We start from the raw sequence: 55519 nt of genomic DNA, 5'->3' as shown, positions 1-55519 counted from the left end.
ATCGCGGTCACCACGTCGGTCGGCGAGGACTTGGTCGCGGCGACGGCCACCCGGTCGGGGCGCTGGGAGACGATCAGCCGACCCGCCTCGGTGGCGACGACCTCCGCGACCTCGCGCAGCCGGGTCAGCTCGGCGCCGGTGGGCAGGTCGGGCGCGATCACGCGGTACCCCCGGCGGGGGCCGCGGCCCCGACCTCGACGCGGGGGGCGTCGACCCCGCACATCGCGGGCACCTCGCGACGCAGGTTCTTGCAGCAGTCCACCTGGCAGACCTCCCACGAGGGGCCGAGACCGCCGGCGGTCGGCTGCGCCGGGTCGAGCCCGCGCGCCCGCTCGGCGCGCTCGAGCACGAGGTCGACCAGTCCGGTGACGAACTCCCGGGTCGCACCGACGGTGGCGGCGCGGGCGAACGGCAGCCCGATCTCCTGGGCCGTCTCGGCGGCCTCGGTGTCGAGGTCGAACTTGACCTCCATGTGGTCGGAGACGAAGCCGATCGGAGCCACCACGGCCCCCGACCCGCCCCCGGCGTGGACCTCGCGCAGCCAGTCGTTGATGTCGGGTTCGAGCCAGGGCTGGGTGGGCGGACCCGAGCGCGAGCAGTAGGTGAGGTCCCAGGGCAGCTCGCGCCCGAGCTCGCGGCCCGCCTCGGCGGCGACCGCGGCGGCCACGTCGAGGTGCTGCCGGACGTACCAGCCCCCGTCCGGGCCGGAGGTGTCGTTCATCGCGTCGGGAATGGAGTGGGTGACGAAGGCGACCCGGACGCCCTCGCGGGCCGCCTCCGGCAGCTCCCGCACGGCCGCGGCCAGCGCCCGGGCGTTGACCGCGACGAAGGCGGGGCTGTTGTAGTAGTGCCGGATCCGGTCCACGGCCAGCGGCCGTCCCTCCTCGGCGAGCGTCACCACCGCCTTGCCGAGGTCCTCGCGGTACTGCCGGCAGGAGGAGTACGAGGAGTAGGCGCTGGTGAACACGGCCAGCAGCGAGCGGACGCCGCCCTGGTGGGCCTCCCGCAGCACGTCGGTCACGTAGGGGTCCCAGTTCCGGTTGCCCCACAGCAGCGGGACCGACCCCAGCCCGCGGGCGTCGAGCTCGGCGCGCAGGGCGGCCAGCAGCTCCTTGTTCTGATCGTTGATGGGACTGCGCCCGCCGAAGTGCAGGTAGTGCTCGGCGACCTCGGCCAGCCGCTCGCGGGGGATGCCGCGGCCCCGGGTCACGTTCTCGAGGAAGGGCATGACGTCGTCGGGACCCTCCGGACCCCCGAACGACAGCAGCGCGATCGCGTCGTAGGGGAACGGCTCGGGCGGGTTCTGGGCGTTCGTGCTCACGCCCCGAGTGTCCCAGTCACCGCCCCCCGGGGCCCGCGGGGGTGAGGGGATCGGCGCCGGGGTGAATAGAGTGCCCCGCAGGACCGTCGCGGTGACGGTGCCGGGTCGAGGGCCCGCGACGGGTCACCGCGCGGCGGCCCGTCGTCGACGTCAGCACTGGGAGGCACCCGTCATGCAGGATCTGAGGCTTCTCGGGGTCCACGACGACGGCGAGAGCGTCGTCCTCGCGGGTTCCGACGGCTCCCGGTACCGGCTGCGCGTCGACGAGGCGCTGCGGGCGGCCGTGCGCCGCGACCGGGCCCGGTTGGGGCAGCTGCAGATCCAGACCGCCGCGACCCTGCGACCCCGCGACATCCAGGCCCGCATCCGCGCCGGGGAGTCCGCCGAGGAGGTCGCGGCCGCCGGCGGGTTGCCGGTGGAGCACGTGCGTCGCTACGAGGGACCGGTGCTCGCCGAGCGCGCCCACGTCGCGGGCCTCGCCCGGCGCACCACCCCGGGTCGGTCGCACGCGGGCAGCTCCCTGGACGACGTCGTCGTCGGTCGGCTCGTGGCTCGCGCGGTCGACCCCGACGGGGCCCGCTGGGACGCGTGGCGCGCCGAGGACGGCTGGCTGGTCCAGATCGAGTTCGTCGCCGGGGGCCGGGGTCGGCTGGCCCGGTGGGGTTTCGACCCCGCGGCGCGGGTGCTGACCCCGTTGGACGACGAGGCGCGCTGGCTCTCCGACGACGAGCCCGCCGAACCGGGCCCGCTGCCGGGGCGCCGGCACCTGGGGCTGGCCCCGGAGGGGCAGGGCGAGACGGGCGACCTCGAGCGCGTCTACGACGTCGAGGCCGACGGCGGCGTGCGCTCCGTGGGGTCCCCCGGCGGTCGGACCGGACGCCGGATCGACCCCCAGGCCACCGCCTCGGCCGACCTGCTCGACGTGCTCGACGCCCGGCGCGGGGTGCGCCCGAGCGCCCAGACCCCCGAGGGCGACCCGGCCGAGGTGGCCCGCGTGGACGCGTTGCTGGCCGACCCGCCGCCCGCCCACCCCGCCGACTCCGACACCTCGGCGCCGGAGGACCGCACCATCCTCCCGCCGCGCGCGACGGCCGGGGGCGCCGACCACCCCGCCGTCGGGGACGCCGCCGGCACCACGGTCGAGGACCACGCCGAGAACGGTGACGCCGGGAACGGTGCCGCCGACGTCGCCGTCGAGGACGTCGCCGTGCCGGACGTGACCCCCGAGGACTTCGCCGCCGAGGACGGCCCCGCGCAGGAACCCGCCCCCGCCGCCCCGTCCCCCGCCGCGCCGTCGACGGACGAGGCCCGCCCGGTCGCCGAACCGGCGGTCGCCGCGCGCCCCACGCCGTCCTCGGCCGCGGGCGCGGCCGGTGAGTCGGCCACCCCCGCGCCGACCACCTCCGAGACGACTGCCCCCGATCCGGCGAGGCCCGCCGAGACGGCGAAGCAGGCCGCCAACCGACGCCGGCCCCGCACCAACCGCGCCCGCAGCGGCTCGGCGGCCAAGCGGAACTCCGTGCCCAGCTGGGACGAGATCATGTTCGGCTCGAAGAAGGACTGACCCTCCCCCTCCCCCTCCCCCTCGCCCCTCCCCCTCGCGCCTCCCCCTCCGCCGGTCCCGCCCCCCGTGATCGAGGAATCTGGCCGGCACCCCGGGCGGCCGGTGGGCCGGGTGCGGGACGGATTCCTCGATCACGGGAGGGAAGGGGGCGGGGGGGGACGGCGAGGGGTGGCGGGTCAGCGGAAGCGGTCGGGGTCGCCGGCCCCGACGCGGAGCACCTCGGGGTAACCCTCGCTGAGATCGACCACGGTGGTGGGGTCGGTGCCGCACTCCCCGGAGTCCACGACGGCGTCGACCACGGCGTCGAGCTCCTCCTTGATCTGCCAGCCGTCGGTCAACGGTTCCTCGTGGTCGGGGAGCAGCAACGTGCTGGACAGCAACGGTTCTCCGAGTTCACGCAGCAGCGACTGGACCACCGGGTGCTGCGGGATCCGCACCCCGACGGTCTTCTTCTTCGGGTGGGCGAACCGCTTCGGGACGTCCTTGGTCGCGGGCAGGATGAACGTGTACGGGTTCGGCGTGGCCGCCTTGATGGACCGGAACGCGGAGTTGTCCAGGTGCACGAACTGGCCCAGCTGCGCGAACTCCGCGCACACCAGCGTGAAGTGGTGGCGGTCGTCGAGGCGACGGATCGCGCGGATCCGCTCGGCCCCGTCCGGGGAGTCCAGCGCGCACCCGAGCGCGTAGCAGGAGTCGGTCGGGTAGGCGATGAGGCCGCCGTCCCGCAGGATCGCGACCAGCTGGGAGATGCTGCGGGGCTGCGGGTCCTGCGGGTGCACGTCGTAGTAGCGGGCCATTCCGGTGAGCGTACCCACGGGCGGGCGGCCCGCCAGGGGTGGCGCCGGGCATGATGCGGCGATGATCGATCTGCCCCCGGCCGCTCCGCCGGCCCCCGCCCCGCGGCCCGGACCCCCCGGGGTCGCGCTCGTGGGGGTGGTGCCGCTCGCCGCGCTCGCGCTCTGGGCGCTCGGCACCGCGTAGGACGACGGCGCCACCTGGACCCCGGGGGCGATGGCCGTGGTGGTGGCCGGGGTGGCCCTGACCGGTCTCGCCCGCTCCGCGGTGGTCGGGGTCGGGGCGGCCGTCCTGGCGGCCGGCCTGGGCGCCCTGCCGTCGGCCTGGGCCTCCGCGGACGCGACCCTGGCCGTGGCCGTGGCCGCGGTCGTGGCGGGCGCGGTCGTCGCCGTGGTCACCGGCGGCATCCGGGCCTTCGCCCTCGGCCCGCCCCGCCCGCCGCGCCGCGTCGTCGTCCTCCCCGTCCTGCTGGGCGCGTCGGCCTGGCCGCTGTTCGAGCTGTGGTGGCCCACGGCCGAGGAGAACCCCACCCGCAGCCCGGTGCTGGGGCTCCTCGCCGTCGCCGTGCTGGTCGTCGGCGTCCTGGTGGCCGAGCTGGGGGTGCGGCCGTTCGCCGGCCCCCTGCTGGTCGTGCCCCCGCTCGCGGCGATGGCGTTCGGACCGGCCGCGGCCAGCGACCCGCTCGGGGCCGTCGCCTGGGCGATGCTCGTGCTGCTGGTGCTGGCCGCCGCGTTCGCCCTCACCGGGGCCGTGGCCCTCGGGCGGTGGGCGGTCCTCAGAGCAGGGTCGAGAAGAGCGGGATCCGCCGTTCCGCGTCGCTGAGGGCCCCGTGCTGGCCGACGAGCCGCAGCGACTCCGGGCGCATCCGGCTCGAGTCGACCACGGCGAACTCCCCCGCGGCCACGACCAGGACGTCCCCGATCCGGCCCCGGACACGGTCCTCGACCGGTCCGAACCAGCCGGCGGCGATCGCGTCGTCGCGGGTCACGACGTAGGCCTGCTCCCCCACGCGTCGCGACCAGGTCTCGCAGACGGTCTGCGCCGCACCGGGTTCGGTGTAGAGCTGGAACATCCGCGGCTCCCCGGCGGCGTGCCGGACACCGACCCGCAGCTCGGGTTCGTGGCCCAGGTCCAGCCGGCCCGCGGCGGGGACGTCGACCATGCCGTGGTCGGCGGTGACGACGAGCAGGGTGCCCTTCGGGAGCCGGCGTCGCAGGGCCGCGACGGCGGCGTCGACCCGACCGAGCTCCTCGCCCCACTGCCAGCTGCCGACCCCCTCGACGTGCCCGACGTGGTCGAGGGTCCCCCAGTAGACGTAGACGAGGCTGCGCGGACTGGCCCGGATGGCGGCGGCGGTGGCGTCGACCCGCGCCTCCAGACGCTCCGGGGTCCCGACGAACCGACCACCGCGCAGCGCCGCCTCGGTGAGGCCCGAACCGTCGAAGTGGGGCGGGGCGACGCGCACGACGTCGACCCCGTCGGCCGCGACCTGCTGCAGGACGGTGGGGTGCGGCTGCCAGCGGCGCGGGTCGACCGCCGCGTCCCAGGCCAGCTCGTTGAGGAGGGCGTCGCGCTCGGGGTCGAGGACCTCGTAGCCCACCAGCCCGTGGGTGCCCGGCGGGGCACCCGTCCCGAAGGACCCCATGCTCGTCGCGGTGGTGGTCGGGAACCCGGCCAGCAGACCGCCCCGGGCCCCGGTGTCGGTCCAGTTCCGCAGGGTCGGCGCGTGCCCGGACCGGGCCGAGAGGACCTCGTCCCCCATCCCGTCGACGAGCAGCACGACCGCGCGCGCGGCCTCCGGGAAGGTCAGGCCGTGGGCCCCCGGCCGGCACCCGGCCACCCCGAGGGCGGCCCCGACCGCGGGCAGGACCGCGGCGAGCGACTCGGCGCCGTAGCTCGGCGCGGGCGGGGCGGGGATCACCGGGCGGTGGCCGCCGACAGGGAGCGGGCGAAGCCGAGCGCCGCGGCGACCGCGTCGGCGCCCTCGGCCGCCCCGGCCACCCGGATCGTCAGGTCGTCGCGGGCCAGCGTCCCGGTGTAACCGTGGTCGGCCTCGCACTCCGCGTCGGAGCACCCGGCCGGTTCCAGGTCGAGTCGCTGCATCCCGCCCCAGCCGATCGTCAGGCTGACCTCGGCCGGGGTCGCCCCGTCGACGTGCTGGGCGGGGCGGCTGACGACCTGGCTGACGACCACCGAGCTGACCCGCCCCAGCGGGACGGACTCGGTGGAGCAGACCGCGTAGACCTCGGGGACCGTCTCGTCCGGGCCGTGGTCGTCGGCGTGGGCGGCCACCAGCCGGGTCGCGGTGAGCACCAGCACGGTCACGTGCCGACGCACCTCCTGCCCGTCGAAGGTGGTCTCGGGGTGGATCAGGTGGGCCCGGACCCGCTGACCGGCCAGGGCCGTGCGCAGGGAGTCGGCCACGACCTGGGGGTAGTACCCGGCCCGCTCCAGGCCGCGGAGCACCTCCGCCGGCAGGTCCGCCTCGACGTCGTCCTCGGTCACCTCGCGCACGTCCGGCCCGGGGCCCCCGCTCGCTCGCTGGTGGCGGCTGGACTCGCCGCGTCGGGAACCGGTGCGCTCACGCATCTGCTCATCCTGTCCCATCCGGCCCGCGCTCAGGCGACCGGGAGCGAGCGGCGGTCGGGATCGTTGCGCCCGCCCGGGGCCCGCAACCACACCTCGGCGTTGAGCGCGGTCGCCCCCTGCTCCGCGACCAGCACGGGCGACAACCGCAGCTCCGACACCTCCGGCAGGGCGTCGGCCAGGACGGAGGCGCGCGCGATGACGTCCTCGAGGGCGGCGACGTCGGTCCGCGGCGCCCCGGCGTGCCCGACCAGCTTGGGGAAGGCCCGCACCGAACGGACGAGGTCGGCGACGTCGACGTCGGTGAGCGGCGGGATGCGGTAGCCGACGTCACCCATCAGGGTGATCGGGTCCCCCTCGACGCCGAAGGACAGGACCGGGCCGAACAGCGGGTCCTCGGTGCTGCGCACCAGGCAGGCCACCCCGAGCGCGGCCATCGGCTGCACGGCCAGCCGGCAGGCGGCCTCCCCCAGCGCGGTCCGCATCTCGGCGAAGGCCGAGCGCAGGGCCTCCGGTGTGCCGAGGGCCAGCCGCACCCCCCGGATGTCCTGGCGGTCGGCGAGGACCGCGTCGACGGTCTTCAGGGCGACGGGCCAGCCGAACCCCTCGGCGGCGGCGACGGCCGCGTCGGCGTCCTCGACGACCGCGCGCGGCAGCACCGCGATCCCGACGTGGGCGAGCAGGGCGCTGCTGGTCTCGCGGTCCAGCCGCACGCCGTCCGGGTGCTCGGTGAGGATCTGCTCGACGAGGGCGCGGGCGGCCGGGAGGTTGACCCCCTCGGGGGCGACCAGGTGACCCGTCTCGCGGCGCCGCCAGGCGGCGTAGCGGACGATGGCCGCGAGTGCGCGGACCGCGTCCTCGGGCGTCGGGTACGAGGGCACCACCGTGGGTCCGCCCTCCGGGGTGCCGCCCTCGGCGAAGCCGGGTTCGGCCGCGAGGTCGTCGTCGGCGGTGGAGACGAAACCGCGGTAGGCGTCGCCCGCCGCGGGCGCCGGCCCCTCGGGCAGGATCGGCAGCGCACCGGTCACCGGGTCGGCCACGGCCGCGGTGACCGACCGGGTCCCGAGGAAGCAGGTCACGGTCGTCTTGCGCCCGCGGGCCGCGGCCCGGGCGACCGCGGTCGCGACGGCCGGGTCCACCGCGGCGGTCGGCGGGACCCAGCTGGTGACGACCGCGTCGACGCCCGGGTCGGCGTAGGCGGCGCGCATCGCCTCCAGGAACTCCTCCAGCTCGGCCTCGGGGTGGACGTTCACCGGACCGTGCACGACCTCCAGACCCCAGCTCACGCACGCGTCCGCGGCCAGGGTGCCGAGGGCGGCCGCGTTGCCGACGATCGCCACGCGCCCCCCGGCGGGCAGCGGCTGCTGGACCGCGACCTGCGCGACGTCGAAGAGCTGGTGGACGTTCTCGACCCGCAGGACGCCGGCCTGCTTCAGCATCGCGTCGACCGCGGCGAACGGGGCCTGGGAGGCCCGGACGGCGTGGCCCGGCGGGACCCCGAAACCCGAGGCGCCCGACTTCACGACGATGACGGGTTTGCGCCGGGCCAGCCGGCGGGCCACCCGGGAGAACTTGCGCGGGTTGCCGATGCTCTCCAGGTACAGCCCCACCGCGGAGGTCCGCTCGTCGTCGTGCCAGTACTGCATGCAGTCGTTGCCGGAGACGTCGGCGCGGTTGCCCGCCGAGACGAACGTCGACAACCCGAGCCCGCGCCGCTGGGCGGAGGAGAGGACGGTCAGGGCCAGCGCCCCGGACTGGCTGAACAACCCGAACCGCCCCGCGGTGGGCATGTCCTCGTGCAACGAGGCGTTCAGCCGCACCGCGGGATCGGTGTTGATGACCCCGAACGAGTTCGGGCCGACCACCCGCATCCCGTTGGCCCGCGCGATCCGCACGACCTCCCGTTGCCGTTCGAGCCCCTCGGGCCCCGTCTCGGCGAAACCGCTGGAGACCACGACCAGTTCCCGGACCCCGACCGTGGCGCAGTCGCGGACCGTCTCGGCGATCACCGCCGGGCGGACCGCGACGACCGCGAGGTCGACCGGACCGGGCAGGTCGCGCACGGAGCGCAGCAGCGGGACCCCGAACAGTTCCTCGCCGTCGCGGGCGTCGGGGTGCACGGCGTGGACGGGCCCGGCGAAACCCCCGGTCACCAGGTCGGAGAGCAACCGGTGCCCGACGGTGCGCGGCGTGCGGCGGACACCGATGACCACCACCGAGGTCGGGGACAGGAGTTTCAGCAGGCTGCGCGCCTCGGCGCGTTGTTCGCGCGCCTGCATGACGTCCAGCGAACGTTCCGTCGGGTCGATGTCGAAGGCCACCTCGAGCACGCCGTCGGCGTAGCCCTGCCGGACCTCGAAACCGGCCTCGCGGAAGACCCCGATCATCTTCGCGTTCTGCGGCAGCACGTCGGCGGTGAACCGGCGGATGCCCCGTTCGCGGGCCGCGGCGGCCAGATGCTCCAGCAGGACCGACCCGAGGCCGCGGCCCTGGTGGGCGTCGGAGATGTTGAACGCGACCTCGGCCTCGCGCCGGTGCCCCGCGCGCGCCGGGGCCGCATCGTAGCGGGCGATGCCGACGATGTCGGTGCCGACGGTGGCGATGAGCGCGACCCGGTCGACGTGGTCGACCTGGGTGAAGCGCTGCAGGTCGCGGGCCGAGAGCCGGGGCATCGGCGCGAAGAACCGCAGGTAGCGCGACTCCTCGGACTGCCGGGAGTGGAAGGCGGCCACGTCGTCGGCGTCGTCGGGCGTGATCGGGCGCACGTGCGCGGTTCCCCCGTCCCGCAACGCGACGTCCGCCTCCCAGCGGGTGGGGTAGTTCACCGGCGCGCGTTCGGGGGCGGTCGGTCCGGGCATGTCTCGAGCTTAGTGCGGCCGTCAGGATGACGGCATGGAGCTGCAGGACGTGCTGCGACGGCGGCGGATGGTGCGCCGCTACGACGCCGACCGGGGCCTCGCCCCGGAGGTGCTGGACCGGGTGCTCGCCGCGGCGCTGCGGGCCCCGGCCGCGGGCGGCACCGAGGGCCGCGCCCTGCTGGTGCTGCGCACGGACGCCGACCGCGAGGCGTTCTGGGCCGACTGCGCCCCCGGGGGCGGCGACGCCTGGCTGACCGGGATGCGGACCGCCCCCGTGCTCGTCCTGGTGCTCACCGACCCGGGGGCCTACGCCGCGCGCTACGCCCGGGCCGACAAGCCCGGCCCGGACCGCGACGCGGCGACCTGGAGCACCCCGTGGCCCGAGGTCGACGCGGGCATGGCCGCCGAGCTGCTGCTGCTGGCCGCGGTCGACGAGGGTCTCGGCGCGTGCCTGTTCGGGATCCCGGCCGCCGCCCACGACCGGCTCCGCACGCGCTTCGCCGTCCCGGCCGGGCTGCGCCTCGTCGCCGCGGTGAGCCTGGGGCACCGGGCCCCCGACGAGGCCTCCCGGTCCTCGCGGCCCGGGCCGCGGCGCGGTCTGGCGCAGGTGGCCCACGACGGGCGGTTCGGCGTGGCCTGGGGCGGCTGAGACGACGCCCGCGGGCAAGATGGCCCCATGGCCCGCACCTCCACCCCGCCCCCGCCGTTGCCCCCCGAGAACATCGTGGACATCGACGTCGAGCAGGAGATGCAGGGCGCCTTCCTCGAGTACGCCTACTCGGTCATCTACTCCCGCGCCCTGCCCGACGCCCGCGACGGCCTCAAGCCGGTGCAGCGTCGGATCCTGTACATGATGCAGGACATGGGCCTTCGCCCCGACCGCGGGCACGTGAAGTCGGCCCGCGTGGTCGGGGAGGTGATGGGGAAACTCCACCCGCACGGGGACGTGGCCATCTACGACGCGCTGGTGCGCCAGGCCCAGCCGTTCACCCTGCGGGTGCCGCTCGTCGACGGTCACGGCAACTTCGGCTCCCCCGACGCGGGGCCCGCGGCCCAGCGCTACACCGAGGCCCGCCCCGCCCCGGCGGCGCTGCTGATGACGACCGGGCTCGACGAGGACGTCGTCGACTTCGTCCCCAACTACGACGACCAGCTCACCGAACCCGGGGTGCTGCCGGCCGCGTTCCCGAACCTTCTCGTCAACGGGGCCAGCGGGATCGCGGTCGGGATGGCCACCAACATGGCCCCGCACAACCTTGGCGAGGTGATCGGCGCCGCCCGCCACCTGATCCGGCACCCCGACGCCGACCTGCCCGCCCTGATGCGTTTCGTCCCCGGTCCGGACCTGCCCACCGGCGGGATCATCGTCGGGCTGGAGGGGATCCGCGACGCGTACGAGACGGGCCGCGGGACGTTCCGCACCCGGGCGCGCACCCACATCGAGGACGTCAAGCGCCGCAAGGGGATCGTCGTCACCGAACTCCCCCTGGGTGTCGGCCCGGAACGGCTCACCGAGAAGATCTCCGAGCACGTCAAGAACAAGCGCCTGCAGGGGATCGCCGACGTCGTCGACCTCTCCGACCGCACGCACGGCCTGCGCCTGGTCATTGAGGTCAAGAACGGGTTCATCCCCGAGGCGGTGCTGGAGCAGCTGTACCGGCTGACCCCGCTGGAGGAGTCGTTCGGGATCAACAACGTCGCCCTGGTCGAGGGGCAGCCGCGGACGCTGGGCCTCAAGCAGCTCCTCGAGGTGTTCATCGCGCACCGGATCGACGTGGTGCGCCGCCGGACCGCCTACCGGTTGCGGCGGCGCGAGGAACGGCTGCACCTGGTCGACGGGCTGCTGCTGGCGATCCTCGACATCGACGAGGTCATCCAGATCGTGCGGACCTCCGACGACGCCGCCGCCGCGCGCGAACGCCTCATGCAGGTCTTCGACCTCTCCGAGCTGCAGGCCGGCTACATCCTCGAGATGCAGCTGCGGCGGCTCACCCGGTTCTCCACCATCGAGCTGGAGCGCGAGCAGGCCCAGCTCAACGCCGAGATCGCCGAGCTGCGCGCGATCCTGGCCGACGAGGCCCGGCTGCGCGGCGTGGTCTCCGACGAGCTGGCCGAGGTCGCCGCCGAGCACGGGACCCCGCGCCGCACGCAGCTGCTGGCCGCCGGGGTCCCCTCGGCCGCCGCGGGCCGCAACGCCGTGCTGGAGATCGCCGACGACCCGTGCACGGTGCTGATGTCCTCCACCGGCCTGCTGGCCCGCACCACCGACGCGGGCCCGCTCGGGGTCGAGGGGCGGCGCGCGCGCCACGACCTCGTCGTCTCGACCGCCCCGGCGACCGCCCGCGGGCACGTCGGCGTGGTCACCTCGGCCGGTCGCCTGGTGCGCATCTCCGTCCTGGACCTGCCGACGCTCCCGGACACCAACGCCCGGCCCTCGCTGGCCGCGGGCGTCGCGGTCAAGGAGTTCGTGACCCTGGCCCGGAACGAGCGCGTGCTGGCCCTGGTCCCGCTCCCGGTCGCCGGGGTGGAGGACCCCGACGACGCGGGGTTCGCCATGGCCACCGCGCAGGGCGTGGTGAAGCGGGTCGTGCTCGAACCCCTGGGCGCCCGCGAGGAGGTCGAGGTCATCGCGCTCAAGGACGTCTCGGCCCGGGTCAAGGACGAGCTCGTCGGGGTGGTGCAGCTGCGCGACGGCGAGGAGGACCTGGTGCTCGTCTCCTCCGACGCCCAGCTCCTGCGCTTCCCGGCCGCGGCCGTGCGCCCGCAGGGTCGGGCGGCGGCCGGCATGGCCGGGATCCGTCTCACCGCCGGGGCCCGCGTCGTCTCGTTCACGGCCGTGGCCCCCGACGACCCGGCGGCCGTGGTCGTCACCGTGGCCGGGGACTCCGGCGCGCTGCCCGGCACCCAGCTGGGCTCGGCCAAGGTCACGCCCTACGCCGAGTACCCGGCCAAGGGGCGGGCCACCGGCGGGGTGCGCTGCCACCGCTTCGCCCGGGGCGAGGACTCGTTGCTGGTGGCCTGGGTCGGCACGGGACCGGCCGAGGCCGCGACCCCGCAGGGCACGGCCGTGGCGCTGCCCACCGAACCCGGCCGGCGCGACGGGGGCGGGACCGCGCTGGAGAAGCCGGTCGCCGCGATCGCGGGGCCGCCGACGCCCTGAGCCCCGCGGGCCGACCCCAGGTCCTCGTTCCTCCCGGTTTTACTCGTGAGACGAGTATATTGTCGCCGTGACGACGACCGCAGCCCCGCCCCGGGCCGCCCTCCCCGCCCGGACGATGGCGGTGCTGGCCGGGACGCTGTTCGCGGCCGTCTCGACCGAGCTCGTCCCGATCGGTCTGCTCCCGCAGCTGACCGCGGCCTTCGGCGTCGGTCCCGCGCGCATCGGGTGGTGGACCTCGGTCTACGCGCTGGTGGTCGCCGTGGGGGCCGTCCCGCTGACCGCCCTCGTCACCCGCTTCGGACCGCGGCGGGCCCTGCTCGGCCTCATCGGCGCCTACGTCACGAGCAACCTGGTGGTCGTCGCGGCCGGTGCCCTCGACTCCTTCGGCCTGGCGCTCGCCGCCCGCGTCCTCGGCGGGGCGGCCCACGCCGCGTTCGTCTCGGTCGTGGTGGCGACGGCGGTCCGACTCTCCCCCCGGTCCCGCTCCGGGTCGGCCGTCACCGTCGTCAGCAGCGGTGTGATGGCCGCCTTCGCCTTCGGTGTACCGCTGGCGACCGCGGCGGGGGAACGCTTCGGCTGGCAGGCGCCGTTCCTGGGCACCGCCGTCCTGCTCGTCGTGCTGGCGGGGGCCGCCCGGGTCGTCCTGCCGCCGGACGGCCCCCGCGGCCGGCACCGGAGCGGGACGCCCGTGGTCGACCCCGTCACGGCGGCCTCCACCGACGCCTCCACCGACGCCTCCACCGACGCCCGGCCCGCCCTCCCGGCCGGACGGACGGACCGCACGGCCGTCGTCGTGGTCGGCGCGTTCTCCCTGCTGTTCCTGCTCGGGCACACGACGGGCTACACCTACGTCACCGAGCTGCTGCAACGGGCTGGGGCCCCGACCCCCGCGCTCGGGCCGCTGCTGTTCGCCTTCGGTCTCGGCAGCCTGGTGGGCGTGGCCGTGGTGGCCCGGGTGGCCGACGCGCACCCGGCCACCGCGCTGCGCGTCGCCGGGATCGTGCTGGCCCTGGCGACGGCCGGGTACGTGCTGCCGCCGTCGGCGGTCGGGCCGGCCGCCGCGACCGTGCTGCTGCTGGTGTGGGGCATCGCCTACGGCGGGCTGCCGGCCATGCTGCAGACCGCCGGGTTGCGGGTCTGCGCGAACCCGGCGACCGCCCCGGCGATCGTGAACTCAACGACGAACGCGGGGATCGCCGCCGGGGCCTTCCTCGGGGGTGTCGTCCTGCCCCACGGCCTGGCGATGCTCGCGGCCACCGCGGCCGCGGTGACCGCCCTGGCCGTGCTGCTGACCTTCCTCCCGGGTACCCGACCGGCCGCGCGCACGGCCGACCCGGGCGGTCACGCCGCCCGCAGGTCCCGCTCGCGCCGGTAGTCACGGGCGGCGTCCCGGAACCCCGCCAGTGCGTAGTCGGGCACCGGCAGGCCCTTCTCCCGCGCCCACAGCAGCTGCGACTCCAACCGGGAGATGTCGCGCACGTGCCGTTCGAGGTCGGCATCGAGCCCCAGCTCGACCACCACCCCGCCGAAGTCCCGGCGCTGCTCGGCGGTCCGGGCCCCGACCAGCCCGTAGCGGCGGCTGCGCAGCAACCGGGCCAGGTGCAGCTGCCAGCCGGAGATCGCGCCGGAGGCGAGCATCTCCTCGGCGCTGAGTTTGTAGAACGCGTAGTGACCGGGCTCCTGGACCTTGATCGCGTCGACCACGGTGCGGCGGATCGCTTTCTCGCCCAGCTCTTCCAGACCGGTCGACATGGCCCGGTAGGCGAGCATCGCCGACTTCTCGGTGGCTGCGCCGGTCAGGTAGTAGAGGAGTCGGACCACCTCGTGGACGAAGGGGAGGTGGGCCAGGCGGCCCAGGACCGCGACGCGGGCCGGGACCTCCGTGGTGTCCGCCCGGACGGGATCCATCCCGAGTTCCTGACCCAATGCGTCCAGCAGGAGCCCGTGCCGTTCCTCCTGCGGCGCCCAGACGTCGGCGTAGAAGCGACGGTCGGTCTCCGAGACGGCGGGCAGCAGCGTGGCGAGCTCCAGAACGTTGCGCTCGACCTCGATCTCGACGCGGGCCATGTAGGACAGGACGTGGCCGAACCGGGCCCGCACGCTGCTCGGATCCCGGACGGTGAAGTCGGCGGTGGCGAGGTCGATCGGCGGATGCTGCGCGCCGAGCCGGTCGACGTGGTCGCGGATCCGGTGCGCGAGCGGGGTGGGGACGGACATCGCTGCTCCTAGCCGTGGTGCGGGGTTCTCACCGTCCTTCGGAGCACCGCTCGTCCCGGATGGGTGCCACCACCCGGACGCGATACGGTGGCCGTTCCTGCGGTGGAGTGTCGAAGGCACGGCGCGACCATCCACGAGGGGAGGGCAGATGCCCGCGCACGTCGACCGGTCCGACCCGACCCAGCGGGCGGTCTCCCCGCCCGCCGAGGACACCCCACCCCCACTGGAGGGGCTGCACGGGCCCGTCACCCTCGAACGCGACCTGGCCCGGTTGAGTCGCAGCCTGCACCGGCAGGACACCGTCGAGAAGGTTCTCGACGCGATCCTGGCCCAGGCCCTGGTGATGATCGAGGGCGCCCAGCGGGGTTCCATCCACCTCCTGGGTCGACGGCGCCAGGCGATCCCCGCGGTCGGCACCGACGACGTGGCCCGTGGCGTGGACGCGCTGCAGGACAAGCTCGACGAGGGTCCCTGCCTCGACGTCCTGCACCTGCGCTCGATCGTCCGCAGCGACGACCTCGCCCGCGAACGCCGCTGGCCCGCCCTCGCGACGGAGGCCCCGGCGACGTGGGGGGTCCGCAGCGTGCTGTCGTTGCGGCTCTACGTCGAGGACGACAAGCCCCTCGGCGGGCTCAACCTGTTCTCGCACGAGGTCGCGGCGTTCTCCGACCGGGCGCGGGAGACCGGACTGGCCTTCAGCGCGATCGCGGCGACCGCCCTCTCGGCCGTCCGTCGCAGCGAGAACCTGTCCCTGGCCCTGCACCACCGCGACGTCATCGGTCAGGCCAAGGGCGTGCTGATGGAACGGCTCCACGTCGACGCGGACGAGGCCTTCGCCCTCATCGCGAAGATCAGTCAGCAGCGCAACGTCAAACTCCACGTCCTCGCCGACGAGGTCGCCCGGACGGGCTCGTTGGGAACCTGACCGGGTTCCCACCTCCTAACGGAGCAGTCGCGTCCAGAGGAGTTCGGCGGCCCCCACGACGGAGGCGTCGGAGCCGAGCGCGGCGGGGAGGAGTTCCGGTGGCGGCAGCGCCCGGAAACTCATCAGGTTCTGCGCGCAGGCCCGGGCGACGTCGGGTCCGGCCAGTTCCAGCAGACGTACCCCGGTCCCGCCGAGGGTGACCCGGTCGGGGTCCAGGGCGTGCACCAGCCCGGCGATCCCGCGTCCGACCGCGGCGGCGACCTCGGCCACCGCGCCCCGGGCCCCGGCCTCCCCCGCGGCCGCACGCTCGTAGACCCGGTGGGCGTGGGCGACCGGGTCGTCGGGAGCCTCCTCGCCGAGGGACCGCGCCATCGCCTCTCCCCCCGTGCTCAACCCCCAGCAGCCGCGCGCCCCGCACCCGCAACGCTGCCCCGGGTCCCCGAAGGGGAGGTGCCCGTACTCGCCCGCCAGCCCGTGGGCACCCAGCGCGGGCTCCCCCGCCCCGACGACGGCCCCGCCCACGCCCGCGTCGAGGTGCAGGTGCAGCTGGACCCGGGCCCCCCGGCCGGCGCCGCGGCGGGCCTCCCCCAGGGCGGCCAGCGTCGCGTCGTTGCCGGCCACGAAGGCACCGACCCCGTCGGCGAGGGCGGGACCCAGGTCCCGGTCGCGCCAGCGGAGCATGGGGGCGTCCAGCCGTCGTTCGTCGCGCACGAGCCCCGGGACGGCGAGCCCGAGGCCCAGCACCGGGGTGCGGTCGGCCACCGCGGCCGCCGCCGCCCGCACCGCGCCGAGGACCGCGTCCGGGTCCCGTCGGTCGTGCCGTCCGGTCCGGGCCGTCCGGACCGTCCCCCCCAGCCCGACGACCGCGACGCGCCAACCCTCGTGGGTGATCTCCGCGCCGACGACGCCCGGGGCGTCGGGGGACGGTTCCAGGCTGCGGGTGGGACGCCCCCGCCCGTGGGCCACCGCGTCCCCCTCCCGCAGCCAGCCCGCGGCCACCGCGGTGGCGACCAGGTCGCTCGTCGCCCCCGAGCTCGCCCCGAGGGCCCGCGCCGCCGCGGCGCGGGAGATCCCCGGTTCGGCGTGCACGAGGCCGAGCAGCCGGCGCACCCGGGCCGGCAGCGCGGCGAGGGATTCGACGGGGTCAGGGCTGGGCAGGGGGTCCTCCGCTCTCGGGGTCGGCCCCGATCCTGCCAGCGGTGCGGTGGATCCGGCCGCCGCGCCACCCCCGGTCGACGAGGGCGGCCCGGCGCCCACGGTGGCGGGCCCGCCAGCAGCGCGCAGCCGGTCGCGGGTGAGCCCGGTGACGACGGCCCGGCGCAGGTCGGCGGTGCACCCGGTCGTCAGGACCGCACCGTCGGAGCCGCGCCGAGGAGCAGCACGGCGCCGTGGGTGGCGGGACGTCCCGCCCCGAGGGTTCCCGACGAGGCGGACCGACGTGATCTCCCGGCGGGGGCACGGTTCCCACCCCAGCGACCCCGGGGTGGTCCTCCCCGCGGGACCGCGACACCCTGGCGGGCATGGACGCCGCCGCTCCCGGAGCCGACCCGACGCGCCCCCGCCCGCCCGACGACAGCTACCTGACCGCCCTGCGGGTCGGCACGGAGCGCGCCGCCCGCACCGCGACCCCGTTGCACAGTCCCTACGCCGGAGCACCGGAGGACGTGCGGGCCGCCGCCGAGGCGGCGGTGGAGGCCGCGGCGGACCACCTGCTGGCGTTGTCCCACGACCTGCACGCCCACCCTGAGGAGGGTTTCGCCGAGCACCGCTCCGTGCGGGCCGTGCAGACCCTGCTGGCCGGGCACGACGTCGCCGCCGACGTCGACGTGTTCGGGTTGCCGACGGCGTTGCGCGCGGTGGTGTCGAACGGCGCGGGCCCGACGGTGGCCGTGCTGGCCGAGTACGACGCGTTGCCGGGGATCGGTCACGGGTGCGGGCACAACGTCATCTGCGCCGCGGCGGTCGGGGCGTTCCTCGGGCTGGCGTCCGCGCTGCGCGCGGGTTCGGTCACCGGCACCGTGGTGCTGCTGGGCACCCCGGCCGAGGAGGGCGGCGGGGGCAAGGAGTTCATGGCCCGAGCCGGTGCGTTCGCGGGGGTCGACGCCGTCGTGATGCTGCACCCGTTCTCCTACGACGTGGCGATCCAGCCGTTCCTGGGCCGGCGCCAGGTGCGGGCCACCTACACCGGGGTCGCCGCGCACGCGGCGGCGCAACCCTTCATGGGGCGCAACGCGCTCGACGCCGTCGTGGCCGGGTACACCGGGATCGCCATGCTGCGTCAGCACGTCCCCGACTCCGACCGCGTGCACGGGATCATCGTCGACGGCGGGCAACGGCCCAACATCGTGCCCGAACGCGCGGTGGCGGAGTACTACGTCCGTTCGGCGGCCCCGGAAACCCTGACCGACCTCTGCGAACGGGTGGAGGTGATCCTGCGGGCGGCGGCGGCCACGACCGGCTGCGGCGTGGAACTCGAGTGGGACGCGCAACCGGCCTACCTGCCGATCCGGGCCAACGTCGAGCTCGCGGCCCGCTGGACCGAGCACCAGGCCCGCCGCGGCCGGGTGTCGCTGCCGCCCGGGGTCGTCCCGGAATCCCTCGCCGGTTCCACCGACCTCGGAAACGTCAGCGTCCGGGTACCGTCCATCCACCCCATGGTCGCCCTCGCCGATCCCACGGAGTCGTTGCACACCAGCGGGTTCGCGACGGCGGCGGGGGGGCCGCGCGGAGACGCGGCCGTGCTCGACGGCGCCGTCGGCCTGGCCCTGACCGCCCTCGACGTGCTCGCCGACCCCGAACTGCTCACCGCCGTGCGGCGGGAGTTCGACGCCGCGGGCGGGGTCCTGGACGTGGCGGGTTTCCTCGGCTGACCCCGGCACGGGCCGTAGGACCGATCAGGGGGGACGATCAGGGCGGGCGACCGGGGCGGGGTGCAGAACTGCACACCCGGGGTGCAGGACCGCACGTTGACGAGCCCCTCGGCCGGGGCGCAGGGTCGCCGGGTGACCTCACCGATGATGCTGGCCGCCGTCCTGACCCCCGAAGGGGAGTTCTCCCTGGAACGCGTTCCCCGCCCCGTCCCGCGGGCGGGCGAGGTGCTGGTCCGGGTGCGTTCCTGCGGTGTCTGCCACTCCGACCTGCACGTGGCCCGGGGGGAGATCGCGTTCCCCCGCCCGGCGGTGCTGGGGCACGAGATCAGCGGCACCGTGGTGGAACTCGGCCCGGACGTGGCGGCCACCGGAGCCGGACCGGACGTGGGGACGGCGGTCGTGGGGGCGTTCATCATGCCCTGCACGACGTGCGAGGCCTGCCGGCGCGGCCGCGACGACCTGTGCGCGGAGTTCTTCGCGCAGAACCGCACCCGCGGCGTCCTGTTCGACGGGACCTCACGGTTGTCCCGCGTGGACGGGACCCCGTTGGCGATGTACTCCATGGGCGGGTTGGCCGAGTTCGCGGTCTGCCCGGTCAGCGCGCTCGCCCCCCTCCCCGAGGGGGTGGAACCCCGCAGCGCGGCCATCCTCGGGTGCGCGGGCATGACGGCCTACGGGGCCGTGACCCGGGCCGGCCAGGTCGGTCCGGGCGACGCGGTGGGGGTCGTCGCCGTGGGGGGCCTGGGGTTGTCGATGGTGCAGCTCGCGGCCGGTTCGGGGGCCGAGACGGTGGTGGCCGTCGACGTGGACGACCGCAAGCTCGACCTCGCCCGTTCCCTCGGGGCCACCCACACCGTGAACTCCGCGTCGGTCGACGCGCTCACCGCGATCCGTGAACTCACGGGTGGCCGGGGGCTGGACGTGACCATCGAGGCGCTGGGCCGACCGGAGACCCTCCGGCTGGCGCTCGAGGCGCTCGCCGACGGCGGTCGGGCGGTCGCGGTGGGGTTGGCCGCGACCGGGGTGGAGGTGGGCGTCGAGATCACCCCCTTCGTGCGGCGAAGCCGGTCCCTGCTCGGTTCCTACGGCGCCCGGACCCGGACGGACCTGCCCGCCATCGTCGACCGGGCCGCGGCCGGGGCGTTCGACCCCGCCCGTGTCGTCACCGACGAGTTCCCGCTGCGCGCCGTGGCCGAGGCCTACGCGGCGCTCGGTCGCGGGGAGATCCGGGGCCGCGCGATCGTCACCATGGACTGAGGCCCGGGAAGACGTCCGCCCGCGCGGCGACCGCCCGCGACAATGCGTCGAGCGCGGCCCGGACCGCGGGGCGCCGGGCCGCCTCGGGGTGCACGTGCGCCCGGATGGGCACCCGGTGCGACACCCCTCCCGCCGGCACCGGGACGAGCTCCCCCTCCGCCCCGGAAGGACCGACCAGGAACGTCGGCAGCAGCGCGATCCCGGCCCCGTGCCGGACGGCGCTCAGCTGGGCGAACACCCCGCTGGCCTGGAACTCCGAACGCGGCCGCGGGAGCCCGGAGCCGCGCCGTCCGAGTTCCGGCACGGCGAGCTGCGTCTCGACGTAGGTCACGAAGTCGTGGTGGCGCAGGTCGTCACGGGACCGGGGTTCGCCGTTCTCCCGCAGGTAGTCGCGATGGGCGAACAGCGCCAACCGGTACTCCCCCAGCAGCAGACCGGGTCCACCCGGCGACGGCGAACCCCGCCCCACCGCCACGGCCAGGTCGAGCCCGGGGTACCGCCGCGCCACGGGCTGCAACAGGGTGGTGACCTGGACGGCCAGGTCCGGGTGACGCCGGTGCAGGCGGACCAGGGCCGGGGTCACCAGCGCGGCCCCGAGTCCCTCGGGGGCCCCGATGCGCAGCGTCCCCCGGACCTCCGGGACAGGGGCGGCCTCGGCCAGGGAACCGAGCGAGCGCTGGATCTCCTCGGCGGCCCGGCGCGCCCGCCGTCCCAGGTCGGTGAGTTCCCACCCGTGGGCGGTGCGCGCGAGGGTCGGCCCGCCCAGGGCCCGGTCGAGCGCGGTGATGCGCCGCGCCACCGTGGTCCGCGCGGTCCCCAGCACCTCGGCGGCGGCCCCGAAGTGGCCGAGGCGCGCGACGGTGAGCAGCACGAGCAGGTCCTCGCTGCCGGGGGCCCTCCGCTGCCCCGTCCCGGTCCCTCCCGGCTCTGTCCTGCGCGGTCTGGCCCCACCCTGTTCGGTCCGGCCCGGCTCAGTCCTGCCCGGCACGGTCCTTCTCGATCTCCGCGGCGACGTCCTGGGCGCACCGGGCGACGGCCGGCGCCACGGTCCGCACGACCTCCTCGGTCAGCCGGGCCGTGGGGCCCGACACGGACACCGCGGCCACCGAGGCGCCGACCCGCAGGGCCACCGCCAGGCAGCGGACGCCGATCTCCTGCTCACCGTCGTCGACCGCGTAACCGGTGCGGCGCACCTCGTCCAGGGCCGCCCGCAGGGCCCCGGGCGAGGTCAGCGTGTGCGGCGTGGCGGCGGTGAAGTCGAGCGAGGAGATGATCCGTTCGGCCAGGGCGGGTTCGAGCACCGCGAGCATGGCCTTGCCCACCCCCGTGCAGTGCGGGCTGACCCGGCGTCCGACCTCGGTGAACATCCGCATGCTGTGCCGCGACGGGGCCTGGGCGATGTAGACGACGTTGGTCCCGTCGAGGACGGCGAGGTTCGCGGTCTCGCCCACGACGTCGACCAACCGGGTCAGGTGCGGCATGGCGAAGTGGTGCAGCAGCGAGGTCGCCTTCTGCCCCAGACCGATCAGACGCGCACCGAGGCCGTAGCGCCGGTCGGGGAGGCGGGAGACGTACCCGCCCGCCGCCATGGTCTTGAGCAACCGGTGCGCCGTGGGCTGCGGGATCCCGGCGAGTTCGGCGATCTCGGAGAGCGAGAGCTGGCCACCGTGGTCGGCCAGCAGCGTCAGCACGCTGAACGCCCGCTCGACGGACTGCACACCCCCCTCCGCCCGGACGGGTGCAGCGAGGACCTCGGCGACCGGGTTGCGCGTCATGATTCCACTTTACGGAATCGTCTTTCCGAAATCGACCCCTCGAGCCGCTTGACCGTCCCTCGACCATCGGGCAGGCTCCACCTATCGGACCCCCGGGTCCACATGACGGAATCATGGATCGAGTCGAAGGAGACGTCGGCGGATGGGCACCATCGAGCGGATCGAGACCTGGCGCCGGGGCGCCGTCCTCGCCGTGCGCGTGGTGACCACCGACGGGGTCGAGGGCATCGGGCAGTCCGCGCCCTACCAGGTGGCCTGCACCGAGCAGGTGCTGCACACCCTGGTCGCACCGTTCTTCCTGGGAACCGCCCCGGCCGACCTTGCTGCGGCCACCGACCGCTGCTACCGGGAGAACTACAAGTTCCTCGGCAGTTTCCTGAACCGGGCCGTCGCCGGGGTCGAGACCGCGGTCTGGGACGCCCTGGGGCAGGAGACCGGTCTGCCGGTGCACGCCCTGCTCGGGGGGGCCGTCCGCGACCGGTTGCCCGTCTACGCCTCCAGCATGGTCCGCGACCGCACCCCGGGGGCCGAGGTCGAGCACCTCGCCGCCCTCGTGGAGCGGCACGGGTTCACCGGGGTCAAGATCCGCGTCGGGACCCCGATGGGCCGCGACGCCGACGTCTGGCCGGGCCGGACGGAGACCCTCGTCCCGCTCGTGCGCCGCGAGCTCGGGGACGCCGTGAGCATCCGGGCCGACGCGAACGGCGGTTACTCACCGGGCGAGGCGGTCCGCGTGGGGCGCCTCCTGGAGGAGCACGGGTACGTCCACTTCGAGGAACCGTGCCCCTACCCCCAGATCGAGCAGACCGGAGCGGTGGCCCGGACCCTCGACATCCCCGTCGCCGGCGGCGAGCAGGACACCTCCCCGGAACAGTTCGACCGGATCCTGAACCAGGGCCTGCTCGACATCGTCCAGCCCGACATCGGTTACCTCGGCGGCATCGGCCGGGCCCGGCAGGTCGCGGCCCGGGCCGACGTCGCCGGGATCCCCTGCACCCCGCACTGCGCCAACCACTCCCTGCTGGAGGTGTTCACCCTCCATATGGCGGCGGCGATGCCCGCCTGCCACCAGGCGCAGGAGTGGAGCGCGGAGGACGTGGCCTGGGCGCGCGACGTCTACGAACCCGCCCTGCAGGTCGTGGACGGCCACGTCGCGATCGGTGCGGAACCCGGCTGGGGGGTCCGGCTCACCGAACGCTTCTGCCGCGAGGCGACGACCGCGGTGACCACCGTGGCCGCCTGACCCGGGCCACGCGCGCACCCCGACGACCCACCCGCCCGACCACCCGCACCACCCACCCGCACGACCACCCGCACCGCACCGGCCGACCTGGAGACCACGGGGCCCGGTACCTCCGTCGCTGACCCGAACGAGGAACCATGACCGTCCAGATCTCCGGTTCGCCGCGCCCGCACGGCGACCGCGTCCTCACCCCCGCCGCCCTCGAGCTGCTGGGGCGCCTGCACGACGAGCTCGACGGGGAACGTCGACGTCTGCTCGGCGCCCGGGTCGATCTCGCCGCCCGGATAACGGACGGCGCCGACTTCGACTTCGACCCCGCCACCGCCGACGTGCGGTCCGGGTCCTGGACCGTCGCCCCGCCCGCACCCGGCCTGCTGGACCGCCGCGTCGAGATCACCGGACCGACCGACCGGCGCATGACGATCAACGCGCTGAACTCCGGGGCGAAGGTGTGGTTGGCCGACTTCGAGGACGCCAGCACGCCCACCTGGGCGAACCTCGTCGACGGCCAGGTGAACCTGTACGACGCGATCCGTCGCCAGGTGGACTTCGAGTCCGAGGCCGGCAAGCGCTACACCCTGGCCGAGGAGACCGCGACCGTCGTCGTCCGCCCGCGCGGACTGCACCTCGACGAGGCCCACGTGCGGGTCGGCGGCGAGGCCGTCGCCGGCGCGCTGTTCGACTTCGCCGTCTACGTGACGGCCAACGCCGCCGAGCTCCTGCGCCGCGGGAGCGGTCCCTACTTCTACCTGCCCAAGCTGGAGAGCGCCGCCGAGGCCCGGCTCTGGAACCGGGCGTTCGTCCTGGCCCAGGACTTCCTGCAGATCCCGCAGGGCAGCATCCGCGCCACGGTGCTGATCGAGACGCTGCCCGCCGCGTTCCAGATGGAGGAGATCCTCTGGGAGCTGCGCGAGCACGCCGCCGGTCTGAACGCCGGCCGCTGGGACTACATGTTCAGCCTCATCAAGTACTACCGGGCGCGCGGTCCCCGGTGGGTCCTGCCCGACCGCAACACGGTGACCATGACCGTCCCGTTCATGCGGGCCTACACCGAGCTGCTGGTGCAGACCTGCCACCGGCGCGGGGCGCACGCGATCGGTGGCATGTCGGCGTTCATCCCGAACCGGCGGCTGCCCGAGGTCAACGCGGCCGCGCTGGAGAAGGTCCGCGCCGACAAGCGACGCGAGGCCGGTGACGGGTTCGACGGCTCCTGGGTGGCCCACCCGGACCTGGTCCCGATCTGCCGGGAGGAGTTCGGAGCCGTCCTCGGCGACGACCCGCACCAGAAGCACGTCGTGCCGACCCGGGACGTGGCCGCCGCCGACCTGCTGGCCGTCGCGGAGACCCCGGGGACCATCACCCGCGCCGGGCTGGAGAGCAACATCTCCGTGGGCTTCCGCTACCTGGAGTCCTGGTTGGCCGGGACCGGGGCGGTCGCCATCGACAACCTGATGGAGGACGCGGCGACCGCTGAGATCGCCCGTTCCCAGGTCTGGCAGTGGATCCACAACCGCGTCGGTCTCGAGGACGGGGAGACCGTCACCAGCGAGCTGGTCCTGGGGCTGCTCGACGCCGTGCGCGCGGAGTCCGACTCCGCCAGCGCCGACGCTGCCCGCGACCTGTTCGCCCAGGTGGCGACCGACCCCGCCTACGTCGACTTCCTGACCCTGGCGGCCTACCCGAGCCTGGTGGAACCGGCCGCCGTCGGCGTGTCCTGACCCGCCCCTCCCCGCGGACCGGCTCGCGACGCACGAGCTCGAACCGACCCGCACGGAACCCCACGACTTGCACGACCCCACCACGACGAAGGAGTTGTTGTGCCCACCCCTCCCCGTTCCACCACCCGCCCCGTCCACCCGTCCGCGACCAGCCGACGCCGATTCCTCGGCGTGGGGGCGGGCGTGGCGACGACCGCCGGTCTCGCCGCGTGCGGCGTCAGCCCCGAGCAGACCGGCCAGGGCTCCACCGAGGGAACCGTGCGGTTCGCCTGGTGGGGCAACGACAGCCGGCAGCGGCTGTTCAGCGAGTTCGCCCAGGGTTTCACCGAGGCAGAGGTGAGGCTCGAACCCTCGGAGTACAGCGGGTACGGTGACCGGCTCTCGGTCCAGGCCGCGGGCCGCAACCTGCCCGACGTGTTCTGGATGCCGGCCAACCTCGCCCTCACCTACGCCAGCCGCGGCGCGCTCCTCGACCTGGGGACGCTGCCCGAGGGGACCATCGACCTCTCCGCCTACGACCCCGAGGTGGTGGAGTCCTGGAAGCTGGAGGGCAAGCAGTTCGGACCGGTGTACAGCCAGTACAGCACCTGCACGCAGGTCGACTCGACGGCGATGGCCGCCGCCGGCATCACCGACCTCCCCGACGACGAGACCTGGACCTGGCAGGACCTCGCCGATCTCGCGGCCGCGTACGCCCGGGCCGCGGGCGAGGGGAACTGGGGCATCGCCAACCAGAGCACCTTCTACCAGCACGCCCACCTCTGGATCCGTCAGCAGGGGGCCGAGGTCTTCACCGCCGACGGTGAGCTGGGCTTCGACGCCGACACCCTGGGCAGCTGGTTCGCGTGGTGGCAGCAGGCCACCGACGCCGGCGGGGTCATGCCCACCGAGATCTCGGCCGGGCAGACCCAGTGGACCCAGACCGGCGGTCGGACCGCCCTCTACCTGGCCCAGCTGAACCAGGTCTCGGACAACGTGTCCTTCTCCGGCGACCACGAACTGACCCTGGTCAAGAGCCCGGCCCCCTCGGGTGCGGCCCCGGACTACCAGTTCCGCTACTACACGCGGCTCTGCACGGGGGCGAACTCCGCGTCCCCCGAGCTCGCGGGGGCGTTCATCGACTACTCGCTGAACGACCCCAGCAACGCCACGGTCGTCGGTCTGGCCTCGGGGATCCCGTCCAACCCCGAGATCGTCCAGGCCATCCGCACCGAGGCCGACCCGACCGCGGTCACGATCCTCGACATGCAGGACCGCATCGACGCCCAGCCGATGCGGGCCCGCCCGGAACCCCCCGTGGGCGGGGCCAACTGGCAGACGGTGGTCGAGAAGGCCGGCGACGACATCTTCAACGGCGGTGTCGCCATCGACGCCGCGGTCGCCGAGGCCATCCGGACCCTGCAGGCCGCGCTCGACCAGGGCTGAGCATGGCCGACACCAGCACCCCGGACCTGGACGCCGACGCCGTCCTGCGGAGCACGCCGACGACCGCCACGGTCCGCCCGCCCGGCCGGTCCCGCCGACCCCGGCGGCAGGGACGGGCCGCGGCCCTCTTCCTGCTGCCGTGGATCGTCGGGTTCGTCTTCATCACGGCGGGGCCGCTCGTCGCCTCGCTGTACCTCTCCTTCACCGACTACAACCTGCTGGAACCAGCCCGCTGGGCCGGGCTGGGCAACTACGAACGCCTCTTCACCGGTGACCCGCGGTTCTACTCGTCCCTGACGGTCACCGGGCTCTACGTCCTGATCTCCGTGCCGCTCCAGCTGGCGTTCGCGCTGCTGCTGGCGATCGCCCTCGACAAGGGCATCCGGGGCCTGAACGTCTACCGGTCGGTCTTCTACCTCCCCTCCCTCATCGGTGGCAGCGTCGGCATCGGCCTGCTCTGGTACACGGTCTTCGGCTACGAGGGTGGGGTCAACCAGGTCCTGCGCGGCCTCGGGTTCTCCGACCTGCCGAACTGGATCGGGAACCCGGACACCGCGCTGGGCACGATCATCCTGCTGCACGTCTGGACCTTCGGCTCACCGATGGTCATCTTCATGGCCGGTCTGCGCCAGATCCCGACCGACCTGTACGAGCAGGCCGGGCTGGACGGGGCCGGGAAGTTCGGGCAGTTCCGGCACGTCACGGTGCCGTTGCTCACCCCGATCATCTTCTTCAACCTCGTGCTGCAGCTGATCCAGGCGTTCCAGGCGTTCACACCCGCCTACGTCATCAGCCGGGGCACCGGGGGTCCGGCTGACTCGACCATGTTCTACACGCTCTACCTCTACATCCAGGGATTCACGCAGTTCGACATGGGGTACGCCTCGGCGATGGGCTGGATCCTGCTGGTCATCATCGCGATCTTCACCGGTCTGAACTTCCTCTTCTCCAGGTACTGGGTGTTCTACAATGACTAGTCCCGCCGTCCTCGACCCCAGCGTCACGGGTCCCGCCCCGCAGCGTCGCCGGATGTCCCGGCGCGGTGCCGCCAACCTCAAGCACGTCCTGCTGATCGTGGCCACGATCGCCATGCTGTACCCGGTGCTGTGGATGCTGAAGAGCTCCATCACCCCCGAGAACGAGATCATGTCCTCTTTCTCGATCATCCCCGGGTCGGTCACCCTGGACAACTACGTCCAGGGTTGGGCCTCGGGGGTGGGCGGGGGCATCCCCGTCTACATCGTGAACTCGCTGCTGGTCGTGGTCGGGTGCGTGATCGGCAACCTGGTGTCCTGCTCCCTGGCCGCCTACGCCTTCGCCCGGTTGGACTTCCGGTTCAAGAACCTGACCTTCGCCCTCATGCTGGCCGGGATCATGCTGCCCTACCACGTGGTGGCCATCCCCCAGTACGTGGAGTTCGCCTCGCTCGGACTGGTGGGCACCTACTGGCCGCTGATCCTGCCCAAGCTGCTGGCCACGGACTCGTTCTTCGTGTTCCTCATGGTGCAGTTCCTCCGGGGCATCCCCCGCCAGCTCGACGAGGCGGCGGCCATCGACGGGGCCGGGGTCTTCCGGACCTTCTTCTGGATCATCCTGCCGCTCATGCGTCCGGCGCTCATCACCACCACGATCTTCACCTTCATCTGGAACTGGAACGACTTCTTCTCCCCACTCATCTACCTGACCGACCCGGGGATGTACACGCTGCCGCTGGGGTTGAACTCCCTGGTCAGCACGGAGTCGGGCAGCGGACTGGGACCGCTGCTGGCGATGTCGGTGGTCTCGCTGATCCCGATCGCGCTCTTCTTCTTCTTCACCCAGAAGTACATCGTCCAGGGCATCGCGACCACGGGAATCAAATGAGCACCACGACCTCCGACCACCCCGCCTCCGCACCGACCCCCGCCGGCGCCGGCCGGTGGGCCGAACCCTGGTACCGGCGGGCCCGCCGGTTCGGCCAGACCAACCTGGTCGAGGCCGACCCCGGCCGCTTCGACGTCGGGTTCTGGCGCCGGCAGTGGCGACGGACGGGGATCGACGCGGTCTTCGTCAACTGCGGGGGCATCGCGGCCTACTACCCCTCCGCGGTGGAGGGTCACCAGCTCGCCCCCGGGATCGACCGGCGCGACCTGTTCGGCGAGGTGCTGACCGCGGCCCGGGCCGACGGGCTCGCGGTGGTCGCCCGGATGGACTCCAACCGGGGGGACGAGCAGGTGTTCCGGGCGCACCCGGACTGGTTCTGCGTCGACGCCGCGGGTGAGCCGTACCGCCGGGGAGACAAGTACGCGACCTGCGTGAGCAGCGACTACTACGACGAGTTCATGCCGTCGATCTTCCGCGAGGTCATCGACCGCTACGCACCCGACGGGTTCGCCGACAACGGTTGGGCCGGGATCGATCGCGACAAGATCTGCTACTGCGCCAACTGCGCTCGTCGCTTCGCCGACGCGACCGGGCGCGACCTGCCCCGGGCCACCGACTTCGACGACCCCGATCACCTCGCCTGGCTGGACTGGAACTACGCCCGGCGCACGGAGCTGTGGGACGCGAACAACGCGGTGACCCGCGGGGCCGGTGGTCCCGACTGCCTCTGGCTGGGCATGCTGCACGGGCAGATCGCGCACAACGCCGCGGTCTTCCAGGACACCGCCGAGCTGGCCGCGCGGACGCCGATCATCCTGCTCGACCACCAGCGTCGGCACGGCGACGAGGGGTTCGAGCAGAACGCCGAGGTGGTCAAACGACTGCACGGGGTCCTCGGGTACGACAAACCGGTCTTCGAGTGCACCGCCCTGTACGACATGGGGTACCCCGCGTTCCGGCTGTCCAGCATGCCCCGGGCCGAGGTCGAGCTGTGGATGACCGAGGGCTGGGCCGGTGGCTCCTCGCCGTGGTGGCACCACATCGGCTCGGTGCACGAGGACCGTCGGCAGTACGAGAACGCGGTCGACCTGTTCGGCTGGCACCGGGAGCACCAGGACCTGCTCACCGACCGGACCCCGGTGGCCCGGGTCGGGGTCGTCTGGTCGCAGCGCAACTTCGACCTGCACGGGCGCGGGGACGGCCCCAACACCGTCATCGCGCCCTACGCCGGGTTCACCCGCGTCCTGGTGACCGAGAACGTCCCCTTCGTCCCCGTCCACGTCGACCGGATCGCCACGACGGACGTCGACGTGCTCGTCCTGCCCGACCTCGCGGTGATGAGCGACGCGCAGTGCGACGCCGTCCGGGAGTTCGCGGCGCGCGGGGGCTCGGTGGTGGCCACGGGCGCGACCAGTTCCCGCGACGTCGACGGCCGCGAGCGCGACGACCTCGCCCTGGCCGACCTGTTCGGCGCCCGGCGCACGGGAGGTTCCCGCGGGGGGATCCGTCCGCCGATCGCCTCGATCGAGGTCTGGGACCGGCACTCCTACCTGCGGGTCGAGGACCCGCCGACGGGGCGGCACCCGGTGCTGGCCGGGCTCGGCGACACCGACACGCTCTCCTTCGGGGGTTTCCTGCCGGAGGTCCGGGCGAGCGAGGACAGCACCGTCCTGCTCACCTACGTCCCGGAGTTCCCCATCTTCCCGCCCGAGACGAGCTGGATGCGCACGCCGCGCACCGACGTCCCCGCGCTGCTGGTGCGCGAGGGCCCGGGGGGTGGACGGGTCGTGTACCTGCCGGCCGACCTCGACCGGTGCTCGCACCGGGAGGAGCAGCCCGACCACGCCCGGGTCCTCGCCGGATGCCTGGAGTGGGTGCTGGACGGGCGCAACCCGGTCCGGGTCGAGTCCCCCGCGCCGGTGAACGTCAACCTGTGGGCGCACCGCAGCGGGCAGGTGCTGCACCTGAACAACCTGCTGTACAGCTCGACGGTCCCGGGACGGCAGGACCGGATCGTGCCCTACGGCCCGATCGACGTGGCCGTGCGGGTCCCCGAGGGCGAGCGGGTCGCGTTCGTGCGCGGACTGGTCGACGCCGGGGACCTGGAGTTCACGGTCACCGACGGCTGGGTGGAGTTCCGGGTCGCACGACTGGGCAGCCACGAGGTCGTGCACCTCGGGACCGGGCCCGCGTGAGCGGCCCCGTCGCCCTGCACGCGCGCTGGGACCGGGCCGAGGGACGCTCCCGCGGGGTCGTCGTGCTCCTCGGTTCGCTGGGCTCGGACACCACGATGTGGGACCCGCAGGTCCCGGTCCTGCGCCGCCACCTCGACGTGCTGCGCATCGACCACCGCGGCCACGGCCGCTCACCCGCGGTCTCCGGCCCGTACTCCCTGGACGACCTGTCCGGCGACGTCCTGGCCGTCCTGGACCGCGAGGGCGTCGCCGAGGCGAGCCTGGTGGGGTTGTCGATCGGGGGGATGGTCGCGATGAGCACCGCGCTCCTCGCCCCGAAGCGCCTGCCCCGCCTGGTGCTGCTCTGCTCCTCGGCCTCGCTCGGTCCCGCCTCGGCCTGGGAGGCCCGGGCGGCGAGGGTGCTGGCCGAGGGGCCCGGGGCGGTCGCCGCCGACGTCGTGAGCCGGTGGTTCAGCCCCGCGTACGCCGCCGAGCACCCCTGGGTGGGGCAGCGGATGCGGGACATGATCGCCGCGACCGACCGGGACGGTTACTCCGGGTGCTGCGCCGCCATCGCGCGCATGGACCTGCTCCCCCGCCTCGCCGACCTGCGCTCCCGGGTGCTCGCGGTCGCGGGTGAGCAGGACCGCACCACCCCGCCGGAGCACCTGCGCGCGGTGGCCGACCGGATCCCCGGCGCCCGCTTCACCACCGTCCCCGGCGCCCACCTCGCCAGCTGGGAGGACGCCGACCTGGTGAACTCCCTGATCCTCGACCACCTCGGCGTCGTCGTGGACTGACCGGCGGTCGCGGCGAGGGTCAGCGGAACTGCAGGTCGAGGGTCTTCCAGGGGGTCCAGTCGACCTCGTCCCAGACGGGGTCGCGGGAGGGTTCGCCGAACTCGAGGCCGTCGTGGGCGGCGAACACCTGCACCGGGTCGAGGTCGTCGGCGACCGCGGGCCACCCTGGGTCACCGGTCAGCATGTAGTCGGCCCATGCGCTCGACATGCGCCCGGCCAGGGCCGCCGCGGCGGGGGTCGGCCACACGCCGGGCAGCCGGGACCCGATCGCCGGGACCCGGCGCAGCAGCGGCAGGACCGGGACGGCGTGCAGGAAGAACTCGTACTCGCGGGGGTCGCCGAACACGAAGGCGAGCTCGACGGCGTGCCCGGCCCCGATCCGCGGGTTGGGGCTGCGCCAGTCGAGCCGGGACCGGTGGACGCGCGCGCCCGCGGCCGACTGCGCCCGGCCGACCCGGCGGGTGGGTTCGGCGAACAGCGCCGCGGTCATCAACCGGTCGGTGAACTCCTTGGGCGAGCGCGCCCCGGAACGGTCGCGGAAACCGGCGAACTGCTCCTCGTCCAACCGCGCCGCCCGCGCGTAGGCCGCGAGGTCGGCCGCGGTGCGCGGCCGAGGCGAGCGGGGCAGCGCGCTGAAGAGTTTCCACTCCTCCGCATTCGCGTGGAGCAGGACGTCGACGTCACCGCGTCCGCCCGTCGGGTCGAGCGGGTCGGAGGTGACGAGGTCCCCGTCGACCAGCGGCGAGTAGATCGTCGGGAGCAGCGCGCGCGGACCGGCCTCGGGGTGCTTCTGCACGTCGGCCAGGACCGCGTCGGTCGCCTCCAGCAGCCGGCGCGGGGGCAACCCGGCGAAACCCTCCCAGGTGTTCGGCACCCGGGCCGCGGTCGCGACGAGCGCGGCGATCTCGCGGGCGTAGGGGACGGTCCAGTACTCCCCGGGAACGCTCTGCAGGATCGCCCGGTGGAACAGCCCCGCGGTGCTCGGCGCCCGCAGCAGGGCCGCGATCGACCCCGCCCCGGCCGACTCCCCCGCGACCGTCACCCGCCCCGGGTCGCCCCCGAACGCGGCGATGTTCTCCTGGACCCAGCGCAGCGCGGCGACCTGGTCCAGCAGCCCCCGGTTGTCCGGCGCCCCGGCCACCGAGCCGAACCCCTCGAAACCCAGGCGGTAGTTCACCGCCACGACGACGAGTCCGCGGCGCACCCAGGCCCCCGGGAAGTAGGCCGGAGAGCTGCCGGCCCCGCCGACGTAGGCGCCGCCGTGGATCCAGACGACGACGGGGACCCCGCGCGGGAAGTCCTCGGGGCAGAACACGTCCAGGGTCAGGTAGTCGTCCCCCACCCCGGGGTTCCAGACCGGTCCTCCCGGGACCGCCGCCTGCGGGGCGACCGCGGACGGGCGACGAGCCTCCCGCACGCCCGACCACGGTTCCGGGCGGACCGGGGCCTGCAACCGTCGAGGACCGACGGGCGGTGCGGCGTAAGGGATACCGCGGAAGGCGGCGACCCCCTGCCGGGGATCGCCGCCTCGGACGCCACCGCTGCCGGTGACCACGACTCGAGCCATGCCGCGACGCTAACCCAGGCCCCGAACCCCGGCAGGACGGGCCGGGCGCCGCGGGCCGGTCCCGCTCAGAGAGCGAGCAGCTCCGGGTCGGCGAGCGCCGTCACGGCGGCCCGTGCCGCCTCGGGGGTGTCGGCCGCCAGGGCCGCGGCCCCCATGGCCTGCGCGGTCGCGAGCGTCGTGCGCGAGAGGGCGAACCGGACCGCGGGGACGGCGGCCGGGGCCATCGAGAGGCTGGTGACCCCGAGCCCGACCAGGACGAGGGCGAGCAGCGGGTCGCGCGCGGCCTCGCCGCAGACCCCGACGGGCTTGCCGACCGCGGCCCCGGCGGCACCGGTGAGCGCGACGAGCTGGAGCACCGCGGGCTGCCACGGGTCGAGCAGCTCGGCCAGGTCGCCGGCGAGCCGGTCGGCGGCCATGGCGTACTGGGTGAGGTCGTTGGTGCCCAGGCTGACGAAGTCGGCCCCGGCGGCCAGGACGGAGCCGGCTCGCAGCGCGGCGGCCGGCACCTCGACCATGACCCCGACGGTGGCGAGCCCTGCGGCCCGGGCCTGCGCGGTGAACGCGGCGGTCTCGGGACCGGTCGCGACCATGGGGGCCATCACCCAGGGGCGGGCCCCGGTCTGCTCGGCCGCGGCGGCCAGCGCGGTGAGCTGGTCGGCCAGCAGCCCGGGGTGCTTGCGGCTGGTGCGCAGCCCGCGGACGCCGAGGGCGGGGTTCTCCTCGGGCTCGACCTCGACGAACTTCAGCGGCTTGTCGGCCCCGGCGTCGAGGGTGCGCACGACGACCTTGCGGTCGCCGAAGGCGCGGAACACGCGGACGTAGGCCTCGGTCTGCTCGGCGACGGTGGGGGCGGTCTCGCGGTCCAGGAAGAGGACCTCGGTCCGGAACAGCCCGACCCCCTCGACGTCGCGGGCGGCGGCCCGTTCGGCGTCCTCGACCGTGCCCACGTTGGCGAGCAGCTGGACGGCGACGCCGTCGGCGGTGCGACCGGGCCCGCCGGAGCTCTCCGCGAGGGCCGCCCGCACGGCCCGGCGGGCCTCGACGGCGGCGACCAGCTCGGCCGAGGGGTCGGGGGTGACGCTGCCGGCGCGGGCGTCGAGCGCGACGGTGCTGCCGGCCACCAGGTCCAGCGCGCCCTCGACCCGTACCACGCAGGGGATGTCGAGCTGGGCGGCGATGATCGCGGTGTGCGAGGTCGGTCCGCCGAGCGCGGTCACGATGCCGACGACCTTGGCCAGGTCCAGCGCCGCGGTGTCGGCCGGGGCGAGGTCGGCCGCGACGACCACCGAGGGGCCGACCAGGGCGGGGACGCCCGGCTGGGGGACGTCGAGGACGTGCGCGACGACGCGGTCGCGGACGTCGCGCAGGTCGGTGACCCGCTCGGCCAGGTAGGGGCCGGAGGCGGCGAGGATGGCGCAGAACCCCTCGACGGCCTCGTCGACCGCCGAGGCCGGGCCGGTGCCGGCCCCGATCCGCCGCTCGACGTCGCCGATGAGCCCCGGGTCCTCGGCCATGAGGGCCGTCGCGTTCAGCACGTCGGCGGTGGTGCCCCCGGCCACCGCGGCCCGTTCGCGCAGGGTCGCGGCGACCGTGGCGAAGGCGGCCCGGACCTGCGCGACCGCGGCGGCCGGCTCGGCGGCGGCCGGCTCGTCGCGCGGGGGCCGGGTGGCCGGCGCGACCTGGACGACGGTGCCCACGGCGGCGGAGGTGCCGACGCCCACCCCGTGCAGGGCGGCGGTGACGGTCCCGGCCAGCGGTCCGGTGGTGGTGTTCATGCTCGGTCCTTCGGTCGGGGGTTCGTCAGGGGCTCGGGCGGGCTCGGCGGGGGGCCGGGGCGGGGGCTCAGGCGGCGTCGTGGTCGGTCTCGACGAGAGCGGCCAGCTGCTCCAGGGCGGCGTCGGCCCCGTCGCCCTCGGCACTCAGGACGACGGTGTCGCCGTGCTTGGCCGCCAGACCCATGACCATGAGGATGCTGCGGGCGTCGACCGGGTCGCCGCCCTCCTTGGCGATGGTGACGGGCAGGCCGGTCGCGGTGGCGGCCTGGACGAAGAGCGAGGCGGGGCGGGCGTGCAGCCCGACGCGGGAGCCGACGACGGCGGTACGGGTGCTCATGGGGATCTCCTGGCGGGGTCTGGGGTGGGGCGAGGGTAGTCCCCGTCCGCGGCGACGGACGGGGCGCCCGTGCGGGCGGGATGTCGGGGCAGACGAAGAGCCGGTGGTCGCCGGGTCGCGGCGACCACCGGCTCCGTCGGGGGTGACGTCGGGGACGTCGGAGGCCGTCGGGGGACGGCGCCGGGAGCCTCAGACGGCGACGGGCTGGCCCGCGGTGTCGGTGACGGCGTGACCCTTGCGGTGGGCCCCCTTGAAGGCGATGACGACGGCCGCGGTGATGATCGAGCCGATGACGATGGCCAGCAGGTAGGTCACCGGGTTGCCGACCAGCCCGAGGACCACGACCCCGCCGTGGGGGGCGCGCAGGGTGTTGCCGAAGGCCATCACCAGACCGCCGGTGATGCCGGAGCCGATCATGCAGGCCGGGATGATCCGCAGCGGGGCGGCCGCGGCGAACGGGATCGCCCCCTCGGTGATGAAGAACGCGCCCAGCAGGTAGGCCGCCTTGCCGTTCTGGCGCTCGGCCTCGGTGAACAGCTTCTTGCGCAGGGTGGTCGCCAGGGCGATCCCGAGCGGCGGGGTCATGCCGGCGGCCATGACGGCGGCCATGACCTTGAGCTCGACCGGGCTGCCCGAGGCGGTCGCCGCGGTGGCGAGCCCGGTGGTCGCGAAGGTGTAGGCCACCTTGTTGATGGGCCCGCCCAGGTCGGCGGCCATCATGACGCCGAGGATCACGCCGAGCAGGACGATCCCGCTGCCGGACAACGAGTTCAGACCGTCGGTGAGGGCCTCGGAGAGCCAGCGCAGCGGCCGGCCGAGGACGACCAGCATGAGGGCCGCGGTGACGAAGGTGGCGATGAGCGGGATGACCACGACGGGCATGACCCCGCGCACCGAGTTCGGCACCTTGAGGCGCGAGAGGTACAGCGCGATGAACCCGCCGAGGAAACCGGCGGCCAGACCACCGAGGAAGCCCGCGCCGACGGTGACGGCGATGGTCCCACCGACGAACCCGGGGGCGATGCCCGGGCGGTTGGCGATCCCGAAGGCGATGAACCCGGCGAGGACCGGGACCAGGAACCCGAACGCGGAGGCCCCGATGACGAACATCAAGCCGGCCCACTGCTCGGAGCTGGTGACGTCGAAACCCTGCTCGAACAGGCCGACGAAGTAGGCGGTGGCCGACTGGTCGCCCCGGTTGAGCGCGACCTCGTACCCGCCGACCAGGAAGGCCAGGGCGATGAGGATCCCGCCCGCGGCGACGAACGGGATCATGTAGCTGACCCCGGTCATCAGCCACTGGCGCACGCGGGTGGCGGTGGAGGCGCCCTCGGTGACCTTGGTGGCCAGACCCGCGTCGGCGGGCTTGGCGCCCCCGGCGGCGGGGGCGCTCTTCGGACCGGCCTCGGCGGCCGCGACGGCGGCGGCCACGACCCCGGGGGCGTCGGCGACGGCCTTCTTGACCCCGACGTCGACGAACGGCTTGCCGTCGAAGCGCTCACGGTCGCGGACCTCGAGGTCGGCGGCGAAGATCACCGCGTCGGCCTCGGCGATGAGCGCCGGGTCGAAGGGCGGGGACGGGACCGCACCCTGGGTCTCGACGATCACCTCGTGGCCCGCGGCCTTGCCGGCCTGCTCGAGGGCCTCGGCGGCCATGAAGGTGTGGGCGATGCCCGTGGGGCAGGACGTGATGGCGACGAACTTCATCGGCCGTAGACCTCTCGGAGGACGGTCGCGGCGACCGACTCGGCGTCGGGAGCCTCGAGCAGGGACTGACGGAAGGAGGCGTGCACGAGCTTGCGGGCCAGCGCGGCCAGGATGGTGAGGTGGTCGGCCTCGCCCGTGGTGGGGGCGGCGATGAGGAAGACCAGCGTGGCCGGCCCGTCCGGGGCACCGAAGTCGACGCCCGCGGGCACCCGGCCCACGGCGAGGCTCGGGACGGTGACGGCGGCGGAGCGGGCGTGGGGCAGACCGATGCCGCCGGGGATGCCGGTGGCCATCTGCTCCTCGCGGGCGGCGACGTCGGCCAGGAACTGGTCGAGGTCGGTGACGCGGCCGGCGTCGAGCAGCTTCGTCGCGAGCTGACGGGTGGCGTCGGCCTTGTCGGTCGCGGTGAGCTCGGCGATGACGAGCTCGGCGGTGATCAGGTCGGGCTGGGTGTCGGTCATCAGAGGTCCTTCACTGCGGTGTCGGGATCGGGGTCGGCGACGACCCGCACCCCGGCGGTGCCGGCGGTGCTCTCGTCGGGGCCGGGAACGGTGCTGCCGGGCAGCAGGACGGCGGCCCGGCCCCAGGCCACCGCGGTCGCGAGCCGGTCGGCGGGGTCGCCGGCGGCGTGCAGGTAACCGGCCAGCGTGCAGTCGCCGGCACCCACGGTGCTGCGGGGGACGAGCGGCTCGCCGCCGGCCCACCAGGAACCCCGGGCGGTGACGAGCAGCGCGCCCGATCCCCCGAGGGAGACGAGGACCTCGCCCACCCCGCGGTCCAGGAGCTCACGGGCCGCGGCGAGCACGTCGCCCACGGTCAGGAGTTCCCGGGCCACGAGCTCGGCCAGTTCCTCGAGGTTGGGTTTGAGGAGGTCCGGGCCGGCGTCCACGACGGCGGCCAGGGCGGCGCCCGAGGTGTCGACGGCGGTGGCCACCCCCGCGGCCCGACCGAGGGCCACGATGCGGGCGTGCAGGTCGACCGGCGCGCCCGGGGGCAGGCTGCCCGAGGCCACCAGCCAGGCGGGGTCGACGGTCAACCGCCCGCGCACGGCGAGCAGGAGCGCCTCGACCTCGCTCGCGGCGAGCTCGGGACCGGCCTCGTTGATCTTCGTGGTGGTGCCGTCGGCCTCGACCACGGTGGTGTTGGTCCGGATGCTGCCCGCGATGTGGGTGGTCACGGCGTGCACCTGCTGCGGGGCGAGCATGGCCTGCAGGCGGTCGCCGTCGACGCCCCCCGAGGGGAGCACGGCGACGGTGCGGTGGCCGTGCCGGGCCAGGACCCGGGCGACGTTCACGCCCTTGCCCCCGGCCTCGACGCTGCTCCCGGTCGAGCGGAGCACCTCACCGCGGGTGAGGACCGTCAGTTCGACGGTGTGGTCGATGCTCGGGTTCGGCGTGACCGTCAGCACGGTGCGCGCGCTCATGCGAGCACCACGCGGGGGCCGGCGGCCTCGACGTCGGCGACGACGTCGGCGTCCGCGGCGGAGTCGGTGATCACGGTGTCGATCTCCTCCAGCGAGGCGATGTGGGCGAAGTCGTCGCGGCCGAGCTTGGTGTGGTCGGTCAGCACGACGGTGCGCCGGGCGGCGCGGATGAGGGCCCGTTTGACCGAGGCCTCGGCGACGTCGGGCGTGGAGAGCCCGCGTTGGGGGGTGAGGGCGTTGGTGGCCAGGAAGCAGACGTCGGCGAACACGTCCGCGAGCAGCGTCTCGGCCCAGGTGCCGACGGCGGCCAGGGTGCGACCGCGGACCTGACCGCCGACGAGGTGCAGCGTGACGTTGGCCAGGCCCGAGACGCTCTGCGCGACGGTCAGGGCGTGGGTCACGACGGTCAGCTCGCGGTCGGTGGGCAGCATCTCGGCCAGCCGGACCGTCGTGGTGCCGGCGTCGATGACGACGGTGCCCGCCTCGGGGAGCTCGGCCAGCGCCTGCTTGGCGATGCGCTCCTTCTCGGCGGCGAAGACGCCCTGGCGCTCCCCCACGGCGAGCTCGTGCCCGAGCCGCTCGACCGCGATCGCCCCGCCGTGCACCCGGCGCAGGACGCCGAGACGCTCGAGCGTGGTCAGGTCGCGACGGATCGTCTCGGGGGTGACGTCGAGGGTGTCGGCCAGAGCGGCGACCTCGACCCGGCCCGCGCTGCGGGCGCGGTCCAGGATCGCCTGGTGGCGCTCCGGTGCGTACATGGCCGACTCCATCGTCTGGTTCCGTCCGCGATGCCCGATCGGCCCCGCGTGAAGCAAGAGTGAACCCAAGCGGGGGTGATGTCAAGCGTTCGGACACAAACGGGCAGAAGATCGGAGATGGCCGGACATTCGGGTGCGCGGACCGCTCCGGCGGCGCCCGGTCGTGACGGACGTCAGGCGTCGATGCGTTCGGGGTCCAGCCCCTCGGCCCCGGCGATGATGAAGTCCTTGCGCGGGGCCACGTCGTTGCCCATGAGCAGCTCGAACACCCGCTCGGCGACCTCCCCGTCGGCGATCGTCACCCGCCGCAGGGTCCGGTTGGCGCGGTCCATGGTGGTCTCGGCCAGCTGGTCGGCGTCCATCTCGCCGAGTCCCTTGTAGCGCTGGATCGAGCCCTTGATCGTGCGGTTGCGACGGGTCAGGTCGGCGGTCACGCGCCGCATCTCGGCGTCGGAGTAGGTGTAGACCACCTCGCCCTTGGCCCGCCCGGACGCGGCGACCTGGATGCGGTGCAGGGGCGGCACCGCCGCGAACACCCGGCCGGCCTCGACCAGCGGGCGCATGTAGCGGAAGAACAGCGTCAGCAGCAGCGTGCGGATGTGGGCGCCGTCCACGTCGGCGTCGGTCATCAGGATGACCTTGCCGTAGCGGGCCTGCGCGAGGTCGAAGGACCGTCCCGACCCAGCCCCGACGACCTGGATGATGGCCGCGCACTCGGCGTTCTTGAGCATGTCCGTGACCGAGGCCTTCTGGACGTTGAGGATCTTGCCGCGCAACGGGAGCAAGGCCTGGAACTCGGAGTTGCGGGCGGCCATCGCCGTCCCCAGCGCCGAGTCCCCCTCGACCAGGAACAGCTCGGAGCGTTCGACGTCGTCGGAGCGGCAGTCCTTGAGCTTGGCCGGCAGCGCCGAGGACTCCAGCGCGTTCTTGCGCCGCTGGGTCTCCTTGTGCAGCCGGGCGGAGATGCGGCTGCGCATCTCCGCGACCACCTTCTCCAGCACGTCGGCGGCCTGCTGCTTGTCCTCGCGCCGGGTGGAGGTGAGGATCGCGGTCAGCTCCCGCTCGACCACCCGGGCCACGATGCGGCGCACCGCGTTGGTGCCCAGCACCTCCTTGGTCTGCCCCTCGAACTGCGGTTCGGCCAGCCGCACGGTGACCACCGCGGTCAACCCGGCCAGCACGTCGTCCTTCTCCAGCGACTCGTCCTTGCCCAGCTTGAACTTCCGCAGCGCGGTCACCTGGTTCTTGACCGCGGTCCACAGCCCCGTCTCGAACCCGCCGAGGTGGGTGCCGCCCTTGGGGGTGGCGATGATGTTGACGAAGGAACGGACGACGGTGTCGTACCCCGTGCCCCAGCGCAGCGCCACGTCTACGACGCACTCGCGCTCGACCTCGGTGGGCGTCATGTGCCCGTTGTCGTCCAGGACGGGGACGGTCTCGCGGAACGTGTCGGTCCCCTGCAGCCGCCAGACGTCGCTCAGCGCCGCCCCCGGGGAGAGGAAGTCGGCGTACTCGCTGATCCCGCCGTCGTGCTGGAAGACCTCCTCGTGCGGCCCCGACTCCCCGGGCGTGCCGGGCAAGCCGCGCTCGTCGCGCACCACGATGCGCAGCCCCGGGACCAGGAAGGAGGTCTGCCGGGCCCGGTCCAGCAGGTTCTGCAGGCTGAACGCGGCGCCCTTGAGGAAGATCTGCTCGTCGGCCCAGTACCGGACCCGGGTGCCCGTCGCACCCCGCTTGGCCCGTCCGACGACGTCGAGACCGGTCCGGGCCTCGAACGCGGCCCCCGGCCCCTCCCCGGCGAACCGCCCCGGGGTCCCCCGCCGGAAGCTGGTCGCCCAGGTCTTGCCCCCGCGGTCGACCTCGACGTCGAGGCGGGTCGAGAGGGCGTTGACCACGCTCGCGCCGACCCCGTGCAGACCGCCCGAGGCAGAGTAGGACCCGCCGCCGAACTTCCCCCCGGCGTGCAGGTGGGTGAACACGACCTCGACCCCCGAGAGCCCCGTCCGTCGCTCCACGTCCACGGGGATGCCGCGCCCGTCGTCGGCGACGGCCACCGACCCGTCCGCGTGCAGCGTCACCAGGATGTGCGAGCAGTGCCCGCCGAGCGCCTCGTCGACGGAGTTGTCGATGATCTCCCAGAGGCAGTGCATGAGGCCGCGCTCGTCGGTGGACCCGATGTACATGCCCGGCCGCTTGCGCACCGCCTCCAGCCCCTCGAGAACCAGGAGGTGGGCGGCGGTGTAGCCGTCCTCGGAGGCGGCCGCGGTCTTGCGGGGGGCGGGAGGGGTCACCCCCTCACCGTAGTCAGCCGGGGGCAGCGCCCGGGTGAGCGTCGCGACCGTGCCGCCGCTCCGCCGAGAGCGAACGACCTACGACATCCGGGTGGGAACGCGCGCACGCCCGCGTCGGTTAGGAGAAGGTGAGAGCTGGAGCAGAAGCTCCGATCGAGCTCGCGTTGGACCGGAAGGAGTCGCCATGCCGACGCCCACCCTCGCCCAGGAGCCCATGACCGCCGCCGACCGCTGCGACCGCTGCGGTGCGCAGGCCTACGTGCGCGTGACCCTCGTGGCCGGCGGAGAACTGATGTTCTGCAGCCACCACGGGCGCGAGCACCGCGACGCGCTGCAGAAGGTCGCCAGCGACATCCGCGACGAGACGCGACGCCTGCAGGACAGCACCTCGGCCACCGCGCCGCTGGACGAACGCTGATCCTGACCGGCCCGATGCGAGCCCGGTGTCACCATGGGTGACGCCGGGCTCGTCGTCGTCGGGCTCGCGGTCGCCGTCGGGCTCGTGGGCATCGTGGCGCCCGTCCTGCCCGGGACCGCCCTCATCGCCGTGGCCCTCGCGGTCTGGGCCTTCACCACCGGCGGAGCCGCCTGGGGCGTGTTCGCCGGGGCGGCGGTGCTGCTGGCCGCGGGCCAGGTGATCATGTACCTCGTCCCCGGCCGCCGGATGACCCGCGCCGGCATCCCCACCCGGTCCCTTCTGCTGGGCGGCCTGCTCGGCGTGGTCGGCTTCTTCGTCGTCCCCGTCCTGGGGCTGCCGCTGGGCTTCGTCCTCGGGGTGTTCCTGGGCGAGCTGCTGCGCGCCGCCGGCGCGACCCGGGCGGCGGTGGCCTGGCGCTCGACGGTGGTGGCCCTGAAGAACGTCGGGCTGTCGCTGCTGATCGAGGCGAGCGCCGGGATGCTCGCCGCGATCACCTGGCTGGTCGGTGCGCTCGTCCTGCGCTGACCCCCGCTCCACCGCACGACGAAGGCCCCCGACCGCAGCGGTCGGGGGCCTTCGTCGTGGAACGGGGCACTCAGTCCAGGTAGTCGCGCAGCACCTGCGAACGCGAGGGGTGACGCAGCTTGGACATCGTCTTGGACTCGATCTGGCGGATCCGCTCCCGGGTCACGCCGTAGACCTTGCCGATCTCGTCCAGCGTCTTGGGCTGGCCGTCGGTGAGCCCGAAGCGCATGGACACGACACCGGCCTCACGCTCGGAGAGCGTGTCCAGCACCGAGTGCAGCTGCTCCTGGAGCAGCGTGAAGCTGACCGCGTCGGCCGGGACGACCGCCTCGGAATCCTCGATGAGGTCCCCGAACTCGGAGTCGCCGTCCTCCCCGAGGGGGGTGTGCAGCGAGATCGGCTCGCGACCGTACTTCTGGACCTCGACGACCTTCTCCGGGGTCATGTCGAGCTCCTTGGCGAGCTCCTCCGGAGTGGGTTCGCGGCCCAGGTCCTGCAGCATCTGCCGCTGGACGCGGGCGAGCTTGTTGATGACCTCGACCATGTGCACCGGGATGCGGATGGTGCGGGCCTGGTCGGCCATGGCGCGCGTGATGGCCTGCCGGATCCACCAGGTCGCGTAGGTCGAGAACTTGTAGCCCTTGGTGTAGTCGAACTTCTCGACCGCACGTATCAGACCCAGGTTGCCCTCCTGGATCAGGTCCAGGAACAGCATCCCGCGGCCCGTGTACCGCTTGGCCAGCGAGACGACCAGGCGGAGGTTGGCCTCGAGCAGGTGGTTCTTGGCCCGGCGCCCGTCCTCGCTGATCCACCACAGCTCACGCTTGAAGGTGCCCTCGAGCGCCTCGCCGGAGTGCAGCTTCTCCTCGGCGAACAGCCCGGCCTCGATCCGCTTGGCGAGCTCGACCTCCTGCTCGGCGTTGAGGAGGGCCACCTTGCCGATCTGCTTGAGGTAGTCCTTGACCGGGTCGGCCGTGGCGCCCGCGGTCGCGACCTGCTGGGCCGGGGCGTCGTCGTCGTCGTCGGTGAGGACGAAGCCGCCGACGGTGGCCGGCGCGGCCGCCTCGGGGGTCTCCTCGACGACGTCCTCGGGGCCCGCGTCCTCCGGGGGCTCCTCCTCGCCGTCCTTGTCGGCGGACTTCGCCGCGGTCTTGGCGGGGGCGGCCTTCGCCGTCTTGGCGGTGGACCTGGCGGCGGTCTTCGCCGTCTTGCGCGCGGTCTTCGTCGCGGTCTTGCGCGGAGCGTCGGCGGGCGCGTCAGCGGCCTCCGCGGGCGCGGCGACCTCGGCCGCGGCGTCGGCGGCCTCAGGGGCGGCGTCGGCCGCGGGGGCGGGAGCGGCGGCGCGCTTCACGGCCGGCCGGGCGGTCTTGGTCGCGGTGGCCGTCGCGGTGGCGCGGCGCGCGGAGGCGGCGGCGACCGCCCGCTTGGGAGCCTCCTCCACCTTGACGGAGATCCCGGCCTCGTCGAGGGCGCGCAGCACGGCCTTCATGCGCTGGACCGGCAGCTGCGCGCCTTCGCACGCCGTCCGGAACGCCTGGGCGTCGACGAAGCCATGGGTGGTCCCGAGCTCCAGCAGAGCCTGGAACTCGGGGTGGGCGAACTCTTGCGGGAGCGGCCGGGAAGTCGATACCGACGACACGTACTGCCTTTCGTCGAGGGCGGAGCAAGGCTGCGCGGGCAGCAGCCGTCAATGTCAACACCTGCGGGCGGCGATCCATGCCCGCGGACGACGACGAACGACGATTGTGGCACGAGCCCCGGGCACGGGGGTGCATCTCACCCCCGTCGGGCCCGTCCTCCGCCCGCCCGGAGGCGCCTCACTCCTCCGGTTTGACCGCCAGGACCGGGCAGGGGGCGTCGAGGAGGATGCGCTGCGCGCTGGCCCCGAGGATGAGCTTGCCCACCGACGTGCGCCGCCGCAGACCGATGACGATCAGCTGGGCCGAGGTCTCCTCCGCGGCCGCGATGAGGTCGTCGGCGGCGTCCTCGGAGTCGGGGACCTCGCGCAGCTCGTGGCTCAGGCCCGCGGCCTCGAGGTCGGCCCGCACGGAGGCCAGCAACGCCTCGAGCTCCTGGGTCTCCTCGGGGTCCTGGGCCCGCCCCGGACGCATGCTGTGCACCACGACCAGGGGCTGCTGCAACCGTTGCGCGGCCGCGCCCGCGCGCTGCAGCGCGCTGCGTCCCTCCGGGTTGGCGACATACCCGACGACGATCCCCATGACGCCTCCCGCGACCCGGTTGCCTGTGCCCGGTCGGCACGCCTCGTGCCCCGGACGGCCCCGACCGTACTGCACCGGCCCCCGGTCCGAGGCCCTGCCCGGTCCCTCCGCCGGCGTCGGCCGCTCACCCCTCGCGCGCCGCCCAGACCGGCGGGGTCCCCCGGGCCAACCGGTCCAGCACGTCCGCGGCGAGGAGGTTGCCCGGGTCCCGGAGCAGCGCCTCCTCCGCCGTCGTCCCGGCCAGCACCCCCCGGCCGCCCCACCAGGCGACGAAGGCGGCCGCCGCCAGGAGCCCACCGCTGTCGACGCCCGTCAGGTGCCGGGCCAGGTGGTGCAGGAGCTGCAGGCTCCCCTCCAGGGCCGCCGGCGCCGGTCGGACCGGCCCGCGGCCCGCCAGGGCGGTCACGACCGCCAGCGCGAGCGAACCGTCGGCCGCGGCGGCCAGCAGTCGTCCGCACCGGCGCGCCTCGGGGGCGGGGCGGGGCCCGGGACGGTGGCAGCGGAGTACCTCGGCGAGCACCACGTCGAGCGGTGTGGTCGCCGAGCGGGCCTGTTCGGCGGTCCGGAGGTGCGCGGCGGGCAACGGCCGCAGGTCGGGGACGAGATCCGCCCGCCGGGGGGCGGCCACCACCCCGCGGGCGACGAACTCGGCCGCCACGGCGGTCCCCGACGTGCGCACGTGGCCCGGCCCGCAGCAGCCCGGGGTGGCCTCGTCGCAGCCGCGGTCGCGCCACCGATCGGTCCCCTCGGCGTCGACCCAGGTACGGATCACGTCACGGACCTCCACCCCGGCCTCGCGCAGCAACCGTTCGGTCAGCCGCAGGGCCTGCTGCCCCCCGGCGTGGACGGGATCCCGGGACGACGCGTCCGCCCCCGGGGGCGGCAGGTCGACGGCGACCAGCACCAGGCCGGCGACGTCGTCGCGGCGGCTGAACGCGTCCGGGCCGGTCCAGGGCCCCACCAGGGCCCGGACCGCAGGGTCGACGTCGCGCGGGAGGGGCAGGTCGATCCGCGCGCAGAGACCGAGTTCGTCGGGTCCGTCCCGGTCCTCCCGGGCGAGTGCGAGCACCACGAGGCTGCGACGCGGGTGGAAGCCGAGCCGGAAGGGAAGGGCGGCCAGCAGGTCGTCGGGGCCGGTGAGCCTGACGGGTTGCGGATGGTCGGGCTGAGGATGGTCGGGATCGGTCTCGCCGACGAGGGGGTGCCGGGGTGGGTGGGTCATGGCGACCACGGTGGTCGCCGGGCGGGGCGGGTCCGTGCTCGTCCACAGGACGGTCCGGCAGAACGGTCCGTCGCCCCCTGGGGAGGACGGTCAGTGCCGGGTGATGGCGCCCGGTGCGGGGCCGGCGGCCGGCGGGTCGAGCGGGGCAGGGTTCTCCGCCCGCCAGCGTGCGTAGTCCTCGGTCGCGATGAGAGCGGCCCCGGCCGCCCAGGCGGCGACGACCGCGTCGTCGAGCAGGCCGACGATGGGGATCAACGCCTCCGGCACGACGTCTACCGGGGAGATCAGGTAGAGCACCCCGAGGGCGGCGAGCCCCAGCCGGGTGCGTCCGGGCCCGGTCCACCGGCCGGCGAGGGCGTCGCGGGTCATGGCCGGGGCGTTGTGGGCACGCTCGGCGAGACTGGGGGCGCCGGGTGCGGAACCGGCCCGCAGGGTCGACCAGAGCACCCCGAAGGCGGCACGACGACGCGCGGCCCTCGGTGCGGCCGGTAGTGCTCGAGCGCTCACGACAGCCTCCTCCCGCGGACCTCCGCGGCCCCGGCCCACCGGTCAGACGACGGGCAGCTTCTCCTTGGCGTGCTTGACGATCTTGCGCAGCATGACCGTGTCGACCCCGGCGCCCACGACTCCGCCGAGGAAGGGGACGACGCGGGTGGAACCGCGCAGGATGCCCGACGTGGCCAGCTTGGTCAGGAGCCGGAAACCGACGCCCTTGTTGACCAGCATGAGCACGGAGGGCGACAGGCGCGAGGTGGCGAAGCTGGCGACCCGTCCGCCGGCCGGGGACCCGGCGACCTTGAGCACGTCGCTGGCCTCGGAGCCGATCAGCGTCAGCAGCACGGCGCTGCGGACCTCGGGCTTGTCGGTGTCGTACCCGCGCAGCTCGGCGACGGCGGCCACGGCGCGGGTGGCCAGGATGTAGAAGCCGGCGACGTTGCTCGGCAGGGCGACCGGGAGGGTGACGAGCCCGCCGAGGCCCGTGACGAAACCACCGGCGGCGACCAGCTTGGTGTGCTGCTTGACCACGGCGTCGATCGCGCTGTCGCGGTCGGGATGACGCTGACGGGCGGCGTTGGCGACCTTCTTGGCCCCGTCGAAAGGACCCACCCCGCCGATGCCCACGCCGAGCAGCTTCTGCACGAAGGCGGCCGACTTGGAGTCGTCGATCTCCTGCGGCTTCTCGACCTCGGAGGACTTGTTGAAGATCGCCATGCGTCGACGCTAGCCGTCCGGCCCCGCCCCCGCGCGTCGGAGCGAGGGGCGGTGATCAGTGCGCGGAGCTCTGCGTCCGCAACCAGGCGCTGACCTCGGCGACACCGGTCTCGACGTAGCGACGGCGGGCCCACGGGCGGGGCAACGGGGTGCTCAGCGCGGGCGGGGTGTCCAGGGCGGGCAGACCCCGCACCGCCTGGGCGCGACGCAGCGCCCGGCGGTCGCGCAGGGCGGGCACGAGGAACAGGGCCAGCAGGCCCAGCGGCAGGAGCGTCTCGGTGAGGAAGGTCGCCATGCCTCCCCATCGGCGGTCCCCCGGAATTCCTTGAGCGGGGCCCCGGGGTGGCACGCTGGTGGGCGATGAGCCCCTCCCGCAGCCCCCGCCGACCCCGTCGGGGCGCCCCCGCCGGGCCGGGCGGCCCCCTCCGCGGACCCCTCCGTGAACCCGGTCGTGACCCCGGTCGGGGACCCCGGGAGGTGGAGACCGCGATCAGCACCGGGACCGTGCGACTGGAACGCGACCGGGACGACCCGGACGGCTGGCACGTCCACGTCAACGGCGTCCCGAGCTCCTACCTCGACCTGGCCGATCCCCGGGTGCTGGCCTTCGAGTACCAGCAGTGGACCGCGGAGGTGCTGGCGGCGACCCATCCGCCCGCGACGTCCCCGACCCTGCGCGCGGTGCACCTGGGCGGGGCGGGCTGCGCCTTCCCGCGCCACCTGGCCGCGACCCGCCCCGGCAGCCGCCAGCTCGTGCTGGAGGTCGACGCCGCCTTGGTCGAGCTGGTCCGGGAGGCGTTCGGCGCCACGGGCCCGGCCGGCTTCAGGCTCAAGGTGGCCGACGCGCGCGCGGGCCTGACCGGCGTCCCCGACGCGACCCAGGACACGGTGGTGCGCGACGCCTTCGCCGGCGCCGAGGTGCCGGTGCACCTGAGCACCGTGGAGTTCCTCCGCGACGTCCGCCGGGTGCTGGCGCCCGGCGGCGTCTGGATCGCCAACCTCGCCGACGCTCCACCGATGCCGCTGGCCCGGGCCGAGGCGGCGACGGCGTCCGCGGTCTGGCCCCACGTCGCCCTGGTTGCCGAACCCTCGCTGTTCCGGGGGCGGCGCTACGGCAACGCGCTTCTGGTCGCGAGCGACGCCGAGCTGCCGCTCGCCGTGATGCTGCGCCGGCTCTCCGGCGGTGCGGCGCCGGCCCGGGTGCTGGCCGGCGAGGACCTCCGGCACTTCTGCGCGCCCGCGGACGTTCTGCGGGACGCAGCCCCCCGTCCCGGCCCCACGCCCGTTCCCCCACCGGAGGACCCGCCCGCATGAGCCTCGCCCTGACCCTGCCCGCCGCCGAGCCCGGTGACCCCGGTGGGTTGACCGGGTTCGTCCTGGACACCGTCGACGCCCTGGGCGCCCCCGGGGTGGGGTTCCTCAGCTTCCTCGAGGTGGTCTTCCCGCCCATCCCGAGCGAGGTGGTGCTGCCGCTGGCCGGTTACCTCGTCCAGCAGGGCACCATCTCCCTGGCCGCGGTCCTGATCCTCTCCACGCTGGGCTCCTACCTCGGTTCGCTGGTCCTGTACTACGTCGGGTGGGCGATCGGGCTGCGCCGGGCGGCGGCCCTGGCCGACCGCATCCCGCTGATGGAGGCGCGCGACGTCACCGTCTCGGCGGACTGGTTCCACCGGCACGAGGGGGCCGCGGTGTTCACCGGCCGGTTCATCCCCGGGGTGCGCTCCCTCATCTCGCTGCCGGCCGGTGCCGCGCGGATGAACCTGGTGAAGTTCTCGCTCTACACGATCCTGGGGTCCGGCCTCTGGAACACGCTGCTCGTCTCGATCGGCCTGGCGCTGGGGACCCAGCACGAGCTTGTCGAGCAGTACGGCGCCTACATCGACTACGCCGTGTACGCCGTGCTCGCCGGGCTGCTGGTCTTCGCGATCGTCCGCCGGGTCCGGCGCATCCGGGCCGAGTCGCGCGACGAGACGCCCGTCGTCTGAGACCGCCCGGGGGTCTTGCGCGGGGGCACCGGCTCGGGGTGGGATCAGCCAGGTGACGGGGCGGTCGGTCCCGCCCCTGCCTGGAGGGGCTCATGAGCGCGCCGACGACCCGACTCGTGCCGCCGCGCGGACGGGTGCGCGAGTACCGCCCACCCGCCCGGCTGACCTCCCAGCTGCTGGCCGCGCGGGCCGCCTACGTCCTGCGCGGCAACGACCAGGGCGTGATGACCTCGGCCGCGCCGCGCCTCTACCCGCACATGTGGAGCTGGGACGCGGCCTTCGTCGCGGTCGGGCTGGCCCGGCTGTCGGTGCCCCGGGCGATCACCGAGATCGACACGCTGCTCGGGGCCCAGTGGGGCGACGGGATGATCCCGCACATCGTCTTCTCCCCCGACGCCACCGGGTACTTCCCGGGCCCGGACCGGTGGGGCTGCCACCTGGGTGACGTGGCCCTCGCCCCGCCCTTCCCGGCGACCTCGGGCATCTGCCAGCCCCCGGTGCACGCGATCGCGCTGCAGCGCATCGTCGAGGCCGCCCGCCGGCAGGGTCGCAGCGACCGGCAGGCCGCCGGGGACTTCCTGGAACGGGCGTGGCGGCCGCTGGTCGCCTGGCACCGCTGGTTGGCCGAGGCCCGCGACCCGCACGGGCACGGCCGGGTCGCCGTCCTGCACGGCTGGGAGTCGGGCATGGACAACTCCCCCCGCTGGGACGGGCCCTACTCGCGGGTGGAGGTCGGCCCCGACCTGCCGCCCTACACGCGCAAGGACACCGCCGTGGTCACCGACGCGACCATGCGGCCGAGCGACCGGGAGTACGACCGCTACCTCTGGCTCATCGAGGAGATGCGCCGGGTCCGCTACGACGCCGCGGCCATGTACGAGACGGTGAGCTTCGCCGTCGAGGACGTGCTGGTGTCCGCGCTGCTGGCCGTGGCCTGCGACGTGCTGGCCGACCTCGGTGAGGAACGCCAGCAGCCCGCCGCCGACGTCGCCGACCTGCGCGGCTGGGCCCGGCGGTTCCGGGCCGGGGTCGCCGGGTCGGTCGACCCGGTCACCGGTCTGGCCCGCGACCGCGACCTGCGGACCGGGGAGTGGCTCTCCACCCCCACCATCGCCGGTTTCGCCCCGCTGCTCTGCGGGGGGCTCTCCCGCGCCGACGAGGCCGCGCTGCTGGCGCAGTTCGAGGGTGACGCCTGGTGCGGGCACCCCGACCTGGTCGCCGCCGTCCCGCCCTCCACCTCCCCCGCGGCCGCGGACTTCCGGGCCCGGGAGTACTGGCGCGGCCCGCAGTGGCCCGTGATCGCCTGGCTGTTCCACTGGTCCTTCGCCCGTCGCGGGTGGGCCGAGCGGGCCGCGGTGCTGCGCGAGGAGGGCCTGCGTCTCGTCGGGGCCGGGGACTTCGCCGAGTACTACGACCCGACCACGGGCGAACCGCTGGGCTCGATGCAGCAGTCGTGGACCGCGGCGGCCGTGCTGGACTGGCTGTGCTGACCCACCATCCGAGGAGGACGACGTGACCGGACCCGTGACCGACCCCGTGACCGACCCCGCTCCCCCGGTCCGTCACCGCATCTTCGGCGTCCCCTTCGCCGACATCCATCCGCTCTACGTGACCAAGGTCGAGCGCAAGGGCCGCACGCGGGCCGAGGTCGACGACGTCATCGGGTGGTTGACCGGTTACGACGAGGCGGGGCTGGCCGCCGCGATCGAGCAGCGGGTCGACCTGGAGACCTTCTTCGCGCAGGCCCCGGCGATGAACCCGAACGCGGAGCTGATCACCGGGGTCGTCTGCGGGATGCGGGTCGAGGAGATCCAGGACCCCCTCATGCAGCGGATCCGGTGGATGGACAAGCTGGTGGACGAGGTGGCTCGGGGGAAGAAGATGACCTCGATCCGACGCGGCTGAGCTGTCGGGGCAGTCGGGGCGCGCGGGGGAACCGCGGGAGCCGGCCGAGGTTGGCCCCCAGCACGCCCACCACCACGAGGACCCCGCCGACGATCTCGAGCGCGACCGGACGCTCGCCCAGCACCACGGCGGCCGTGGCCATGCCGAACACCGGGACCAGCATGGAGAACGGGGCCACGACCCCCGCCGGGTAGCGCGACATCAACCAGACCCAGACGCCCGAGCCCAGGACGGTGCCGAGCAGGATCGTGTAGGCCATCCCCGCCCAGGCGGGCCACGCGGCCGCGGTCAACGACGTCGCGACGGCGGGGAGGATCCGGTCGGGGCCCTCCAGCAGCACCGAGGCGGACAGCAGCGGGACCGGCGGCACGACGGACATCCACAGGGTCAGGTGCAGGGGTCTCGGGGCCCGGGCCTGCCGGCTGGCGAGGTTGCCGAAGGCCCAACCGAGCCCGCCCAGGACGACCAGGGCGAACGGCCACCAGGCGTCGACCCCGGCCCGGGACGCCCCGACCGTGGCCAACCCGCCGACGGCCACGGCGATCCCGACCCCCTGGCGGGCCGAGAGCCGTTCGCGCAGCAGCAGACCGCCGAGCAGCACCGTGAACGGGGCCGAAGACTGCAGCACGAGGGAGGCGAGCCCCGCCGGGAACCCGGCCGCCATCCCCAGGTACAGCCCGACGAACTGGGCGGTGCCGAACCCCAGCCCGTACCCCAGCAGCCAGCGGAACCGCACCTGCGGGCGCGGGACGAGCAGGACGGTCGGGATCGCCAGCAGCAGGAAGCGCAGGCCCGCCGCGCACAACGGCGGGAAGACCGAGAGCGTCGCGGCGATCGCGGTGAAGTTGACGCCCCAGAGGACGGCGACCAGGACGGCGAGCGGGATGTGGCGGGGTTTCACGCTCCCACCGTCGCGGACCCGTGCCTTCAGGACCAGCGAATAGTCCTGCAGCGACCCTGTAGGGCGACTACAGATAGCGTGGCGTCGTGGAGGTCCGCCATCTCGAGCTGCTCCGCGACCTGTCGGTGCGGGGCACCCTGGCCGCGGTGGCCGCCGCGACCCACCGCACGCCCTCGGCGCTGTCCCAGCAGCTGAAGAACGCCGAGCGCGAGCTCGGGGTCGCGCTGGTCGAGCCGTTCGCCCGCGGGGTCCGCCTCACCGGGGCCGGGCGGGTGCTGGCCGAGGGCGCGCCGGAGGTCCTGGCCGCGCTGGAACGCGTGCAGGCCCGCCTCGACGCGGCGACGGGCGAACCACGGGGGCGGGTCAGCATCGGGACGCTGCCGAGCGCCGGCGAGGCGCTGCTGCCGGACCTGCTGGACGCGTTGCGCGGCAGTGCGATCGAGGTGACGGTCGACGACTTCGACCTGGCCGAGGCGGACTACGCCGCCCGAACCCTCGACGCCGACGTCGTGATCGCGCACAGCCTGACCGGGGACGTGCCCGCCGGGGCGGAGGGTCTCGTCTGCCGGGTGGTGGCCCGCGAACCCATCGACGTCGCGGTGCCCGCCGGGCACCCCCTGGCGGGTCGGGACCGCCTGCGCCCCGACGACCTCGTCGGGCACCGCTGGGTCGGCGTCCCCGAGGGCTACCCGTTCGACACCATCCTGCTCGCGGTCGAGAACCTCACCGGGCACCGGCTCGACCGCTCGATCCGCCTGCGGGACAACAGTCTCGTCGAGGCCCTGGTCGCCCGGGGCGCCGGTCTGGCCCTGCTCCCCCGGTTCACCACCCGCCCCCGCGACGGGGTCGTGCTGAAGGAACTCCGCGGCGTCCGGGCCCGGCGCAGCGTCGTGACGCTGTGCCGGGCCGAACGCTACGAGCGGCTCGCGGTGCGCACCGTCGTCGACCGGTTGGCGACGATCGGCGAGGCGATCGGCGGGGCGACCGGCGCGCGCCGCTGAGGGGTGGGGCCGAGCGGGGTCAGGAGGCGGACTCGGACCCGTCGCCGCTCCACTCGACGTGGAAGGACCCCTCGGTGTCGGTGCGCTTGTAGGTGTGCGCGCCGAACAGGTCGCGCAGCCCCTGGATCACCGAGGCCGAGGAGCGCTCGCGACGCAGCCCGTCGTAGTAGGCCAGCGCCGAGGAGAACCCGGGCGCGGGGATGCCGGCCTGGACCGAGTGCACGACCACGCGCCGCCACGCCTCCTGGCCGCGGGCCACGGCGTCGGCGAAGTAGGGGTCGACGAGAAGCGAGGGCAGGTCGGGCTGGTTCTCGTAGGCCTCGCGGATCCGGTCGAGGAAGCGCGCCCGGATGATGCAGCCCCCGCGCCAGATCGTGGCCATCGCACCCGGGTCGATGCCCCAGCCGTACTCGGTCGACCCCGCCCGGATCATGTCGAAACCCTGGGCGTAGGCGACGACCTTGGACGCGTAGAGCGCCGCCCGGACGTCGTCGACGAACTGCTCGGCGTCGGCCGCGGCGATGAACCCGGTCTCGTCGGTGCCCTCGGTCGAGGGGCCCGGCAGGACGCCCTGCGCGGCCCGGCGCTGCACGCCGGATCCGGACAGCGCCCGGGCGAAGACGGCCTCGGCGATGCCGGAGACGGGGGTGCCGAGGTCGAGCGCGGTCTGCACCGTCCAGCGGCCGGTGCCCTTCTGCTCGGCCTCGTCGAGGATGACGTCGACCAGGGCGCGCCCGGCCTGACGCGGGTCGTCGGTCTTCAGCAGTCGCGCGGTGATCTCGATGAGGAAGCTCTCCAGGTCCCCGGAGTTCCAGCTCTCGAAGACCGGGGCGAGCTCCTGCGGGCTGCGCCCCAGGCCGTGCCGGAGCAGGTCGTAGGCCTCGGCGATGAGCTGCATGTCGGCGTACTCGATGCCGTTGTGCACCATCTTGACGAAGTGTCCGGCCCCGTCGGGGCCGACGTGGGTGGAGCACGGGGTGCCGTCCACGGAGACCGCGATGTCGGCCAGGATCGGGCCGAGCTTGGCGTAGGCGTGCTCGGAGCCTCCCGGCATGATCGAGGGGCCGAGCAGCGCCCCCTCCTCACCGCCGGAGACGCCGACCCCGGCGAAGTGGATGCCCTTCTCGCGCAGGGCGGCCTCGCGGCGACGGGTGTCGGCGAAGTGGGCGTTGCCGCCGTCGACGAGGATGTCGCCCTCGGACAGCAGCGGGGCCAGCTCGTCGATGACCGCGTCGGTCGGGCCGCCGGCCTTGACCATGATGATGATCGTGCGCGGCGAGGTCAGGGAGTCCACGAACTCCTGCGGGGTGACGGCCGGGACGAAGTCGCCCTCGTGGCCGAACTCCTCGATCAGCGCCGTGGTCTTCGCGTCGGTGCGGTTGTGCACCGCGGTGACGTAGCCGTGCCGGGCGATGTTGCGGGCCAGGTTGCGCCCCATGGTGGCCAGACCGGTCACGCCGATCTGGGCCCGGGCGGTGGGTGTGGTGTCGGTGGTCACGGGCGCCACCCTTCCACGATCGCCCGAGCCCGGCCCAGCCCCCTGCTCAGTCGTGCACCGAAGCGTCACCGACCTGAGGCGTGCCGGGCGCGGCGGGCCTCGCGCTCGCGGTGCAGCGCCACCCGCAGCGGCGGGACGACCACGCCGTCGCGGGCCAGCAGGGCGCGGGTCTGCCGACGGCTGACGAGGATCCCGACGAGCCCGGCCGCCCACAGCGGGAACTGGACCGCGAAGGCGACCCGGAACGCCTCCAGGGAGTAGGTGGCCGGCGTCCCCGCACCCTGCAGGTCGAGGACCACGCCGATCCCGAGCACGGCGAGCACCGACGCCGTGAAGCCCATGACGTTGGTCATGCCGGTGGCCCCGCTCAGCCGGTGCGCCGGGTTGGAGGTCCGGGCGTAGTCGAACCCGATCATCGACCCGGGCACCCCGACCGCGCAGACCGCGACCAGCAGCACCAGCAGCGGCAGCGGCGCCGGGCCGGGCAGGGCCAGCACGAGCCCCCAGACGACCGCCTGCGAACCGACGATGCTCAGCACCAAATAGCTGCGGCGCAACGGGTGCCGCGCGGTCAGCGCCCCCAGCAGCGGGCCCGTGCCCGCCGCGGCGACGACGTAGACGGTGAGCAGCGCGCTGGCCGCGGTGGGTCCGAGCCCCTGCCCGGAGACGAGGAACGGGTAACCCCAGAGCAGGGCGAAGGCGTTGCCCGCGAACGGGGTCGCGAAGTGCGACCACAACCCCAGCCGGGTGCCGGGGTGGCGCAGCGAGGCCTTCAGGTCGGCGCCGACGTGGCGCCAGGGCCGGACGCTGCGGGGGTTGTCGCGTCCGGGCGGGACGTCGCGCAGCACGAGGACGGCGAGCACCGCGGCCAGCGCGGTGAGGGAGGCGGCCGAGACGTAGGCCGTGCTCCAGCCCGGGCCGTGCAGCAGGGTGACGAGCGGGACCAGGCTCAGGACCTGGCCGAACTGCCCGAACAACCCGACGAGCTGGATGAGCACCGGGACCCGGCGCGGCGGGAACCAGTTGGTGACGACGCGCAGCACCGAGACGAAGGTCATCGCGTCACCGGCCCCGACCAGGACGCGGGCGGCCACGGCGTGCCCGACGTCGGTCGAGAACGCGAGCAGGAGCTGCCCGGCGGTCATCGTCACCGCACCGAGCACGACCAGTCGACGTGGCCCCCAGCGGTCGATGAGCACCCCCACGGGGATCTGCAGGGCCGCGTAGACCAGCAGCTGCAGGACCGCGAAGGTCGAGAGGACACCGGCGCCGATGTCGTAGCGCTGCGAGGCGTCGATACCGGCGGCCGACAACGAGGTGCGGTTGAGCACGGTGACGACGTAGGCGAGCGCGCCGACGGCGAAGATCAGCCCGGCTCCCCGGACTCGCGTCCCGGTCGCGACCGGGGCCGCGGAGGGGGCGGCGGGCGGGGTGGCGGGCGGGGTGGCGGGCGGGGTGGCGGGTCGGCGGGAGGCGTTCATCGCAGGCTCCGCAGCCGGACCCCGGCCTGCCGGACGTGCTCGCGGGTGAGGTCCCTCCAGTGCGCCGCGTCCTCGCCCCGGGCCGCCCCGAGCAGCTCCTCGTGCTCCTCGTAGGCCGTGCGCATCCGGTCGCTGGACCCGCGCATCATGGCCACCCCCATCCGCATCTGCCGGTCGCGCAACCCCTCGTAGAGCTGGCCGAGCACCCGGTTGCCCGCGGCCCCGACGACCGCGGCGTGGAAGGCCCGGTCGGCGGTCATGAAGGCCCAGGCGTCACCGGCCTCGCGGGCCCGGGCCATCGCGGCGAGCGTCTCCTGCAGCGCGGGCACGATCTCGGCCCGCCGGTCCCAGGCCACGCCCGCGCAGTGCACCTCGACCAGTTCGCGCGCTTCGAGCACGTCCTCGACCTCCTCGGGCGAGACCGGGACGACGAGGGCCCCGCGCTTGGGGATCAGGCGGAGCAGCCCCTCGGCCTCCAGGCGGAGCAACCCCTCCCGCACCGGGGTCCGGGACACCCCGACCCGCTCGGCGATCTCGCCCTCGGTGACGAGGCTGCCGCCCTCCAGGGATCGGTCGAGGATGGCGGCCTTCACCTCGGTGTAGACGCGGTCGGCGGCGGGGACGGATGTGGTGTCCATGTTGTATCTATTCAACCAGACGGCTGGAGGCGCGCTTCACGCTCTGGTGGGCCACGAGGTTGGTCGGCGGCTGATTGGAGAGCGCCACGGGCAGCTGGAACGGCG

Annotated in this window: 52 protein-coding genes (2 of these 52 cut by a window edge); 24 read left to right on the top strand and 28 right to left on the bottom strand. The window is 74.5% G+C overall.

The window, feature by feature from the left end; translation table 11 throughout:
* Nucleotides 1–161 carry the 5' end (the start) of an inositol monophosphatase family protein gene (locus tag ACFFKU_RS10255; protein ID WP_380137659.1) on the bottom strand. The gene continues 706 nt to the left of window position 1, outside the view, so 161 of the gene's 867 nt are visible here — the first part of the coding sequence; its start codon is at nt 159–161; its stop codon lies off the left edge, out of view.
* Nucleotides 158–1321, bottom strand: coding sequence for a ferrochelatase (locus ACFFKU_RS10250; RefSeq protein WP_380137657.1), 1164 nt, complete (start codon nt 1319–1321; stop codon nt 158–160). Before ACFFKU_RS10250 ends, ACFFKU_RS10255 begins: the two co-directional genes overlap by 4 nt.
* Nucleotides 1322–1493: 172 nt before the next feature.
* Between ACFFKU_RS10250 and sepH the strand changes: the two genes are divergently transcribed.
* Complete coding sequence (gene sepH, locus ACFFKU_RS10245) at nt 1494–2885, top strand: septation protein SepH (protein ID WP_380137656.1); 1392 nt, start codon at nt 1494–1496, stop codon at nt 2883–2885.
* Between the two features lie 176 nt (nt 2886–3061).
* Here the strand turns inward: sepH and ACFFKU_RS10240 are convergent, their stop codons facing one another.
* Nucleotides 3062–3682, bottom strand: a complete 621-nt coding sequence (locus tag ACFFKU_RS10240) for an L-threonylcarbamoyladenylate synthase (protein ID WP_380137654.1) — start codon at nt 3680–3682, stop codon at nt 3062–3064.
* 61 nt (nt 3683–3743) lie between these two features.
* Here ACFFKU_RS10240 and ACFFKU_RS10235 point away from each other — a divergent pair, with 61 nt between their 5' ends.
* Both ACFFKU_RS10235 and ACFFKU_RS10230 read left to right on the top strand, forming a co-directional pair.
* Nucleotides 3744–3866 carry a hypothetical protein gene (locus tag ACFFKU_RS10235; protein WP_380137652.1) on the top strand — a complete coding sequence of 41 codons (123 nt, stop codon included), beginning with the start codon at nt 3744–3746 and terminating at the stop codon, nt 3864–3866.
* Nucleotides 3867–3896: 30 nt separating this feature from the next.
* Nucleotides 3897–4502, top strand: a complete 606-nt coding sequence (locus ACFFKU_RS10230; RefSeq protein ID WP_380137651.1) for a hypothetical protein — start codon at nt 3897–3899, stop codon at nt 4500–4502.
* On the opposite strand, the gene ACFFKU_RS10225 is transcribed toward ACFFKU_RS10230, so the two are convergent.
* Genes ACFFKU_RS10225 through ACFFKU_RS10215 form a run of 3 tightly spaced genes read right to left on the bottom strand, consistent with a single transcriptional unit; the run spans nt 4456 to nt 9124 of the window.
* Complete coding sequence (locus ACFFKU_RS10225) at nt 4456–5601, bottom strand: alkaline phosphatase family protein (protein ID WP_380137649.1); 1146 nt, start codon at nt 5599–5601, stop codon at nt 4456–4458. The two genes, ACFFKU_RS10230 and ACFFKU_RS10225, sit on opposite strands and share 47 nt — an antisense overlap.
* Nucleotides 5598–6269 carry a DUF5998 family protein gene (locus ACFFKU_RS10220; protein WP_380137647.1) on the bottom strand — a complete coding sequence of 224 codons (672 nt, stop codon included), beginning with the start codon at nt 6267–6269 and terminating at the stop codon, nt 5598–5600. Before ACFFKU_RS10220 ends, ACFFKU_RS10225 begins: the two co-directional genes overlap by 4 nt.
* A 29-nt stretch (nt 6270–6298) precedes the next feature.
* Entirely contained in the window at nt 6299–9124 is a 2826-nt protein-coding gene (locus tag ACFFKU_RS10215; protein WP_380137645.1) for a bifunctional acetate--CoA ligase family protein/GNAT family N-acetyltransferase, read from the bottom strand.
* 34 nt (nt 9125–9158) lie between these two features.
* Here ACFFKU_RS10215 and ACFFKU_RS10210 point away from each other — a divergent pair, with 34 nt between their 5' ends.
* The 3 genes from ACFFKU_RS10210 to ACFFKU_RS10200 all read left to right on the top strand — a co-directional run bounded on the left by ACFFKU_RS10210 (nt 9159) and on the right by ACFFKU_RS10200 (nt 13659).
* On the top strand, nt 9159–9773 hold the full coding sequence (locus ACFFKU_RS10210) for a nitroreductase family protein (RefSeq protein WP_380137643.1): 615 nt from the start codon (nt 9159–9161) through the stop codon (nt 9771–9773).
* 27 nt (nt 9774–9800) lie between these two features.
* Nucleotides 9801–12284: a DNA gyrase/topoisomerase IV subunit A gene (locus ACFFKU_RS10205; RefSeq protein WP_380137641.1), complete on the top strand. Its 2484-nt coding sequence runs from the start codon at nt 9801–9803 to the stop codon at nt 12282–12284.
* Nucleotides 12285–12351: 67 nt separating this feature from the next.
* Nucleotides 12352–13659 (top strand): MFS transporter, encoded by a 1308-nt coding sequence (locus tag ACFFKU_RS10200; protein ID WP_380137640.1) that lies wholly within the window; start codon nt 12352–12354, stop codon nt 13657–13659.
* Here the strand turns inward: ACFFKU_RS10200 and ACFFKU_RS10195 are convergent.
* A complete protein-coding gene (locus ACFFKU_RS10195) occupies nt 13626–14501 on the bottom strand; it encodes a GTP-binding protein LepA (protein ID WP_380137639.1) in 876 nt (291 codons plus the stop codon). The two genes, ACFFKU_RS10200 and ACFFKU_RS10195, sit on opposite strands and share 34 nt — an antisense overlap.
* Before the next feature lie 148 nt (nt 14502–14649).
* Between ACFFKU_RS10195 and ACFFKU_RS10190 the strand changes: the two genes are divergently transcribed.
* Nucleotides 14650–15426, top strand: coding sequence for a GAF and ANTAR domain-containing protein (locus tag ACFFKU_RS10190; RefSeq protein ID WP_380137637.1), 777 nt, complete (start codon nt 14650–14652; stop codon nt 15424–15426).
* 15 nt (nt 15427–15441) lie between these two features.
* Here the strand turns inward: ACFFKU_RS10190 and ACFFKU_RS10185 are convergent, their stop codons facing one another.
* Nucleotides 15442–16536, bottom strand: coding sequence for an ROK family protein (locus tag ACFFKU_RS10185; protein WP_380137635.1), 1095 nt, complete (start codon nt 16534–16536; stop codon nt 15442–15444).
* A gap of 410 nt (nt 16537–16946) precedes the next feature.
* Between ACFFKU_RS10185 and ACFFKU_RS10180 the strand changes: the two genes are divergently transcribed.
* The gene (locus tag ACFFKU_RS10180) at nt 16947–18296 is read left to right on the top strand and encodes a M20 family metallopeptidase (protein ID WP_380137633.1); all 1350 of its coding nucleotides are present in this window, start codon (nt 16947–16949) and stop codon (nt 18294–18296) included.
* A 144-nt stretch (nt 18297–18440) separates the two neighbouring features.
* The gene (locus tag ACFFKU_RS10175) at nt 18441–19553 is read left to right on the top strand and encodes a zinc-binding dehydrogenase (RefSeq protein ID WP_490054851.1); all 1113 of its coding nucleotides are present in this window, start codon (nt 18441–18443) and stop codon (nt 19551–19553) included.
* Here ACFFKU_RS10175 and ACFFKU_RS10170 read toward each other — a convergent pair.
* Together ACFFKU_RS10170 and ACFFKU_RS10165 are read right to left on the bottom strand one after the other, a co-directional pair.
* Nucleotides 19540–20424: a LysR family transcriptional regulator gene (locus ACFFKU_RS10170; protein ID WP_380137629.1), complete on the bottom strand. Its 885-nt coding sequence runs from the start codon at nt 20422–20424 to the stop codon at nt 19540–19542. The genes ACFFKU_RS10175 and ACFFKU_RS10170 overlap by 14 nt on opposite strands.
* 100 nt (nt 20425–20524) lie before the next feature.
* Entirely contained in the window at nt 20525–21328 is an 804-nt protein-coding gene (locus tag ACFFKU_RS10165; RefSeq protein WP_380137628.1) for an IclR family transcriptional regulator, read from the bottom strand.
* Nucleotides 21329–21470: 142 nt separating this feature from the next.
* Here ACFFKU_RS10165 and ACFFKU_RS10160 point away from each other — a divergent pair, with 142 nt between their 5' ends.
* From ACFFKU_RS10160 to pcaD, 7 genes are all read left to right on the top strand, one after another.
* Nucleotides 21471–22571, top strand: coding sequence for a mandelate racemase/muconate lactonizing enzyme family protein (locus ACFFKU_RS10160; RefSeq protein ID WP_380137627.1), 1101 nt, complete (start codon nt 21471–21473; stop codon nt 22569–22571).
* A 137-nt stretch (nt 22572–22708) separates the two neighbouring features.
* Nucleotides 22709–24289, top strand: coding sequence for a malate synthase A (gene aceB / locus ACFFKU_RS10155; protein WP_380137625.1), 1581 nt, complete (start codon nt 22709–22711; stop codon nt 24287–24289).
* A 99-nt stretch (nt 24290–24388) separates the two neighbouring features.
* A complete protein-coding gene (locus tag ACFFKU_RS10150; RefSeq protein WP_380137624.1) occupies nt 24389–25714 on the top strand; it encodes an ABC transporter substrate-binding protein in 1326 nt (441 codons plus the stop codon).
* A 2-nt stretch (nt 25715–25716) separates the two neighbouring features.
* On the top strand, nt 25717–26691 hold the full coding sequence (locus ACFFKU_RS10145; RefSeq protein WP_380137623.1) for a carbohydrate ABC transporter permease: 975 nt from the start codon (nt 25717–25719) through the stop codon (nt 26689–26691).
* 52 nt (nt 26692–26743) lie between these two features.
* Nucleotides 26744–27577 carry a carbohydrate ABC transporter permease gene (locus ACFFKU_RS10140; RefSeq protein WP_380137621.1) on the top strand — a complete coding sequence of 278 codons (834 nt, stop codon included), beginning with the start codon at nt 26744–26746 and terminating at the stop codon, nt 27575–27577.
* On the top strand, nt 27574–29772 hold the full coding sequence (locus ACFFKU_RS10135; protein WP_380137619.1) for a beta-galactosidase: 2199 nt from the start codon (nt 27574–27576) through the stop codon (nt 29770–29772). Before ACFFKU_RS10140 ends, ACFFKU_RS10135 begins: the two co-directional genes overlap by 4 nt.
* A complete protein-coding gene (gene pcaD, locus ACFFKU_RS10130) occupies nt 29769–30551 on the top strand; it encodes a 3-oxoadipate enol-lactonase (protein WP_380137617.1) in 783 nt (260 codons plus the stop codon). The genes ACFFKU_RS10135 and pcaD overlap by 4 nt, the downstream gene beginning before the upstream one ends.
* 19 nt (nt 30552–30570) lie before the next feature.
* Here pcaD and ACFFKU_RS10125 read toward each other — a convergent pair whose 3' ends face one another.
* The 8 genes from ACFFKU_RS10125 to ACFFKU_RS10090 all read right to left on the bottom strand — a co-directional run bounded on the left by ACFFKU_RS10125 (nt 30571) and on the right by ACFFKU_RS10090 (nt 40409).
* The gene (locus tag ACFFKU_RS10125; protein WP_380137615.1) at nt 30571–32118 is read right to left on the bottom strand and encodes a carboxylesterase/lipase family protein; all 1548 of its coding nucleotides are present in this window, start codon (nt 32116–32118) and stop codon (nt 30571–30573) included.
* Nucleotides 32119–32183: 65 nt separating this feature from the next.
* The gene (gene ptsP / locus ACFFKU_RS10120; RefSeq protein WP_380137614.1) at nt 32184–33893 is read right to left on the bottom strand and encodes a phosphoenolpyruvate--protein phosphotransferase; all 1710 of its coding nucleotides are present in this window, start codon (nt 33891–33893) and stop codon (nt 32184–32186) included.
* A 67-nt stretch (nt 33894–33960) separates the two neighbouring features.
* Nucleotides 33961–34230, bottom strand: a complete 270-nt coding sequence (locus tag ACFFKU_RS10115; protein ID WP_380137612.1) for an HPr family phosphocarrier protein — start codon at nt 34228–34230, stop codon at nt 33961–33963.
* 189 nt (nt 34231–34419) lie between these two features.
* Nucleotides 34420–35937: a PTS fructose transporter subunit IIC gene (locus ACFFKU_RS10110; protein ID WP_380137611.1), complete on the bottom strand. Its 1518-nt coding sequence runs from the start codon at nt 35935–35937 to the stop codon at nt 34420–34422.
* Nucleotides 35934–36398 (bottom strand): PTS sugar transporter subunit IIA, encoded by a 465-nt coding sequence (locus tag ACFFKU_RS10105; protein ID WP_380137610.1) that lies wholly within the window; start codon nt 36396–36398, stop codon nt 35934–35936. The genes ACFFKU_RS10110 and ACFFKU_RS10105 overlap by 4 nt, the downstream gene beginning before the upstream one ends.
* The gene (pfkB, locus tag ACFFKU_RS10100) at nt 36398–37360 is read right to left on the bottom strand and encodes a 1-phosphofructokinase (protein WP_380137609.1); all 963 of its coding nucleotides are present in this window, start codon (nt 37358–37360) and stop codon (nt 36398–36400) included. Before pfkB ends, ACFFKU_RS10105 begins: the two co-directional genes overlap by 1 nt.
* Nucleotides 37357–38118 (bottom strand): DeoR/GlpR family DNA-binding transcription regulator, encoded by a 762-nt coding sequence (locus tag ACFFKU_RS10095; protein ID WP_380137607.1) that lies wholly within the window; start codon nt 38116–38118, stop codon nt 37357–37359. Before ACFFKU_RS10095 ends, pfkB begins: the two co-directional genes overlap by 4 nt.
* A gap of 173 nt (nt 38119–38291) precedes the next feature.
* Nucleotides 38292–40409, bottom strand: coding sequence for a DNA gyrase/topoisomerase IV subunit B (locus ACFFKU_RS10090; RefSeq protein WP_380137605.1), 2118 nt, complete (start codon nt 40407–40409; stop codon nt 38292–38294).
* Between the two features lie 184 nt (nt 40410–40593).
* Between ACFFKU_RS10090 and ACFFKU_RS10085 the strand changes: the two genes are divergently transcribed.
* Both ACFFKU_RS10085 and ACFFKU_RS10080 read left to right on the top strand, forming a co-directional pair.
* Complete coding sequence (locus ACFFKU_RS10085; RefSeq protein ID WP_380137604.1) at nt 40594–40827, top strand: DUF7455 domain-containing protein; 234 nt, start codon at nt 40594–40596, stop codon at nt 40825–40827.
* A 33-nt stretch (nt 40828–40860) separates the two neighbouring features.
* Nucleotides 40861–41352, top strand: coding sequence for a DUF456 domain-containing protein (locus tag ACFFKU_RS10080; RefSeq protein ID WP_380137602.1), 492 nt, complete (start codon nt 40861–40863; stop codon nt 41350–41352).
* A gap of 70 nt (nt 41353–41422) precedes the next feature.
* On the opposite strand, the gene ACFFKU_RS10075 is transcribed toward ACFFKU_RS10080, so the two are convergent.
* The 6 genes from ACFFKU_RS10075 to ACFFKU_RS10050 form a co-directional block, all read right to left on the bottom strand.
* Entirely contained in the window at nt 41423–42991 is a 1569-nt protein-coding gene (locus tag ACFFKU_RS10075) for an RNA polymerase sigma factor (protein ID WP_380137601.1), read from the bottom strand.
* 178 nt (nt 42992–43169) lie between these two features.
* Nucleotides 43170–43571, bottom strand: a complete 402-nt coding sequence (locus tag ACFFKU_RS10070; protein ID WP_380137599.1) for a universal stress protein — start codon at nt 43569–43571, stop codon at nt 43170–43172.
* Between the two features lie 124 nt (nt 43572–43695).
* A complete protein-coding gene (locus ACFFKU_RS10065; protein ID WP_380137597.1) occupies nt 43696–44793 on the bottom strand; it encodes a DUF4192 domain-containing protein in 1098 nt (365 codons plus the stop codon).
* 90 nt (nt 44794–44883) lie between these two features.
* A complete protein-coding gene (locus tag ACFFKU_RS10060; RefSeq protein ID WP_380137595.1) occupies nt 44884–45300 on the bottom strand; it encodes a YkvA family protein in 417 nt (138 codons plus the stop codon).
* Between the two features lie 42 nt (nt 45301–45342).
* Complete coding sequence (locus ACFFKU_RS10055; protein WP_380137593.1) at nt 45343–46005, bottom strand: EcsC family protein; 663 nt, start codon at nt 46003–46005, stop codon at nt 45343–45345.
* A gap of 55 nt (nt 46006–46060) precedes the next feature.
* Entirely contained in the window at nt 46061–46300 is a 240-nt protein-coding gene (locus ACFFKU_RS10050; RefSeq protein ID WP_380137591.1) for a hypothetical protein, read from the bottom strand.
* Nucleotides 46301–46482: 182 nt separating this feature from the next.
* On the opposite strand from ACFFKU_RS10050, the gene ACFFKU_RS10045 reads away from it, so the two are divergent.
* The 4 genes from ACFFKU_RS10045 to ACFFKU_RS10030 all read left to right on the top strand — a co-directional run bounded on the left by ACFFKU_RS10045 (nt 46483) and on the right by ACFFKU_RS10030 (nt 49895).
* Nucleotides 46483–47319 carry a spermidine synthase gene (locus ACFFKU_RS10045; protein ID WP_380137589.1) on the top strand — a complete coding sequence of 279 codons (837 nt, stop codon included), beginning with the start codon at nt 46483–46485 and terminating at the stop codon, nt 47317–47319.
* Nucleotides 47316–47990 carry a DedA family protein gene (locus ACFFKU_RS10040; RefSeq protein WP_380137588.1) on the top strand — a complete coding sequence of 225 codons (675 nt, stop codon included), beginning with the start codon at nt 47316–47318 and terminating at the stop codon, nt 47988–47990. The genes ACFFKU_RS10045 and ACFFKU_RS10040 overlap by 4 nt, the downstream gene beginning before the upstream one ends.
* A gap of 92 nt (nt 47991–48082) precedes the next feature.
* Complete coding sequence (ggh, locus tag ACFFKU_RS10035) at nt 48083–49480, top strand: glucosylglycerate hydrolase (RefSeq protein ID WP_380137586.1); 1398 nt, start codon at nt 48083–48085, stop codon at nt 49478–49480.
* Nucleotides 49481–49502: 22 nt separating this feature from the next.
* The gene (locus ACFFKU_RS10030) at nt 49503–49895 is read left to right on the top strand and encodes a DUF2200 domain-containing protein (protein ID WP_380137585.1); all 393 of its coding nucleotides are present in this window, start codon (nt 49503–49505) and stop codon (nt 49893–49895) included.
* On the opposite strand, the gene ACFFKU_RS10025 is transcribed toward ACFFKU_RS10030, so the two are convergent.
* On the bottom strand, nt 49813–50796 hold the full coding sequence (locus tag ACFFKU_RS10025; RefSeq protein ID WP_380137584.1) for an EamA family transporter: 984 nt from the start codon (nt 50794–50796) through the stop codon (nt 49813–49815). The genes ACFFKU_RS10030 and ACFFKU_RS10025 overlap by 83 nt on opposite strands.
* An 86-nt stretch (nt 50797–50882) precedes the next feature.
* On the opposite strand from ACFFKU_RS10025, the gene ACFFKU_RS10020 reads away from it, so the two are divergent.
* Nucleotides 50883–51797, top strand: coding sequence for a LysR family transcriptional regulator (locus tag ACFFKU_RS10020; RefSeq protein ID WP_380137582.1), 915 nt, complete (start codon nt 50883–50885; stop codon nt 51795–51797).
* Between the two features lie 19 nt (nt 51798–51816).
* Here ACFFKU_RS10020 and gnd read toward each other — a convergent pair whose 3' ends face one another.
* The 3 genes from gnd to ACFFKU_RS10005 form a co-directional block, all read right to left on the bottom strand.
* Nucleotides 51817–53235, bottom strand: coding sequence for an NADP-dependent phosphogluconate dehydrogenase (gene gnd / locus ACFFKU_RS10015; protein ID WP_380138078.1), 1419 nt, complete (start codon nt 53233–53235; stop codon nt 51817–51819).
* Between the two features lie 125 nt (nt 53236–53360).
* Nucleotides 53361–54776, bottom strand: coding sequence for an MFS transporter (locus ACFFKU_RS10010; RefSeq protein ID WP_380137581.1), 1416 nt, complete (start codon nt 54774–54776; stop codon nt 53361–53363).
* Nucleotides 54773–55414 (bottom strand): GntR family transcriptional regulator, encoded by a 642-nt coding sequence (locus tag ACFFKU_RS10005; protein ID WP_380137580.1) that lies wholly within the window; start codon nt 55412–55414, stop codon nt 54773–54775. Before ACFFKU_RS10005 ends, ACFFKU_RS10010 begins: the two co-directional genes overlap by 4 nt.
* 74 nt (nt 55415–55488) lie before the next feature.
* Between ACFFKU_RS10005 and ACFFKU_RS10000 the strand changes: the two genes are divergently transcribed.
* Nucleotides 55489–55519, top strand: partial view of a hypothetical protein gene (locus ACFFKU_RS10000; RefSeq protein WP_380137579.1) — the beginning only. Its footprint extends 125 nt past the window's final position; 31 of the gene's 156 nt are visible here — the first part of the coding sequence; the start codon lies at nt 55489–55491; the stop codon falls past the right edge of the window.

The sequence above is a fragment of the Kineococcus gynurae genome (assembly GCF_042433995.1).
GTDB lineage: Bacteria > Actinomycetota > Actinomycetes > Actinomycetales > Kineococcaceae > Kineococcus > Kineococcus gynurae.
This window is presented reverse-complemented; position numbering and strand designations above follow the sequence as displayed.

Coding starts and splice junctions, on each gene's coding strand:
- sepH (WP_380137656.1), top strand. CDS start 1,494: ATGCAGGATCTGAGGCTTCTCGGGGTCCACGACGACGGCGAGAGCGTC.
- ACFFKU_RS10240 (WP_380137654.1), bottom strand. CDS start 3,682: ATGGCCCGCTACTACGACGTGCACCCGCAGGACCCGCAGCCCCGCAGC.
- ACFFKU_RS10235 (WP_380137652.1), top strand. CDS start 3,744: ATGATCGATCTGCCCCCGGCCGCTCCGCCGGCCCCCGCCCCGCGGCCC.
- ACFFKU_RS10230 (WP_380137651.1), top strand. CDS start 3,897: ATGGCCGTGGTGGTGGCCGGGGTGGCCCTGACCGGTCTCGCCCGCTCC.
- ACFFKU_RS10220 (WP_380137647.1), bottom strand. CDS start 6,269: ATGCGTGAGCGCACCGGTTCCCGACGCGGCGAGTCCAGCCGCCACCAG.
- ACFFKU_RS10215 (WP_380137645.1), bottom strand. CDS start 9,124: ATGCCCGGACCGACCGCCCCCGAACGCGCGCCGGTGAACTACCCCACC.
- ACFFKU_RS10210 (WP_380137643.1), top strand. CDS start 9,159: ATGGAGCTGCAGGACGTGCTGCGACGGCGGCGGATGGTGCGCCGCTAC.
- ACFFKU_RS10205 (WP_380137641.1), top strand. CDS start 9,801: ATGGCCCGCACCTCCACCCCGCCCCCGCCGTTGCCCCCCGAGAACATC.
- ACFFKU_RS10195 (WP_380137639.1), bottom strand. CDS start 14,501: ATGTCCGTCCCCACCCCGCTCGCGCACCGGATCCGCGACCACGTCGAC.
- ACFFKU_RS10190 (WP_380137637.1), top strand. CDS start 14,650: ATGCCCGCGCACGTCGACCGGTCCGACCCGACCCAGCGGGCGGTCTCC.
- ACFFKU_RS10180 (WP_380137633.1), top strand. CDS start 16,947: ATGGACGCCGCCGCTCCCGGAGCCGACCCGACGCGCCCCCGCCCGCCC.
- ACFFKU_RS10175 (WP_490054851.1), top strand. CDS start 18,441: ATGATGCTGGCCGCCGTCCTGACCCCCGAAGGGGAGTTCTCCCTGGAA.
- ACFFKU_RS10165 (WP_380137628.1), bottom strand. CDS start 21,328: ATGACGCGCAACCCGGTCGCCGAGGTCCTCGCTGCACCCGTCCGGGCG.
- ACFFKU_RS10160 (WP_380137627.1), top strand. CDS start 21,471: ATGGGCACCATCGAGCGGATCGAGACCTGGCGCCGGGGCGCCGTCCTC.
- aceB (WP_380137625.1), top strand. CDS start 22,709: ATGACCGTCCAGATCTCCGGTTCGCCGCGCCCGCACGGCGACCGCGTC.
- ACFFKU_RS10145 (WP_380137623.1), top strand. CDS start 25,717: ATGGCCGACACCAGCACCCCGGACCTGGACGCCGACGCCGTCCTGCGG.
- ACFFKU_RS10140 (WP_380137621.1), top strand. CDS start 26,744: ATGTCCCGGCGCGGTGCCGCCAACCTCAAGCACGTCCTGCTGATCGTG.
- ACFFKU_RS10135 (WP_380137619.1), top strand. CDS start 27,574: ATGAGCACCACGACCTCCGACCACCCCGCCTCCGCACCGACCCCCGCC.
- ACFFKU_RS10125 (WP_380137615.1), bottom strand. CDS start 32,118: ATGGCTCGAGTCGTGGTCACCGGCAGCGGTGGCGTCCGAGGCGGCGAT.
- ptsP (WP_380137614.1), bottom strand. CDS start 33,893: ATGAACACCACCACCGGACCGCTGGCCGGGACCGTCACCGCCGCCCTG.
- ACFFKU_RS10115 (WP_380137612.1), bottom strand. CDS start 34,230: ATGAGCACCCGTACCGCCGTCGTCGGCTCCCGCGTCGGGCTGCACGCC.
- ACFFKU_RS10110 (WP_380137611.1), bottom strand. CDS start 35,937: ATGAAGTTCGTCGCCATCACGTCCTGCCCCACGGGCATCGCCCACACC.
- ACFFKU_RS10105 (WP_380137610.1), bottom strand. CDS start 36,398: ATGACCGACACCCAGCCCGACCTGATCACCGCCGAGCTCGTCATCGCC.
- pfkB (WP_380137609.1), bottom strand. CDS start 37,360: ATGAGCGCGCGCACCGTGCTGACGGTCACGCCGAACCCGAGCATCGAC.
- ACFFKU_RS10095 (WP_380137607.1), bottom strand. CDS start 38,118: ATGTACGCACCGGAGCGCCACCAGGCGATCCTGGACCGCGCCCGCAGC.
- ACFFKU_RS10085 (WP_380137604.1), top strand. CDS start 40,594: ATGCCGACGCCCACCCTCGCCCAGGAGCCCATGACCGCCGCCGACCGC.
- ACFFKU_RS10080 (WP_380137602.1), top strand. CDS start 40,861: ATGGGTGACGCCGGGCTCGTCGTCGTCGGGCTCGCGGTCGCCGTCGGG.
- ACFFKU_RS10070 (WP_380137599.1), bottom strand. CDS start 43,571: ATGGGGATCGTCGTCGGGTATGTCGCCAACCCGGAGGGACGCAGCGCG.
- ACFFKU_RS10065 (WP_380137597.1), bottom strand. CDS start 44,793: ATGACCCACCCACCCCGGCACCCCCTCGTCGGCGAGACCGATCCCGAC.
- ACFFKU_RS10055 (WP_380137593.1), bottom strand. CDS start 46,005: ATGGCGATCTTCAACAAGTCCTCCGAGGTCGAGAAGCCGCAGGAGATC.
- ACFFKU_RS10050 (WP_380137591.1), bottom strand. CDS start 46,300: ATGGCGACCTTCCTCACCGAGACGCTCCTGCCGCTGGGCCTGCTGGCC.
- ACFFKU_RS10040 (WP_380137588.1), top strand. CDS start 47,316: ATGAGCCTCGCCCTGACCCTGCCCGCCGCCGAGCCCGGTGACCCCGGT.
- ggh (WP_380137586.1), top strand. CDS start 48,083: ATGAGCGCGCCGACGACCCGACTCGTGCCGCCGCGCGGACGGGTGCGC.
- gnd (WP_380138078.1), bottom strand. CDS start 53,235: ATGGGGCGCAACCTGGCCCGCAACATCGCCCGGCACGGCTACGTCACC.
- ACFFKU_RS10010 (WP_380137581.1), bottom strand. CDS start 54,776: ATGAACGCCTCCCGCCGACCCGCCACCCCGCCCGCCACCCCGCCCGCC.
- ACFFKU_RS10005 (WP_380137580.1), bottom strand. CDS start 55,414: ATGGACACCACATCCGTCCCCGCCGCCGACCGCGTCTACACCGAGGTG.